The sequence below is a fragment of the Streptomyces actuosus genome, assembly GCF_016921115.1.
GTDB classification, from domain to species: domain Bacteria; phylum Actinomycetota; class Actinomycetes; order Streptomycetales; family Streptomycetaceae; genus Streptomyces; species Streptomyces actuosus_A.
The window spans coordinates 57,115-114,404 of the sequence record NZ_JAFFZS010000024.1 but is presented as its reverse complement, the minus strand read 5'-3'; the positions used below and the strand labels follow the sequence as shown (position 1 = coordinate 114,404).

The 57,290-nt window shown below is 72.7% G+C and carries 44 protein-coding genes and 4 pseudogenes (2 of these 48 only partly in view); 15 read left to right on the top strand and 33 right to left on the bottom strand.

Translation table 11 applies throughout. The features are described 5' to 3' along the window. Both JS756_RS25335 and JS756_RS25330 read left to right on the top strand, forming a co-directional pair. Positions 1–877, top strand: partial view of a sugar ABC transporter permease gene (locus JS756_RS25335; protein ID WP_205385502.1) — the 3' portion only. Its footprint begins 32 nt before the window's first position; only the last 877 of its 909 coding nucleotides appear in the window; the start codon falls outside the window, past its left edge; it ends in the stop codon at positions 875–877. Positions 878–1,028: 151 nt separating this feature from the next. Continuing rightward, a complete protein-coding gene (locus tag JS756_RS25330) occupies positions 1,029–2,708 on the top strand; it encodes a glycoside hydrolase family 13 protein (protein ID WP_205385501.1) in 1,680 nt (559 codons plus the stop codon). A 566-nt stretch (positions 2,709–3,274) separates the two neighbouring features. On the opposite strand, the pseudogene JS756_RS36985 reads toward JS756_RS25330, so the two are convergent. Beyond that, positions 3,275–3,571 (bottom strand): annotated as a pseudogene (locus JS756_RS36985) (carbohydrate-binding module family 20 domain-containing protein); the annotation flags it as partial. Between JS756_RS36985 and JS756_RS25320 the strand changes: the two are divergent. Next, positions 3,540–4,658, top strand: coding sequence for an RNA-guided endonuclease InsQ/TnpB family protein (locus tag JS756_RS25320; protein ID WP_240204325.1), 1,119 nt, complete (start codon positions 3,540–3,542; stop codon positions 4,656–4,658). The pseudogene JS756_RS36985 and the gene JS756_RS25320 overlap by 32 nt on opposite strands. A gap of 63 nt (positions 4,659–4,721) precedes the next feature. Here JS756_RS25320 and JS756_RS25315 read toward each other — a convergent pair whose 3' ends face one another. Beyond that, on the bottom strand, positions 4,722–5,042 hold the full coding sequence (locus JS756_RS25315; protein ID WP_307791046.1) for a hypothetical protein: 321 nt from the start codon (positions 5,040–5,042) through the stop codon (positions 4,722–4,724). Between the two features lie 246 nt (positions 5,043–5,288). Here JS756_RS25315 and pulA point away from each other — a divergent pair, with 246 nt between their 5' ends. Both pulA and JS756_RS25305 read left to right on the top strand, forming a co-directional pair. After that, on the top strand, positions 5,289–10,688 hold the full coding sequence (gene pulA, locus JS756_RS25310; RefSeq protein ID WP_205385500.1) for a pullulanase-type alpha-1,6-glucosidase: 5,400 nt from the start codon (positions 5,289–5,291) through the stop codon (positions 10,686–10,688). Positions 10,689–10,918: 230 nt separating this feature from the next. Then, a complete protein-coding gene (locus JS756_RS25305; protein WP_205385499.1) occupies positions 10,919–11,287 on the top strand; it encodes a 5-carboxymethyl-2-hydroxymuconate Delta-isomerase in 369 nt (122 codons plus the stop codon). A 22-nt stretch (positions 11,288–11,309) separates the two neighbouring features. Here JS756_RS25305 and JS756_RS25300 read toward each other — a convergent pair whose 3' ends face one another. The 5 genes from JS756_RS25300 to JS756_RS25280 all read right to left on the bottom strand — a co-directional run bounded on the left by JS756_RS25300 (position 11,310) and on the right by JS756_RS25280 (position 16,637). Beyond that, positions 11,310–11,999 carry a TetR/AcrR family transcriptional regulator gene (locus tag JS756_RS25300; RefSeq protein WP_205385498.1) on the bottom strand — a complete coding sequence of 230 codons (690 nt, stop codon included), beginning with the start codon at positions 11,997–11,999 and terminating at the stop codon, positions 11,310–11,312. Between the two features lie 56 nt (positions 12,000–12,055). After that, on the bottom strand, positions 12,056–13,099 hold the full coding sequence (locus tag JS756_RS25295; protein WP_205385513.1) for a PDR/VanB family oxidoreductase: 1,044 nt from the start codon (positions 13,097–13,099) through the stop codon (positions 12,056–12,058). Then, positions 13,099–14,019, bottom strand: coding sequence for a metal-dependent hydrolase (locus JS756_RS25290; RefSeq protein WP_205385497.1), 921 nt, complete (start codon positions 14,017–14,019; stop codon positions 13,099–13,101). The genes JS756_RS25295 and JS756_RS25290 overlap by 1 nt, the downstream gene beginning before the upstream one ends. Positions 14,020–14,140: 121 nt before the next feature. Then, positions 14,141–16,063, bottom strand: coding sequence for a hypothetical protein (locus JS756_RS25285; protein WP_205385496.1), 1,923 nt, complete (start codon positions 16,061–16,063; stop codon positions 14,141–14,143). A 49-nt stretch (positions 16,064–16,112) separates the two neighbouring features. Continuing rightward, complete coding sequence (locus JS756_RS25280; RefSeq protein ID WP_205385495.1) at positions 16,113–16,637, bottom strand: tetratricopeptide repeat protein; 525 nt, start codon at positions 16,635–16,637, stop codon at positions 16,113–16,115. A gap of 99 nt (positions 16,638–16,736) precedes the next feature. Between JS756_RS25280 and JS756_RS25275 the strand changes: the two genes are divergently transcribed. Next, the gene (locus JS756_RS25275; RefSeq protein ID WP_205385494.1) at positions 16,737–17,144 is read left to right on the top strand and encodes a hypothetical protein; all 408 of its coding nucleotides are present in this window, start codon (positions 16,737–16,739) and stop codon (positions 17,142–17,144) included. Between the two features lie 67 nt (positions 17,145–17,211). Here the strand turns inward: JS756_RS25275 and JS756_RS25270 are convergent, their stop codons facing one another. Further along, positions 17,212–18,750 carry a DUF1996 domain-containing protein gene (locus JS756_RS25270; protein ID WP_205385493.1) on the bottom strand — a complete coding sequence of 513 codons (1,539 nt, stop codon included), beginning with the start codon at positions 18,748–18,750 and terminating at the stop codon, positions 17,212–17,214. A 253-nt stretch (positions 18,751–19,003) separates the two neighbouring features. After that, positions 19,004–20,038: an NAD-dependent epimerase/dehydratase family protein gene (locus tag JS756_RS25265; RefSeq protein WP_205385492.1), complete on the bottom strand. Its 1,035-nt coding sequence runs from the start codon at positions 20,036–20,038 to the stop codon at positions 19,004–19,006. A 174-nt stretch (positions 20,039–20,212) separates the two neighbouring features. Here JS756_RS25265 and JS756_RS37845 point away from each other — a divergent pair. Beyond that, positions 20,213–20,381, top strand: a pseudogene (locus JS756_RS37845) (type I glutamate--ammonia ligase); the annotation flags it as partial. A 100-nt stretch (positions 20,382–20,481) separates the two neighbouring features. Here the strand turns inward: JS756_RS37845 and glnII are convergent. Then, positions 20,482–21,513, bottom strand: a complete 1,032-nt coding sequence (gene glnII / locus JS756_RS25260) for a glutamine synthetase (protein ID WP_205385491.1) — start codon at positions 21,511–21,513, stop codon at positions 20,482–20,484. A 264-nt stretch (positions 21,514–21,777) separates the two neighbouring features. Continuing rightward, on the bottom strand, positions 21,778–21,912 hold the full coding sequence (locus JS756_RS37600; RefSeq protein WP_275892729.1) for a hypothetical protein: 135 nt from the start codon (positions 21,910–21,912) through the stop codon (positions 21,778–21,780). On the opposite strand from JS756_RS37600, the pseudogene JS756_RS36980 reads away from it, so the two are divergent. After that, positions 21,903–22,363: pseudogene (locus JS756_RS36980) on the top strand (alpha/beta hydrolase); the annotation flags it as partial. The gene JS756_RS37600 and the pseudogene JS756_RS36980 overlap by 10 nt on opposite strands. A gap of 24 nt (positions 22,364–22,387) precedes the next feature. On the opposite strand, the gene JS756_RS25255 reads toward JS756_RS36980, so the two are convergent. Then, positions 22,388–23,083, bottom strand: coding sequence for an SCO2207 family protein (locus JS756_RS25255; protein ID WP_205385490.1), 696 nt, complete (start codon positions 23,081–23,083; stop codon positions 22,388–22,390). 444 nt (positions 23,084–23,527) lie between these two features. Beyond that, the gene (locus tag JS756_RS25250; protein WP_205385489.1) at positions 23,528–23,890 is read right to left on the bottom strand and encodes an ArsC/Spx/MgsR family protein; all 363 of its coding nucleotides are present in this window, start codon (positions 23,888–23,890) and stop codon (positions 23,528–23,530) included. A 252-nt stretch (positions 23,891–24,142) separates the two neighbouring features. Here JS756_RS25250 and JS756_RS25245 point away from each other — a divergent pair, with 252 nt between their 5' ends. Continuing rightward, the gene (locus tag JS756_RS25245; RefSeq protein WP_205385488.1) at positions 24,143–24,463 is read left to right on the top strand and encodes a hypothetical protein; all 321 of its coding nucleotides are present in this window, start codon (positions 24,143–24,145) and stop codon (positions 24,461–24,463) included. Between the two features lie 223 nt (positions 24,464–24,686). On the opposite strand, the gene JS756_RS25240 is transcribed toward JS756_RS25245, so the two are convergent. Further along, entirely contained in the window at positions 24,687–25,916 is a 1,230-nt protein-coding gene (locus JS756_RS25240) for a winged helix DNA-binding domain-containing protein (protein WP_205385512.1), read from the bottom strand. A gap of 268 nt (positions 25,917–26,184) precedes the next feature. On the opposite strand from JS756_RS25240, the gene JS756_RS25235 reads away from it, so the two are divergent. Next, complete coding sequence (locus JS756_RS25235; RefSeq protein ID WP_205385487.1) at positions 26,185–27,525, top strand: DUF2252 domain-containing protein; 1,341 nt, start codon at positions 26,185–26,187, stop codon at positions 27,523–27,525. 15 nt (positions 27,526–27,540) lie between these two features. On the opposite strand, the gene pspAB is transcribed toward JS756_RS25235, so the two are convergent. The 5 genes from pspAB to glnA all read right to left on the bottom strand — a co-directional run bounded on the left by pspAB (position 27,541) and on the right by glnA (position 32,494). After that, positions 27,541–28,125, bottom strand: coding sequence for a PspA-associated protein PspAB (pspAB, locus tag JS756_RS25230; protein ID WP_205385486.1), 585 nt, complete (start codon positions 28,123–28,125; stop codon positions 27,541–27,543). A gap of 1 nt (position 28,126) precedes the next feature. Continuing rightward, the gene (htpX, locus tag JS756_RS25225) at positions 28,127–29,041 is read right to left on the bottom strand and encodes a zinc metalloprotease HtpX (protein WP_205385485.1); all 915 of its coding nucleotides are present in this window, start codon (positions 29,039–29,041) and stop codon (positions 28,127–28,129) included. 128 nt (positions 29,042–29,169) lie between these two features. Continuing rightward, the gene (locus JS756_RS25220) at positions 29,170–30,624 is read right to left on the bottom strand and encodes a hypothetical protein (protein ID WP_240204322.1); all 1,455 of its coding nucleotides are present in this window, start codon (positions 30,622–30,624) and stop codon (positions 29,170–29,172) included. Between the two features lie 53 nt (positions 30,625–30,677). Beyond that, the gene (locus tag JS756_RS25215; protein WP_205385484.1) at positions 30,678–30,935 is read right to left on the bottom strand and encodes an SCO2583/SCO2584 N-terminal domain-containing protein; all 258 of its coding nucleotides are present in this window, start codon (positions 30,933–30,935) and stop codon (positions 30,678–30,680) included. A 149-nt stretch (positions 30,936–31,084) separates the two neighbouring features. After that, positions 31,085–32,494: a type I glutamate--ammonia ligase gene (gene glnA / locus JS756_RS25210; RefSeq protein ID WP_205385483.1), complete on the bottom strand. Its 1,410-nt coding sequence runs from the start codon at positions 32,492–32,494 to the stop codon at positions 31,085–31,087. Positions 32,495–32,713: 219 nt separating this feature from the next. Here glnA and JS756_RS25205 point away from each other — a divergent pair, with 219 nt between their 5' ends. Next, positions 32,714–33,181 (top strand): RDD family protein, encoded by a 468-nt coding sequence (locus JS756_RS25205; protein WP_205385482.1) that lies wholly within the window; start codon positions 32,714–32,716, stop codon positions 33,179–33,181. Positions 33,182–33,476: 295 nt separating this feature from the next. On the opposite strand, the gene JS756_RS25200 is transcribed toward JS756_RS25205, so the two are convergent. The 4 genes and pseudogenes from JS756_RS25200 to lipB all read right to left on the bottom strand — a co-directional run. Continuing rightward, positions 33,477–34,178, bottom strand: a complete 702-nt coding sequence (locus JS756_RS25200) for a DUF4191 domain-containing protein (protein ID WP_205385481.1) — start codon at positions 34,176–34,178, stop codon at positions 33,477–33,479. Positions 34,179–34,238: 60 nt separating this feature from the next. Further along, on the bottom strand, positions 34,239–34,436 hold the full coding sequence (locus JS756_RS25195; protein ID WP_205385480.1) for an SCO2195 family GlnR-regulated protein: 198 nt from the start codon (positions 34,434–34,436) through the stop codon (positions 34,239–34,241). 244 nt (positions 34,437–34,680) lie between these two features. Then, positions 34,681–35,646: a lipoyl synthase gene (lipA, locus tag JS756_RS25190; RefSeq protein WP_205385479.1), complete on the bottom strand. Its 966-nt coding sequence runs from the start codon at positions 35,644–35,646 to the stop codon at positions 34,681–34,683. A 107-nt stretch (positions 35,647–35,753) separates the two neighbouring features. After that, positions 35,754–36,557: pseudogene (gene lipB / locus JS756_RS25185) on the bottom strand (lipoyl(octanoyl) transferase LipB); the annotation flags it as partial. Positions 36,558–36,805: 248 nt separating this feature from the next. On the opposite strand from lipB, the gene JS756_RS25180 reads away from it, so the two are divergent. Beyond that, positions 36,806–38,263, top strand: coding sequence for an NsdA family TPR-like regulatory protein (locus JS756_RS25180; RefSeq protein ID WP_205385477.1), 1,458 nt, complete (start codon positions 36,806–36,808; stop codon positions 38,261–38,263). Between the two features lie 131 nt (positions 38,264–38,394). On the opposite strand, the gene JS756_RS25175 is transcribed toward JS756_RS25180, so the two are convergent. Beyond that, positions 38,395–39,816: an NAD(P)/FAD-dependent oxidoreductase gene (locus JS756_RS25175; protein WP_205385476.1), complete on the bottom strand. Its 1,422-nt coding sequence runs from the start codon at positions 39,814–39,816 to the stop codon at positions 38,395–38,397. A gap of 220 nt (positions 39,817–40,036) precedes the next feature. Further along, positions 40,037–40,939 (bottom strand): TIGR01777 family oxidoreductase, encoded by a 903-nt coding sequence (locus JS756_RS25170; protein ID WP_205385475.1) that lies wholly within the window; start codon positions 40,937–40,939, stop codon positions 40,037–40,039. Between the two features lie 85 nt (positions 40,940–41,024). On the opposite strand from JS756_RS25170, the gene JS756_RS25165 reads away from it, so the two are divergent. Beyond that, positions 41,025–41,558, top strand: coding sequence for a GNAT family N-acetyltransferase (locus JS756_RS25165; protein WP_205385474.1), 534 nt, complete (start codon positions 41,025–41,027; stop codon positions 41,556–41,558). Positions 41,559–41,564: 6 nt separating this feature from the next. Here the strand turns inward: JS756_RS25165 and JS756_RS25160 are convergent, their stop codons facing one another. Then, complete coding sequence (locus JS756_RS25160; RefSeq protein WP_205385473.1) at positions 41,565–42,749, bottom strand: MarP family serine protease; 1,185 nt, start codon at positions 42,747–42,749, stop codon at positions 41,565–41,567. A 189-nt stretch (positions 42,750–42,938) separates the two neighbouring features. Here JS756_RS25160 and JS756_RS25155 point away from each other — a divergent pair, with 189 nt between their 5' ends. After that, positions 42,939–43,754 (top strand): peptidoglycan recognition protein family protein, encoded by an 816-nt coding sequence (locus JS756_RS25155; RefSeq protein ID WP_205385472.1) that lies wholly within the window; start codon positions 42,939–42,941, stop codon positions 43,752–43,754. Between the two features lie 470 nt (positions 43,755–44,224). Here the strand turns inward: JS756_RS25155 and JS756_RS25150 are convergent, their stop codons facing one another. The 7 genes from JS756_RS25150 to JS756_RS25120 form a co-directional block, all read right to left on the bottom strand. Next, positions 44,225–44,743 (bottom strand): DUF4240 domain-containing protein, encoded by a 519-nt coding sequence (locus JS756_RS25150; RefSeq protein ID WP_205385510.1) that lies wholly within the window; start codon positions 44,741–44,743, stop codon positions 44,225–44,227. Positions 44,744–44,865: 122 nt separating this feature from the next. Next, a complete protein-coding gene (locus JS756_RS25145; protein WP_205385471.1) occupies positions 44,866–45,882 on the bottom strand; it encodes a helix-turn-helix transcriptional regulator in 1,017 nt (338 codons plus the stop codon). Between the two features lie 257 nt (positions 45,883–46,139). After that, positions 46,140–48,851 (bottom strand): pyruvate dehydrogenase (acetyl-transferring), homodimeric type, encoded by a 2,712-nt coding sequence (gene aceE / locus JS756_RS25140; protein ID WP_205385470.1) that lies wholly within the window; start codon positions 48,849–48,851, stop codon positions 46,140–46,142. Between the two features lie 261 nt (positions 48,852–49,112). Next, the gene (locus tag JS756_RS25135; RefSeq protein WP_205385469.1) at positions 49,113–49,742 is read right to left on the bottom strand and encodes a GntR family transcriptional regulator; all 630 of its coding nucleotides are present in this window, start codon (positions 49,740–49,742) and stop codon (positions 49,113–49,115) included. Between the two features lie 697 nt (positions 49,743–50,439). After that, on the bottom strand, positions 50,440–52,173 hold the full coding sequence (gene sucB, locus JS756_RS25130; RefSeq protein ID WP_205385468.1) for a 2-oxoglutarate dehydrogenase, E2 component, dihydrolipoamide succinyltransferase: 1,734 nt from the start codon (positions 52,171–52,173) through the stop codon (positions 50,440–50,442). Between the two features lie 57 nt (positions 52,174–52,230). After that, positions 52,231–53,619 carry a dihydrolipoyl dehydrogenase gene (lpdA, locus tag JS756_RS25125; protein WP_205385467.1) on the bottom strand — a complete coding sequence of 463 codons (1,389 nt, stop codon included), beginning with the start codon at positions 53,617–53,619 and terminating at the stop codon, positions 52,231–52,233. A gap of 285 nt (positions 53,620–53,904) precedes the next feature. Beyond that, entirely contained in the window at positions 53,905–55,452 is a 1,548-nt protein-coding gene (locus tag JS756_RS25120; RefSeq protein ID WP_205385466.1) for a leucyl aminopeptidase, read from the bottom strand. A 371-nt stretch (positions 55,453–55,823) separates the two neighbouring features. Here JS756_RS25120 and JS756_RS25115 point away from each other — a divergent pair, with 371 nt between their 5' ends. Next, positions 55,824–57,290: the 5' portion of a hypothetical protein gene (locus JS756_RS25115; RefSeq protein ID WP_205385465.1), read on the top strand. 567 nt of this gene lie beyond the right edge of the window; the window shows 1,467 of its 2,034 coding nt (coding positions 1–1,467); it begins with the start codon at positions 55,824–55,826; its stop codon lies beyond the right edge, outside the window.

Sequence of the window (57,290 nt, the reverse complement as noted above, 5' to 3'; positions counted from 1 at the left end):
CGTGGCCGAGACCTCTGCGGCGGCCCCGCCCCGCAAGGCCCGCGGGCGCGGCCAGCGCGGACCCGTCCTCACCCTCGCCTCCCACGGCCTGCTGGTTCTCGCGAGCGTGATCGCCCTCTTCCCCGTCGCCTGGCTGGTCTTCCTCTCCCTCGGCCCGGACAAGGACGACTACCTGCACCCCGGGAAGATCTGGGGCAAGATGTCGCTGGACAACTACTCCTTCGTGATCCAGCACACGAACTTCTTCGACTGGCTCAAGAGTTCGATGATCGTCTCGCTCGGCACCACCGTCATCGGCGTCATGATCGCCGCCACCACCGGCTACGCCGTCTCGCGGATGCGCTTCGCCGGCTACCGCAAGTTCATGTGGATCCTGCTGATCACGCAGATGTTCCCGGTGGCCGTGCTGATGGTGCCGATGTACCAGATCCTCTCCGAGCTCCGTCTCGTCGACAGCTACCTCGGCCTCATCCTCATCTACTGCTCGACCGCGGTGCCGTACTGCGCCTGGCTGCTCAAGGGCTACTTCGACACCATCCCCTTCGAGATCGACGAGGCCGGACGCGTCGACGGGCTCACCCCCCTCGGCACGTTCACGCGGCTGATCCTGCCGCTGGCCCGCCCGGGCCTGGCGGTCGCCGGCTTCTACAGCTTCATCACGGCCTTCGGCGAGGTCGCCTTCGCCACCACCTTCATGCTGGACGACAGCAAGTACACGCTCGCCGTCGGCCTCCAGAGCTTCATCAGCGAGCACGACGCCCAGCGCAACCTGATGGCCGCCACCGCGGTGCTGATCGCGATACCGGTCTCCGCCTTCTTCTACCTCGTGCAGAAGAACCTGGTGACCGGCCTCACCGCCGGCGGCACCAAGGGCTGACCGCCGTCAGCCGAGGGCTCCCGCGCGCCCCAACGCGCGGGTAGGCGGTCGCGGTGACCATCCGACCCCGCCGTCACCGCGACCGCCTCGTCTCCCGCCCCGCTCCCCCCACCGACCGATGACCGCGTTTCCCTAACGCATCAAGGAAGCCATGACCCAGCACTCCGCCGACCCGGCACCGAACTCCGCCCTCGCCACCGTGGCCCAGCGCCGTGACTGGTGGCGGGACGCGGTGATCTACCAGGTCTATCCGCGCAGCTTCGCCGACAGCAACGGCGACGGCATGGGCGACCTGGAGGGCGTACGCTCCCGACTTCCCTACCTGCGCGACCTGGGCGTCGACGCCGTGTGGCTCAGCCCCTTCTACGCCTCCCCGCAGGCCGACGCCGGTTACGACGTCGCCGACTACCGCGCCGTCGACCCGATGTTCGGCAACCTGCTCGACGCCGACGCGCTCATCCGCGACGCCCACGGGCACGGCCTGCGGATCATCGTCGACCTGGTCCCCAACCACTCCTCCGACCAGCACGAGTGGTTCCGGCGTGCGATCGCCGAGGGCCCCGGCTCCCCGCTGCGCGAGCGCTACCACTTCCGGCCCGGCAAGGGCGCGGACGGCGAACTCCCGCCCAACGACTGGGAGTCCATCTTCGGCGGCCCGGCCTGGACCCGCGTCACCGAACCCGACGGCTCGCCCGGCGAGTGGTACCTGCACCTGTTCGCCCCGGAGCAGCCCGACTTCAACTGGGAGCACCCGGCCGTCGGCGACGAGTTCCGCTCCATCCTGCGCTTCTGGCTCGACATGGGCGTCGACGGCTTCCGCATCGACGTCGCCCACGGCCTGGTCAAGGCGGACGGACTGCCCGACCTGGGTTCGCACGAACAGCTGAAACTGCTGGGCAACGATGTCATGCCGTTCTTCGACCAGGACGGTGTGCACGCCGTCTACCGGCAGTGGCGCACCGTCCTCGACGAGTACGCCGGCGAGCGCATCTTCGTGGCCGAGGCCTGGACCCCGACCGTCGAGCGCACCGCCAACTACGTCCGCCCCGACGAGCTGCACCAGGCCTTCAACTTCCAGTACCTGTCGACGGGCTGGGACGCCGAGGAGCTGCGGACCGTCATCGACCTCACCCTGGAGGCGATGCGCCCGGTCGGCGCCCCCGCCACCTGGGTGCTCTCCAACCACGACGTGACCCGGCACGCCACCCGCTTCGCCAACCCGCCCGGCCTCGGTACCCAGATCCGCCTGGCCGGCGACCGCGAGCTGGGCCTGCGCCGGGCCCGCGCGGCGACCCTGCTGATGCTCGCGTTGCCCGGTTCGGCCTACGTCTACCAGGGCGAGGAACTGGGTCTGCCGGACGTCGTCGACCTGCCCGACGCGGTCCGCCAGGACCCCGCCTACTTCCGTGGCGCGGGCCAGGACGGCTTCCGCGACGGCTGCCGGGTACCGATCCCGTGGACCCGCGCCGGGTCCTCGTACGGCTTCGGCAGCGGCGGCAGCTGGCTGCCCCAGCCGGCCGAGTGGGCCGAGCTGAGCGTCGAGGCGCAGACCGGCGCGCCCGGCTCGACGCTGGAGCTCTACCGCACGGCGCTCGCCGTGCGCCGCACCGAGCGCGACCTCGGCGCGGGGGAGTCGGTGGAGTGGCTGCGCGCGCCCGAGGGCGTCCTCGCCTTCCGCCGCGGCGACTTCGTCTGCGTCGCCAACACCACCGGTGAGGCGGTGACGAGCCCCGCGTACGGCCGTGTGCTGATCGCCAGCGGTGAGGTCTTCGCCGCGGGCGACGAGACGAAGGTGCCCGCCGACACCACGGTGTGGTTCACCGGGGCCTGACACCCGGCGACCAGGACGCAGGGCCCGCCACCGGGAAGCGGTGGCGGGCTCTGCCCCGTCCCCACCGCACTGATCGGCTCCGGTTCCCCTGGCGTAACCTCACCGGCCATGAACGTCGCACGGATGAGAAGCGGCCGCGCACGCCGGGCAGCCGCCCTGGAGCGCGTGGCAGGGCTCTGGAAGGACGGCAGGTACGAGGAGGCCGAGGCGGGAGCCAGGGCGCTGTAGGACAGGTGCAGTCCGTTGCGTTCGGTGTCGTGGTTGGTCACGAACGACACCGAGTTCGCGGCCGGCAGGATGCCGGAGGACGACAGCGACGCGAGGTCGCTGACGTTGCCCTGGAAGGCGGACTTGAGCCTGTTCGCGTAGGTGATGTCCAGGACGTCGCCGGAGGCGTAGTAGTCGCTCGGCTGCGGGGCCGAGCCGGGGTAGACCTCCTGGAAGACGTACGGGGCCGTGCCCGCCGCGGTGTTGTCCCGTTCGGCCTCGACGGCCGCGAGGTCGGCCTCCGGGATGTGCCTGGCGGCGTAGACGCGGAAGCCGTCGACGCCGGCCGCCAGAAGCTTGTTGAGGTAGCCGGCGATCCGGCCGCGGACCGAGTCGTCGCCGGTCCTCAGGTCGGGCAGGCCGAGGAGTCCGCAGTTCTGCAACTCGGACAGGTTCGGCCAGTCGTCGATGATCCCGTCCTCGTCGCAGCAGTAGCCGTCGCCGGGGTGGTGGTAGCCGGAGTAGTCGTAGTCCGGGGTGTCGTACTTATCGGTGACCGTCGTGCCGTTGTAGCCCGTGCCGGTCTGGGCGGAGGTGTGGTTGACGACGGCGTCGACGTACACCTTGACGCCCGCCGCGTGGCAGGCGGACACCATCGAGGAGAACGAGGCCGCGAACCGGGTGTCGGCGGTGGCGTTCGAGCAGGGTGTGCCGCGCGAGTACGAGCTGCGCAGGCACACCTACGCGGAGTTGAAGACGAGGGGGTTGGGGGCGCAAGCGGCCCAGCACACCATCAAGAAGGTCCGCGACGCTTACACGACGCTCAAGGCCAACATCAAGGCGGGGAACCTCGGCAGACCGGGCTCGAAGCGGCGCAGGAAGGCCGAGTCCAAGCCCATCGCCTTTCGGCCCGAGGCAGCCCAACCGTACGACGACCGGTGCCTGAGCCGGCAGTACGACGCGCAGACGGTGTCCATCTGGACCACCGCCGGACGCATTCGGGGTGTGCGGTTCGCCTGCTCCGCCGACAGCCTCAAGATGCTGCGCGAGCACCGACAGGGCGAATCGGATCTGGTGGAACGCGACGGCGTGTTCTACTTGATCGCCACCTGCGAGGTCCCCGAGGAGAAGAGTTACGAGCCCGACGGGTTCATCGGCGTCGACCTCGGCGTCGTCGACATCGCCACCACGTCCACCGGCTACCAGGCCGCCGGGCGCGACCTGAACCGGCACCGCAAACGCCACGGCGATCTACGCGCCAAGCTCCAGCGCAAGGGCACCAAGTCCGCCAAGCGGCTACTGAGGAGGCGCAACCGGCGCGAGCAGCGCCATGCTTCCGACACCAACCACGTCATCGCGAAAACGATCGTGGCCGAGGCTGAACGCACCTCGGCCGGAATCGCCCTGGAAGACCTGGGCGGCGTCCGGCAGAGGGTACGGCTCCGCAAGCCCCAACGGGTCACGCTCCACTCCTGGGCCTTCGCCCAGCTCGGAGGGTTCATCGCGTACAAGGCACGCCGCGCAGGCGTGCCCGTGGTTCACGTCGACCCCGCCTACACCTCGCAGACGTGCTGCGAGTGCGGGCACGTCGACAAGAAGAACCGGGTCGACCAGGCCCTCTTCATCTGCCGGAACTGCGGGGTCGTTGCCCACGCGGACCGGAACGCTTCCCACAACATCGCCCGACGTGGCGCCGTGGTGTGGAACGCGGGGCGTGAGTCACGCGTCCCTGCCACCCCGTAAGGGGTGTCTGGACGGAGGAGTCCACCCAGCAGCCGGCTGGGCACTACCTCCAAGCCCGGTCCTTCAGGACCGGATCAAGGTGACGTTGTAGGAGTACGGCTGGTAGACGTCCCACCGGTAGTAGTGGGGCTGTTTCAGCGACTCGGCGGGCGGTGCCACCTGCACCGCGCCGTAGCCGGCCGGGCCGAGCACGTCCGTGCACTCGGCGGCGACGGAGTTCCAGTTCCACTCCCAGAGGTTGGCGATCACATCGCCGGAGGCCGTGGTGTCCGCCTGTGCCGGGGAGGCGGGCAGGGCGATCGCGCCGGCGAGTGCCGGCGCCCCTGTGGCGGTGGCACTCGCGGCGCGGCGCAACAGGCCTGCTGGTCGGGCGGCCTTGGTCATCTGCGGCTCCGGACGGTGTGGGGAACGAAGCCTGACGAGTGGTGAGGGTGCGGCAGTTGATCAAGCAACGTCAAGACACTTGTTGAAAGTTCTTTCTGTGAGTTTCAAGCCTCTTGCTGTAAAGCTTTCGTTGGCGGTACGGTCGCGCGGGCGCCCGGCATCGGAGCCGAGCCGCGGCGTAGGGGTCGGACCCTGTGGGCCTTTTGCAAGGTCCTTTCGAGCCGTTGTCGCAAGGAGTTCACACCCGTGATACCCAGATGGCAGGCGCCCCCGAGGCGCCGCATCCCGCAGGTCGGAAGGGTTGCGGCGGTCACCGCCGCCGCCCTTGCCGCCGCCCTGATCCAGCCGGTCGCCGCACAGGCGTACACGCCGCCCCCGCCGCCCTCGGACGCACGGCTGGCGGCCCAGCCCGCCCGGCACGACGACACACGCGAGCAGTTCTATTTCGTCATGCCGGACCGTTTCGCCAACGGCGACCGGTCCAACGACCGCGGCGGGCTGACCGGTTCGCGCCTGAGCACCGGATACGACCCCACCGACAAGGGCTTCTACCAGGGCGGCGACCTCAAGGGCCTCACCCAGCGGCTCGACTACATCAAGGGCCTGGGCACCACCGCCATCTGGATGGCGCCCATCTTCAGGAACCGCCCCGTGCAGGGCACCGGCGACAACGCGTCCGCCGGCTACCACGGTTACTGGATCACCGACTTCACCCAGGTCGACCCGCACTTCGGCACCAACAAGGACCTCAAGGCCCTCATCTCCAAGGCGCACGCCAAGGGCATGAAGGTGTTCTTCGACGTCATCACCAACCACACCGCCGACGTCGTCGACTACGACCCCGCCTCCTACGACTACCTCTCCAAGGGCGCCTTCCCCTACCTGACGAAGGACGGCAGGCCCTTCGACGACACGGACTACGCCGACGGGACCCGCCGCTTCCCCGCCGTCGACGCCGACTCCTTCCCGCGCACCCCACGGGCCACGAGCAAGGACAAGGTGCCGGCCTGGCTCAACGACCCGATGATGTACCACAACCGGGGCGACTCGACCTACGCCGGTGAGTCCACCACGTACGGAGACTTCTCCGGGCTCGACGACCTGTGGACCGAGCGCCCCGAGGTCGTCAAGGGCATGGAGAAGATCTACCAGCGCTGGGTGCGCGACTTCGCCGTCGACGGCTTCCGCATCGACACCGTCAAGCACGTCGACATGGAGTTCTGGACCCAGTGGGCCACGGCACTCGACCGGTACGCCGCCCGCCACGGCCGCAAGGACTTCTTCATGTTCGGCGAGGTGTACTCCGCCGACACCTCCATCACCTCCCCGTACGTCACCCAGGGCCGCCTCGACGCCACGCTCGACTTCCCCTTCCAGGAGGCCGCCCGCCAGTACGCCTCCCAGGGCGGCAGCGCCGCGAAGCTGTCGGCCGTCTTCGGTGACGACTACAAGTACACGACCGACAAGGCCAACGCGTACGAGCAGGTCACCTTCCTCGGCAACCACGACATGGGCCGCATCGGGTCCTTCCTGAAGCAGGACAACCCCGGCGCCACCGACGCCGAACTGCTGAAGAAGGACGAGTTCGCGAACGAGCTGATGTTCCTCAGCCGCGGCAACCCGGTCGTGTACTACGGCGACGAGCAGGGCTTCACCGGCTCCGGCGGCGACAAGGACGCCCGCCAGACCATGTTCGCCTCCCAGGTCGCCGACTACCTCGACGACGACGAGATCGGCACCGACCGCACCCACGCCCAAGACGCCTACGACACCGGCGCCCCGCTCTACCGCCGGATCAGCGCCCTCGCCGCGCTGCGCAGGGCAAACCCGGCGCTGACCGACGGCGTCCAGACCGAGCGCTACGCCGCCGACGGGCCCGGCGTCTACGCCTTCTCCCGCACGGACGCCGGCACCGGCACCGAGTACGTCGTCGCCTTCAACAACGCCGACGCGGCCCGCTCCGCCACCTTCGCCACCGGCTCGGCCGGCATGCGCTTCACCGGCATCCACGGTACCGACGCGACCGTCACCTCCGGCACCGACCGGAAGGTCACCGTCACCGTCCCCGCGTCCTCGGCGATCGTGCTGAAGGCGGCCGGCCCGCTCGCCCCGCCGGCCACGAAGCCCACGATCACCCTCGACGCCCCGGCCGCCGCCACCGGCACCGTGGAGATCGGGGCCCACGTCGACGGCGGCGGGCTCAACCGCGTCGTCCTCGCCGCCCAGACCGGCTCCGGCGCCTGGCGGGTCCTCGGCTCGGCCGACCACGCCCCCTACAAGGTCACCCAGGTCATCGGCGAGGACGTACCGGCCGGAACCGCCCTGCGCTACAAGGCGGTCGTCGTCGACGCCGCCGGGCACACCGCGAGCGCGACCGCCGCGTCCGTCACCGGCACCCCGCCCGCCGGGGAGACCCCGAGCGCCTCCTCCCGCGACTACGCGGTCGTCCACTACAAGCGCACCGACGGCGACTACGCCGACTGGGGCCTGTACGCCTGGGGCGACATCGCCGACGGTGAGGCCACGAACTGGCCCGACAGCCACCCCTTCGTCGGCCGGGACGCCTACGGCGCCTTCGCCTACGTCAAGCTGAAGCCCGGCGCCTCGAACGTCGGCTTCCTGGTCATCGACCACCAGGGCAACAAGGACGTCTCCACGGACCGCAGCATCGACGTCACGAAGACGGGCGAGGTCTGGGTCGAGCAGGGCAAGGCCGACATCCTCACCGAACGGCCCGCCTACCCCGCCCAGGACACCGCCAAGGCCGTCCTGCACTACCACCGCGCCGACGGCCACTACGACGGCTGGGGCCTGCACGTCTGGACGGGCGCCGCGAACCCCACCGAGTGGTCCGCCCCGCTGAAGCCGGTGCGCACGGACGCCTTCGGCGCCGTCTTCGAGGTGCCCCTCGCCAGCGGCGCCACCAGCCTCAGCTACATCGTCCACAAGGGCGACGAGAAGGACCTCCCCGCCGACCAGTCCCTCGACCTCAAGGCCGACGGCCACGAGGTGTGGCTGCTCGCCGGGCAGGAGACGTACCTGCTGCCGCAGCCGCAGGGCTCCTCCGCCGCGCTGGACCTGACCACCGCCAAGGCGATCTGGATCGACCGCGACACCGTCGCCTGGAACGGCGCCGAGGGCGCCGCCTCCACCCAGCTGCTGTACTCCCACGACGGCTCGATCGCCGTCGACGACTCCCGGCTCACCAGCGACGACGAGCGCTGGCTGCGCCTGACCGAGACGACGCTCTCCGCCGCGCAGAAGGCGAAGTTCCCGCACCTGAGGGACTACACCGCCTGGTCCGTGGACCCGCGCGACCGCGACCGGGTGCGCCAGGCCCTGCGCGGCCAGGTCGTCGCCACCCAGCGCGCCGCGAACGGCGCCGTCCTCTCCGCGACCGGCGTGCAGATCGCCGGCGTCCTGGACGCCCTGTACCCGGGGGCGACGAAGGCGAAGCTCGGGCCCGTCTTCCACCACGGCCGCCCCACGCTCTCCGTGTGGGCGCCGACCGCGCAGTCGGTGCGGCTGGAGATCGGCAGCCGCACGGTCGCCATGCACCGTGACACCGCCACCGGCGTCTGGTCCGTCACCGGCCCCGCCTCGTGGAAGAACAAGCCCTACCGCTACGTGGTGAAGGTCTGGGCGCCCAGCGTCCGCAAGATCGTCACCAACAAGGTCACCGACCCCTACTCCCTCGCCCTCACGACGGACTCCGAGCGCAGCCTCGCCGTCGACCTGGACGACCGGTCCCTCGCGCCGCGCGGCTGGTCGACGTACCGCAAGCCGCGGGCCGTGCCGCTGAAGGACGCCGAGATCCAGGAACTGCACATCCGGGACTTCTCGGTGGCCGACGGCACCGTGCCCGCGCAGGACCGGGGCACCTACCTCGCCTTCACCGACACCGGCAGCGACGGCTCGAAGCACCTGCGCGAACTGGCGCGGGCGGGTACCTCATACGTCCACCTGCTCCCGGTCTTCGACATCGCGACGATCCCCGAGAACAAGGCCGACCGGGCGACCCCCGACTGCGACCTCGCCGCCCTGCCCGCCGACTCCGACCGGCAGCAGGAGTGCATCGCGGCCGTCGCCGCCGAGGACGCCTACAACTGGGGCTACGACCCCTACCACTACACCGTCCCCGAGGGCTCCTACGCCACCGACCCCGACGGCACCGCCCGCACGGTCGAGTTCCGCCGGATGGTGAAGGCGCTCAACGACGACGGACTGCGCGTCGTCATGGACGTCGTCTACAACCACACGGCCGCCGCCGGCGAGGCGGACACCAGCGTGCTCGACCAGGTCGTGCCCGGCTACTACCAGCGGCTGCTGGCCGACGGCTCGGTGGCGAACAGCACCTGCTGCGCCAACACCGCGACCGAGAACGCGATGATGGGCAAGCTGGTCGTCGACTCGATCGTCACCTGGGCCAAGGAGTACAAGGTCGACGGCTTCCGCTTCGACCTCATGGGCCACCACCCGAAGGCCAACATCCTCGCCGTCCGCAAGGCCCTCGACGCGCTCACCCCGAAGAAGGACGGCGTCGACGGCAAGAAGATCATCCTGTACGGCGAGGGCTGGAACTTCGGCGAGGTCGCGAACGACGCCCGCTTCGAGCAGGCCACGCAGCAGAACATGGCCGGCACCGGCATCGCCACCTTCTCCGACCGGGCCCGCGACGCCGTCCGCGGCGGTGGTCCCTTCGACGCCGACCCCGGCATCCAGGGCTTCGCCTCCGGCCTCTACACCGAGCCCAACACCTCCACCGCCAACGGCACCCCGGCCGAGCAGAAGGCCCGGCTGCTGCACTACCAGGACCTGATCGAGGTCGGGCTGACCGGCAACCTGGCCGGATACCGGTTCACCGACACCGACGGCAAGCAGGTCACCGGAGCCCAGGTCGACTACAACGGCGCCCCCGCCGGATACGCGGCCGCCCCCGGCGACGCCCTCGCCTACGCCGACGCCCACGACAACGAGTCGCTCTTCGACGCCCTGACCTACAAGCTGCCCGCGTCGGTCGGCGCGGCCGACCGCGCCCGGATGCAGGTCCTGGCCATGGCCACGGCCACCCTCTCCCAGGGCCCGGCGCTCTCCCAGGCCGGCTCCGACCTGTTGCGCTCGAAGTCCCTGGACCGCAACTCCTACGACAGCGGTGACTGGTTCAACGCCATCCACTGGAACTGCGCCGACGGCAACGGCTTCGGCCGGGGCCTGCCCACGGCCGCCGACAACGCCTCCAAGTGGCCGTACGCCAAGCCGCTGCTCACCGGTGTCTCCGTCGGCTGCCCGCAGATCGAGGGCGCCTCGGCCGCATACCGGGACCTGCTGCGGATCCGCTCCACCGAGCGGGCCTTCTCCCTCGGCACCGCCGAGCAGGTGCAGGCGCAGCTCTCCTTCCCGCTGTCCGGCACGGACGAGACGCCCGGCGTCATCACCATGCGCCTGGGCGACCTGGTGGTCGTGTTCAACGCGACCCCCGAGCGGCAGGAGCAGCGGATCAGCTCCCTGGCGGGCACCCCGTACCGGCTGCACCCCGTGCAGGCGGCGGGCTCGGACACCGTCGTGACGACGTCGTCCTACGCACGGGGGTCGGGCACGTTCGCCGTCCCGGCCCGCACGGTGGCCGTCTTCACCCGCGCCGGCTGACCGGAGCGGTACCGGGCCGCCGCGACCGGAGAGGACCGCCCGCGGACCTCTCCGGTCGCGGCGCTCGGCAGGCCGGGCGAAGTCCGCTGGGCTCCGGCAGCACCCCGAGGGGGCGCGGGGAACCGGGCGACCGGCCACGACGGCGCCGCGGTCGGACTTCGTCTCGCGGCTCTTCCAGCGGAGCGCCTAGGGTGCTCCTGTCCCGATGTGAACCAGGAGCAGGAGCACCCATGCCGCAGATCACCGTCGACTACTCCACCCGGCTCGACTTCTCGGACTCCCTCGACGTACAGGGATTCGCGCGGGCGCTGCACGAAACGGTCGTCGAGATCGCGGCGGCCACCCCGGAGGCCTGCAAGACCCAGTTCCGGGAGGGGTACTCCGCCTACGGGTACGAGGACATGGAGGACGCCTCGCACGCCCTGGTCCACGTGACGATCGGGCTGCTGTCCGGCCGCAGCGAGGAGACGAAGGCGAAACTGTCCGAGGCCGTGCTGGAGCTGCTGCGCGAGCACGTGGCCCAGGAGGACGGGCTGACCCTCCACGCCTCCGTCGAGGTGCGTGAACTCGACCCGTCCTACCGGAAGTTCGAGCGCTGAGAGAGTCAGCCGGCCGACGCGTTCAGCCGGCCAGCGCGGTCAGCCGGGTCACCAGGTCGGCGAACGGGCCGTCGGCGGTCTCGTCCCGCAGGATGCGGTGCAGCAGGGCGGCCATCTCCGCGTCGTAGGCGGCGCTCACGGCCGCCAGCGCCGCGAAGTCGTGCACGAGCTGCCGCTCCAGCTCCGCCCGCGGGATGCGCCGGCCGTCCAGCCAGATCAGCGCCGTCGACTCGGCGAGCGAGATCCACGAGCGCACCACCAGTTCCAGCCGCGCGGGCGGTTCCTGCACACCCAGGTGCACCAGGATGTGGTCGCGGGCGGCCTGCCGCACCGAGTCGACGAGGGCGTTGGTGGTCGAGGAGCCGACCGCCGGGCCGCCCCGCATCAGCGCCGAGAAGCCGGGGCCGTGCTCGTCCACGAAGTCGAAGTAGCGGCCCATCACCCGCAGCAGCCGCGCCCCCAGCGGCCCCTCGCGCGGTTCCACGAAGCGGGCGGCGAGATCGTCCGAGGCGCGCTTCAACGCCGCCTCGTACAGGCTGAGTTTGCCGGGGAAATAGTGGTAGACCAGCGGGCGGGAGATGCCCGCGGCGGACGCTATCTCGTCGATCGAGACCTCGTCGGGCGAGCGGCGGCTGAACAGTTCGAGGGCGACGCCGATCAACTGCTGCCGCCGCTCCTCGACTCCCATTCTGCGGCGAACCCCGGTTGTCATGCGAACACCTTACCGATCGGATCCGGCCGCGAACGGGCCCGGCCGACCTCGGATGTTCACAAGTCCAGGACCAGGCGGTCACCTCGCGCGCGCGAGACGCAGATCAGCATGGAGTCGTCGCGCTCCGCGTCCGTCAGCAGTTCGTCCCTGTGGTCGATCTCGCCCTCCAGCACCCGTTGCCGGCAGGTCCCGCAGAAGCCCTGCGCGCAGGAATAGGCGGTGTCCGGCAGTTCGGCGCGGACCGTGTCCAGGACCGTGCAGTCGGCCGGCACGGTCACCACCCGCCCGCTGCGCCGCAGCTCGACCTCGAAGGCGACGTCGCCGCCGGCCGCGGCGCGGGGCGCGAACCGCTCCAGGTGGACCCGCGGCACCCGCTCCTCCACCGCGGCCATCAGCCCCTCCGGGCCGCAGCAGTAGACGGCCGCGCTCTTCGGCGCGCCCCCCAGCCACGTGGCCAGGTCGGGCCGTCCTGCCTCGTCCTCGGCGACGAGGGTGACCCGGCCCCGGCCCGCGTCCAGTTTCTCGATCTCCTCCAGGAACGGCATCGACGCCCGCGTCCGGCCGCCGTACAGCAGCCTCCACTCGGCGTCCCGCTCCGCGAGCGACCGCAGCATGGGCAGGACCGGCGTGATGCCGATGCCGCCGGCGACGAAGAGGTACGACGGCGCCTCGACGAGCGGGAAGCGGTTGCGCGGCCCCCGCACCTGGAGCTCCGTGCCCGGCCGCACCCGCTCGTGCACCTCGCGGGATCCGCCGCGGCCGTCCCCCACCAGCCGCGTGGCGACCGTGTACGCGGAGGCGTCCTCCGGGTCGCCGCACAGCGAGTACTGCCGCACCAGCCCCGAGGGCAGCACCAGGTCCAGATGCGCACCGGGTTCCCAGCGCGGCAGGCCGTGCCCCTCCAGGCGCAGTTGCACCACCCCGTCGGCGATCTCCTCGTGCGCGCTCACCGTCACGGTCAGCGCCCGCGGCCGGCCGCTGATCGGCTCCGCGAGCGAGGGCATCGGCCACAGCGGCGAGGCCTGGATCCGGCGCCGCACGGCCCGGCGGGCCAGCAGCGCGGCACCCGCGACGACCACGGCGGTCCGTAGCTTCGGCATCATGCGGTCCCCTGCTCGGCGGTGACGGCGGCGACGGCGGCGGGCGAGGAGGCCAGGTAGGCCACCGCCTGTTCCGTGGAGCCCTCCTGGGAGGGGTGGTAGGTGCGGCTGAGATAGGCGGGGACGGATCGGAGCATGGCCCCCGTCGAGGGCAGCAGGCCCTGTCGGCCGCGCAGGTGGAAGTCCCGGAAGGAGGCCCTGCCGTCGATCAGGGTCGGATCGTTCTCCATGAAGAAGCGCGCGCCGCGCTGCCACAGGAACACCAGTGTCGCGAACGCGGTCGCCCAGGTCCGCGCCCGCCGCCGGTAGCCGCCGTCGATGTGCTGGAACAGGTCGAAGGCGACCGAGCGGTGCTCGACCTCCTCCGCGCCGTGCCAGCGCAGCAGGTCCAGCATGACCGGGTCGGCGCCGCGCCGGTCCAGTTCCTCGGCGTTGAGCACCCAGTCGCCCAGGAAGGCGGTGTAGTGCTCGATCGCGGCGATCAGCGCCACCCGCTCCTTCAGCCACCACCGGGTGGCCCGCCCGGGCGGCAGCGTGCGGTCGCCCAGCAGCTTCTCGAACATCCAGTCCACCTGCGCGGTGTACGGCGTCGGGTCCAGCCCCAGCTCCCGCAGGTGCGGCAGGACCTCGTCGTGGGCCTGGGAGTGCATCGCCTCCTGCCCGATGAAGCCGATGACGTCCTCGCGCAGCCGCTCGTCCCGGATGTACGGCAGGACCTGCTTGTAGACGTGCACGAACCAGCGCTCGCCTGCGGGGAGCAGCAGATGCAGCACGTTGATGGTGTGCGTGGTGAAGGGATCACCGGGCACCCAGTGCAGCGGGGTGTCCTCCCAGGAGAAGGACACCTTGCGCGCCTTGAGCGCGATCCGCTCGGTCTCGACCGGCTGGGGTCCGCGGGCGGTGGCCTGCTTGTTAGACATGGCGTCAATGTACTGACGGGTAGACGGCAGGGGAAGCCCTTCCGCACCACCTTGTTGACGCATCTGTCAGCGAGTGTCGGCCGCCGCGGCATCCGGGACACGGCCCGGACCGCCGGCCGGCTCACCTGAGCCCGCTGATCGACCGCCCGTCCTCCAGCGTGCCCTCCAGCTTCGCCCGCGCCCCCTCCTCGGCCCGCACCGCCAGCACGGGGCCCTGTGCGGAGCCGCTCACGCCGCCCGTCGCCCGCACCGACGCCGTGTCCCGTCCGCCCGCGGCGAGGAGGTACCAGGACCCCGCCTTCGACTTCCACAGCACCCCGGCCAGCACGTGCGGATCGCGCGGGCCGCACGCCGGCCCGTCCTGCGACGTCGCCGCGACCGCGCCGTACGTCCCGCCCGGCGAGCGGAACTGAGCCAGCGCGCGCGAACCTCCACCGCGCCAGGTCTCCGCGCGCGTGCACACCCAGTCGGCGGTGCCGGTGGCGTCCGGCAGCGACTGCTCGGCGAACGCCCACGCGTTCACCGACCGCACCCCCTGCGACCGCACGGCCCCCAGCGAGCAGGCGTACGGCGCCCAGGCGTGCAGTGCCTTCGACCCGGACACGTCCCGCGGGGTGCCCGGGCTACCCGACGTGAGCCGGGCGGGGACGAGTTCGCCGAGGTCGGACAGCAGACGGGTGCCGGTGTCGTCGGTCAGCCGCAGCACGTTCCAGGAGGTGCAGGCGCCCGTCCGGGTGGCCGGACTGGCCAGGGGCGCGGTGATCCCGCCGGTCAGCGCGAGGTCCATCGCTCCCGCACCCGGCTTCAGCAGATCCCGTTCGGCGGCCTTCGTCACCCACGGCGCCGTCAGGAAGCGGACGTTTCCGTCGGCACGGTCCAGGACGAGAGCCGACGCCTCGGCGCCGGCCGCCCCGTCGACCCGGGCGAAGTCGAGGGCCGCGCCGGCGGTGCCGTCCTTCGGCTCGGCGTAGCGGACGATGCGCAGCCCGTCGTAGAGGATCACCACGCGCGCGTTGTCGACCTCCCCGGCGTACAGCAGCTGCGGCGGTCCGGCCGGGCCGCCCGTCTGCGTGCCGGTGGTGAAGGAGACGCGGACCTTCCGGCCGGGCCGCGCCCACACCGCCAGGGCCCGACGCAGCAGTGCGCTGTCGCGGACCAGGCCGCCGCGGGCGGGCCACACCGAGAAATCGGTGCGGGCGGCCGTCCTCCACGCGGCCGGGGAGACGCGGACCACCCGGCCGGGGTCCAGGGCCGCCTCGGCGGCCGGGTTCTGCGCGTACACCGGGGCGGCGGCCCCGTCCGGCCCCCAGCCGCCGCCGGGCAGTACGACCAGCGCCCCGCACACCGCGGCGGCCGCCGAGGCGGCGAGCGCGGCCTTGGTGTGCCGGCGCCGACGCATCAGATCGGTGGGCCGCGCCTGGAGCGAGCACGCGTCGAACTCGTCGGAGGCCAGCAGCGCGTACTGCTCCGCCACGCCGTCCGCCTCCCGCAGCGCGGCGGCCGCCTCTTGGTCCGCGACCCCGGCGGAGGTGAGGATCCGCCGGACGTCGCCGTCGGCGAGCTTCTCCAGACCGCGCAGCACGTACGCCGCGCGCGCCGGGCCGGAGAGCGCCGACAGCTGCTGCTCCAGGGCCAGTTCGTCGGCGCCGCCCGAGCGGGGGAACAGCTTCAGCCCCCACACCCGGGGCAGCGGCGACCGCAGCCGCGAGCACCGGGGCCGGACCCGGCGCCGGAGCGGCAGACCCGACTCCAGTGCCGCACGCAGCACCCGCCGGCGCAGGAAGGCGTAGCCGGGATCGCCGTCCCGGCCGGTCGACTGCACGGGGATCGCCGGCGTCGACGACCGGCCCCGGGGCAGCGCACGCTGCACGAGCGCGTGCGCGGTCAGGACGCGCCGGCTCCGGCCCGGACCGGAGGGCAGCACCAGGTAGGCGAGCCGGACGAGCCGCGGGTAGTGCTCGACGAGCGCGGCCTCGGCCTGCTCGACGTCGACGACCGGGCCGGAGGAGGGAGCGGAGCGAGGGACGACATCCTGTGACTGCACGTCCAGTGGAACGAGCGACCCGGTGGATGGTCACCGCCGTCCGGGTGGCTCAGGCCTGCGCCGGACCCTGCGGCCGGTCCTCCGGCTCGACGAGCGCCCGGGCGTAGTTCGCCATCGACCGCTGGTAGCGCGGCAGATGGGGGGCGAGGGCCTCCAGCACCAGCGACAGGCCCTCGCGGTCGCGGCCCAGACCGGACAGACACAGCGCCAGGCACGCACGCACGGCGTCGTCCAACTCGTCCGAGGGTGCGTCCAGTTCCGGGGCGAGCAGCCGGACGCCCTCCTCCGGCCGCCCGAGGTTCCGCAGGGAGCTGGACAGCTGGATCCTGGCCCGCCGCCCCCGGTGGCCGTCGAGTCCCCGTGCCAGCGCCTGCCGGTACAGCGGTACCGCCCGGTCGGAGCGGCCCGTCGAGTCCCAGGCGCACGCCTGCTCGAACGGGCCGAGCGGGCTGTCGGCGGGCAGCTCGGCGACGAGCGCGTCGATCACCGCGCGGAACTCGCCGGCGCGGTCCTCCGTGTAGTCGTCGAAGGTGTCCCAGGCGGCGGCCACTCGATCGTCCCAGTTCTTGTCCACCGGGACACCTTCGCACGGGTGTACCCCGGCGAGGAGCGGATTTTGAGCGCGGGCGGTGCGGAGGCCGTATCGAGGGCGAGACCCCTCAGGGAGGAACAGATGAGGTCGACCCGACCCGTGGTCGCGCTCGCCGGAGCGGCGGCCGTGCTGGCGCTGGTGGGCTGCCGGTCCGGCGCCGTGGAGCAGTCCGCGGTGCCGCCGGTGGCGACCGGGAGCCTGGAGCGCCTGGCCGCCGCCGTGAAGTGCACCCCGAACATGCAGACCGACGCGGACGAGATCCGCCAGGCCGTGTGCAGCAACGCCGACGGCAGGTTCATCCTCGCCACCTTCGCCACCGATCGCGGCCTGCGCGAGTGGATCAACGAGGCCAAGGACTACGGCGGTCACTACCTCGTCGGCCGCAAGTGGGTCGCCGTCGGGGAGAGCGAGGTGCTCGACGCGCTGCGCGGCACGCTCGGCGGCGACATCGAGGAGGGAACGGACCACTCGGCGCACACGGGCGGCTGAGGCGCTGCACGGCGGAGCCGGCGGGGGAGTGACCCACCGCCGGCTCCGCCGTTCCCCTCTCACCCCCTCAGGCGCACCGCTGACCCCGGTTGATGCAGCTGGCGATCTTGTTCGCCAGGCCGTTCTTCGTGATGCTGATGAAGTCGTCGTGGTCGGTGGCCGCCTTGTGGAGCTGCTCCGGGAAGCCGTCCACCGCGTAGGGGTTCTTCACCTGTCCGTTCTCGACGACCGGCTGCGGCACCTCGTACACCAGGCGCATCGTCAGCTGCGGGATCGGCTTGAAGCCGGCCTTGCAGTTGCCCCTGTCGTCGGCGAAGTCGACGTGCGTACGGTGGTTGGCGCTGTCGATGTTCTGCCCGTCCCAGCAGGACTGGAAGGCGAACGTGCGGACCACGTCACTGCCCTCGGGACAGATCGGGTACTGCTCGGTCAGCTGCACCTTGTTCTCGAAGCCGGTGCAGCTCCAGTGCGCGTTGGCGTTCGCCAGACCGTTGGTCGTGGTCTTGGCGTCACCGGTGATGATGCGCAGGAACTGCGGCAGCGCGGTGACCTTGCTCCGCGGGTTGCCGACGTACTTGATCTGCGCCTGCTTGGCGGTCAGGATCCGGCCGACGTTGCCCTCCTTGCCGCCGCCGTCCTGGTTCTGGTCGAACTCCTGCGTGCCGTCCTGAAGACGCAGCACCGGCCAGTAGTACGCCGACAGGTCGTTGCGGTTGCTGCAGCTCGTCCCGCCCTGGAGGAAGTTGTCGTTGTCGGAGAAGGCGTTGATCTTCTGGTTGCCGACGTAGTCGTGCGTGTGGTGCGCGCCGTTGTTGACACCGGGCGCCACGATGACGTTGTCGGTGTTGTAGTTCTTGTTGGCGTTCACCCCGCAGCGGACGGTGAAGGTGCCGGTCGAGGCGTTGCGGGACTTGCGCGGCTTGGCCTTGACATTCGCCTGGACCTTGGTGATGTCCACGAAGTCGGCCGCGGTGGGACCGTTGCCGGCCTGCCCGCCGATACCGCCCTGCTGCCCGCCGTCGCCGTTCTGCTGGCCGTCGCCACCGTTCTGCTGCTGGTCGCCGCCCTGCTGCCCGTCGCCGTTCTGCTGTTGGTCGCCGTTCTGCTGCTGGCCGTCTCCGGCCTGCACCTGGTCGGCGGTGGTGCCGGTGCAGGGGGCCATCCGGTCCAGACTCTCGGGCGCTTTGCCGCCGACCCGGTTGATCTCCAGCTGGATGCGGTCGATGATCACCTTCCGCCGGTCCTTCAGCGGGCCCAGGATGCTGTTCTGCACGAAGCTGCCGTCTCTGGCCTGCGCGTCCCGGGTGGTCGCCAGCCGCTGGTAGGCCTCGGTGATCTGCCGGTCCATTGTGGCCAGTTCACCGTCCACCTCACGTCGGGCCCGGTACGGCACGTCGGTGAGGTTCTGTCCGACGTCCGGGCAGGCGATCGTCGCCACCTGGCCGGCTGCGGCCTTCGTCCAGTTGCGCGGCGAGTGGTTCCTCTCGTGCGCCGATGCGTAGAAGTTCGCCCAGACCAGCCCGCCCCCACCGAGCGCTAGGGCCGCCGACGCGGCTATGGCCTTGGTGGCCATCGACGAACGGCGTTTTCTTGTGTTGCGTCCCATGGAACTCCTCTGACTTCCTTGCGGGCTTGCGGGGCAGCATCGAGGCGCCCGACAGGAGTGAAGCGGCTCCCTTTGATACGGGAGCGGCTACTGGGGCGTTCAAATGCCCGAAGAAATCAGCGCAGTTGCAGGTCGGCGCGGTGGCCCGGCACGCGTACCGCGGGTGCCGGGCGTCCCGCGCCCGGCACGGCGTGCCCGGGAACGCCGGGGACACGGGTGCTCCTCGGCGGCCGCGGAGGCGGGCGTGTCCGCTTCAGGAGGCGGCGCCGGGAGACCCCCCGTCGACGGCGCCGAGCCCGAGCAGCTCCGCCTCGATCCGCGGATCCAGGCCGACGGCCGGCCGGTCCGGCCGGTGCGGCGCGGTGCCGCCGAGGGACGTCAGCCAGGTCCAGGTGTCGGCGACCGTCTCGGCCACCGGCCGGCAGACCAGCCCCGTGGCGACGGCCCGGGAGACGTCCGCCGTGTGCAGGGCGTCGTATCCGTCGGTGTCCGGCGGCAGCCACACCGGCAGGTCGATCCACGGCCGGACACCCGCGTCGAGGATCGTTCCGGGGTCGGTCCAGCGCAGCTCGGCCGGACCACCGGTGACGCTCACGCACGCGTCGAGCAGGTCGCCCATCGTGGTGTGCCCCGGCGGGCCCACCACGTCGAACGGACCGGCCGGCCCGCGCTCCACGCCGCCGAGGACCCACTCGGCGAGGTCGCGGACGTCGATGTACTGCACGGGCAGGTCCCGGGGGCCGGGGGCGAGGACCGGGCCGCCGCGGGCGATCCGGGTCAGCCACCACGGCAGCCGGCCGACGTTCTCGTACGGTCCGAGGATCAGGCCGGCGCGCGCGAGCACGCAGCGGTCCGGCCCGAAGACGCCGAGGGCGGCCAGCTCGCCGCCCCGCTTGTCCCGCGCGTAGTCGGTCTGCTCGGCGTCCGCCGACGCCCCGTCGACGAGCGGGGCGTCCTCCCCGCCTCCCCGGGCCGGCGGCCACGCGTACACCGAGCGGCTGGAGACGTAGACGTACCGTCCGGCGCGGCCGAGGAGCAGGCGGGCGGCGTCCCGTACCGCGCGAGGTGCCGCCGACCAGGTGTCGACGACGGCGTCCCAGGTGTCGCGCGTCCCGGAGAGGGCGTCGAGCCCGCCGGGCGCGGTGCGGTCGCCGTGCAGGGCGCGCACGCCCGCCGGGGCGTCGTGGCGGCCGCGGTGGAGGACGGTCACGTCCCAGCCCCGTCCGACGGCCGCCTCGGCCACCGCCCGCCCGACGAACTCCGTACCGCCCAGAACCAGAAGTCTCATGGGGCGACTGTGCCGCAGCCGGTGGCCGATCGGATACGCCGTTCTGCCGTCGGCAGAGGGCATCGGCCGCCGGCTGCGAAGGCCTTGGCCGGCGGGCCGGCCGTCCCGGTCGCCGCCAGGCCCGGGCGCCGGGGAGCACCCGCGCTGCCGGGCCCCGCGCACTGCCGGGCCCCCGACACCGCGTACTTCGGTCCCGAGGCCGAGTTCTACGTGTTCGACTCGGTCCGCTTCGCGACCGGCGCGAACGAGTCCTTCTACCACATCGCGACTCCGAGGCGGGCGCCTGGAACACACCGGTGCGCTCGAGGACAACCGCGGCAACAAGGTCCGCTACAAGGGCGGCAGGGCGTTCCCTCCCGGCCGCGGCTCACCCCGCCGCGTCCCGGACGCGACGAGGGGCGTCCACCGCGGCGGTGGACGCCCCTCGATGCCGCGGGCGCGGATCAGACCTGGCCGGCCTTCTCCAGGGCGGCGCAGCAGGTGTCCACCAGCAGGCGGGTCACGACGTACGGGTCGACGTTGGCGTTGGGGCGGCGGTCCTCGATGTAGCCCTTGCCGTCCTTCTCGACCTGCCACGGGATGCGCACCGAGGCGCCGCGGTTCGACACGCCGTAGGAGTACTTGTCCCACGGGGCGGTCTCGTGCAGGCCCGTCAGGCGGTCGTCGATGCCGGCGCCGTAGTGCTTGACGTGGTCGAGCGGCTTGGAGCCCTCACCGAGCGACTCGCACGCGGTGATGATCGCGTCGTAGGACTCGCGCATCGCCCTGGTGGAGAAGTTGGTGTGCGCGCCGGCGCCGTTCCAGTCGCCCTTGACCGGCTTCGGGTCCAGGGTGGCGGCGACGCCGAAGTCCTCGGCGGTGCGGTAGAGCAGCCAGCGGGCGACCCACAGCTGGTCGGCGACCTCCAGCGGGGCGAGCGGGCCGACCTGGAACTCCCATTGGCCCGGCATGACCTCGGCGTTGATGCCGGACAGGCCCAGGCCCGCCGTCAGGCAGTTGTCCAGGTGCGCCTCGACGACGTCACGGCCGAAGATCTCGTCCGAGCCGACACCGCAGTAGTAGCCGCCCTGCGGGGCCGGGAAGCCGCCCTTGGGGAAGCCGAGCGGGTAGCCGTCCTGGAAGAAGGTGTACTCCTGCTCGATGCCGAAGATCGGCTCCTGAGCGGCGAACTTCTCCGCCACCTCGGCCAGCGCGGCGCGTGTGTTCGTCGAGTGCGGCGTCATGTCCGTGTCGAGGACCTCGCACAGCACCAGCACGTCGTCGCCGCCGCGGATCGGGTCGGGACAGGTGAAGACCGGCTTGAGCACGCAGTCCGAGGCGTGCCCCTCGGCCTGGTTGGTGGAGGACCCGTCGAATCCCCAGATCGGCAGAGCGTCCAGCCCGGCGGGAGCGCCCGCGATGATCTTCGTCTTCGAACGGAGTTCGGCCGTCGGCGCGGTGCCGTCGATCCAGATGTACTCAGCCTTGAAGGTCACGGGCCACATCCTTCGGGGTGGGTCTGGGCGCACTTGCGGGTGCAGCGGCGCTGCGGCACTGGGGCGCCGCGCTGGTTGCCCGCGAGCCTGTCAACAGGCGATTTCCCGACCATTGCTCGAATGTGAACCCCGTGTTACCGGGTGATGCTGTGGCGTGACTCATGCCGTGAGGGCGGGGGAGCGGAGAGGGAGGCGCGGTGAACGGCACGCGGCCGGCGCGGGCCGACGACTCGTATGCGATGCGGTCGGGCCGTCGCGAGCCGGTCAGGAGCCCTCCGCCGCCGCGTCCCGCACGCCCGTGAGGAAGTGCCGGATCGCCGCCCTTTCACGTTCGTCGTGCGCTGCGAACAGTGCCGTCGTCCGTTCGATCAGGGGGCCGAAGAAGGCCTCACTGGGCACTGCGGGCTCCCGGCCGGGTGCGCCGCCTGTTCCTCCTGGATCCGACGCAGTGCTTCGCCGGATACGAGGCGGTGTACCTGCTGCACGCGCTGCCGATGCTGCTGCGGCCCACCCCCCGGCGCACCCGCGCGTTCCTCGCGTGGGAGACCGCGGGGCGGCCGCTGGACGCCGACTGGCTGCGCCTGCAGGAGGCGTCCGTCGGTTTTCCCGCCGCCCGGCCGGTGACCGGCCCGCGTCCGGCACGCGAGGCGCTGGGACGCCTGGACGTGCCGGTCCTGCTGCTCCTGGCGGGAGCAGCAGGACCCACGACGCGGCTCGGGCGGCGGCCCGGGCAGCAGCCCTGCTGCCGTGCGGGGAGACGGAGATCATGCCGGGTGTCTCCCATCACGCGCTGCCGCAGGCCGCCCCCGTCGGCCTGGGCCGCCGCCCTGCCGATTTCCTCGGCCGCTGACCTCCTGGGTCGGGAGCCCCGGCCTCACCCCACCTTCTCGATCACAGCCCTGCGGATCAGGAACTTGCCGGGCTCACGGACCTGTTCGAAGGCCGCGTTGTTGAGCAGCACGCAGCTGCCGGAGACCGAGGTGACCTCCACCGTCGTGGACTTGTTGTTGTCCAGGTTCGTCACCTTCAGTTTCGTCCCCGCCGGGAACTGGTTGCTGGAGGCCGCCGGTGCCCCGCCCTCGCCGGAGAGCGTGACGGTGGACCCCTTGCACACCTGCTCGCCGGCGGCCACGGCGCCCCCGTCACCCGCCCCGGACGGCTGTTCGGCCTGCTGGCCGTTCTGGCCGTTGTTCTGGGCGTTGCCCTGGGTGTCCTGGCCGCCGTTCTGGGCGCCGTTGCCGTTCTGCGCGGCCTGGGAGTCCTGAGCCGACTCCCCAACTACGCACCCGGACGCCGCCTGCTTGCGTTTGATCTCGTCGATCACTGCCTGCCGGTTGGCGATCCGCGCCTCCGACTGCGCGTCGGGGTCGGCCCGCTGGCCGTCGATGAAGCGCTGGTTGTTGCCGAGCGCGGTGGCCAGCCCCTGGCAGGCGACCGAATCCGCGGCGCTCTGGGGCGGGGCGGCGTTCGAGGTGCTCGCCATGACGAAGGCACCGCCGCCCGCCACCGCCGCCGCACTGACCAGCAGGGCGATCTTCTTCTTCGTGCCGAGAGTTCTCCTGCGCGACATGCGCGCCTCCTGAAGAGGTAGGGGAGCGTACGCCGCTATGTACGAGATCCCGAACGAAGTTGCTCACAGGTTTCCGGGTACTCTCAAGTAACCTCTGTCACACGGAAGTCGAGTTCGGCTCACCCTCGTGCGGTCGGTCCTCGCCCCGCTCGCGGGTCGTGCCCCCCGTGCCGATGCGCCGCGGCAGCCCCTCGCCCTCACGCGCCGGCTCCGCCTCACTAGTCGCGGCGCCGTCGTCCCCTTGCCCGTTCGCGAACACCACGGCCCCCCGTCGTCGTCCGCCGGAACACCCCGACCGGTGCCGCACCGGCCCCGCCGCCCGCACGCGCCGGGGCCGGGCGGCCCGTACGGTTCCTCGATCGCCGAGGCTCGCGGCGGCGGAGGGGGCAGCACAGGTCGGCGGCGCGCCTCCTCCCGGCGGACCGCTGCCGAACGGGCGGGGTGTCACCTGCGGGACAGGGCGTCCTGTACGGCGTCCTCGGTGCGGGCGACGACCGCGGTCCCGTCGGCCGCCGTGATGATGGGGCGCTGGATCAGCTTCGGGTGCGCGGCGAGCGCGGCGATCCACCGGTCGCGCGCACCGGCATCCCGCGGCCAGCCCTTCAGGCCCAGTTCCGCGGCCACCGGCTCCCCGGTGCGGGTGATGTCCCAGGGTTCGAGCCCGAGCCGGTCGAGTACGGCCCTGATCTCGTCCTCGGCCGGCACGTCCTCGAGGTAGCGGCGGACGGTGTATTCGGCGCCCTCGGCGTCGAGCAGGCCGAGAGCGCTGCGGCACTTGGAACAGGCCGGGTTGATCCAGATCTCCATGCGGGCCACCGTACGCGACCCCGCCCGGCCGTGGCGCGACCCCGCCGGCACCAGACTCTGTTCGAATTCGGGGCGCCTCGTGCGCCCCGTTCGTCACGCCGGTGCCGGAACGTCAAATCCCGCTCCCAGCTGCGTATTTGTGGCCGTTCGCAGACCTCCGGATGTCAGTGGCGGACAGTAGAATGGAGGAAGTGTTCGAGGGAATCGCCGGAACCTCCGGCGGATCGTCCCGACCGCGACAGGAGGATGCCCGTGCCCGCTGCCGCACTCAAGCCGAAGCCGTCCGCCGAGCCGACCCGGTCCACCGCGCACCGCCGCGTCCCGCTCGATCTGCCCTACACGCCCGTGCACAAGCGGCCCCTGCCGCCCGGGCGCCCCCGCGAGTGGTACATCACCCACAACCGCCGGCTGAAGGCCATGCGCCTGGCCATCGCCCTGCTCGACTCCGGTGTCCACCTGCCGAACCAGGCGCGCAACGAGACGATACGGAGCACCGCCCAGCTGATCGGCGTCCACCCGCCGTCGGACACGACCTGCCACATGGTGCGCGCTCTGATGCGGTACTCGCGATAGGGCTGCGACGGGGAAGGTCCGCCGGGAAGCTCGCGGCGTCCGGTGCGGTGCACCGCAAGGGGGAGCACCACCCGTGTACTCGGACGTACTCGGGTGGTGCGACGACACCGCGAGGTGCCGCGCCGGGCGTCGTGAGCCGGTGGACCTGTCCGGTCGCAGCACAGCCACCGCGAGCCTGACGCCGGGTGCCCCGACACCGCCGCGGGCACCCGGCGTCCGCCCGTCAGCCGCTCAACTCCCGTTCCAGAGGCGTCCGGAACCGCGGCGTCACCCGTGTCGCCCCCACCCACTCCCGCAGCCGCTCCGCCTCCGCGGCGATCGCCGCCTCCGCCTCGCGGCCCACCGCGTCCGGCTCCAGCAGCCGCCAGACGACCTCCCCGTCCGAGCGCTGCGCCCAGCCCCCCACCACCCGGCCGTTCCACCACACCGTCGGCCCGACGTTCCCGCTCCGGTCGAACAGCGCCGCTCTCGGGCCGGGTGCCAGGTACCAGTCCCGCTCGCGCCAGCCCATGGCCGTCGGATCGAGTCCCGGCAGCAGCGCCGCCCACGGTTCCCCGCCCCGCCCCGCGACCGGCCCGCCGGCCGTGTCCGGCCCCGGGTCGGCTCCGCCGGGCCCGGTATCTCCCTCGACGACATGGCCGGTGCCGCCCCCGTCCAGCGTCACCGTCTCCGCCCGGATCGCCGCCAGCGCCCGCCGCACCTCCGCCGCCCTCCAGCCCGTCCACCACCTCAGGTCCGCCTCGGTCGCCGGCCCGCACGCCCACAGCCAGCGCCGCAGCAGCTCCGCCTGCGCCGCACCGGTGTCCATCGCGGCGTGGGCGGGCGCCAGGGCCCACCGGAACCTGCTGGAGGTCCAGGAGCCCAGCGGCCGACCCCGCACCACCTTGCCCTCCACGCCCAGCACGCGCAGCAGCCGCGTCGAGACCGTGTGGACACCCTCGTAGCTGCGCCCGGCCGCGTACACGAACTGCTCCCGCAGCCGCGGCTCGTCCTCCGCCAGCTCCGCGGCCGTGGCCTGCCCGCGCCGCGCGAGCGCGGCGAGCGCGGACTCCTCGACCTCGGCCAGCCAGGCCGCGTCCGGCGCCCCCGCCGCGGCCATGTCCTTCAGCAGCGACGCCCGCTCCCGGGCGGCCACCGCGAGCCCGGTCGAGGCGTGCACGACCGCGGTCAGCGGGGCCGGGAGGACGAAGACCGTGTGACGCATGCCGTGCATACGGACCAGAGCCCGGTCCTCGTACAGTGCCCGGCCGGTCTCCGCCACCGTCGCCGACGCCTGCGCCAGCCGCGCGCCCACCGCCAGGTACACCGTCGCCGGATCGGTGCCGTGCAGGGCGACGAGCGCGTCGGCGACCTCCTCCGGTGTCCCGGCCCGTGCCGCCGGCGCCAGCCGGTGACGGTACGCAAGCCGGGTCCGTCGCTCCGCGTCCGTGATGTGGCGCCGCCGCTCACCCATGCCGTCCCGACCTCCGCTCACCGCTCTGCCACGTCCCTACCGGCATCCTCCCCGACACCACCGACAGCGCGGCACCGGCATTCCGGCACCGGCATTCCGGCACCGCCGCACCGCGGAGCACGTCACCCGTTCGTCCCCCTCGGCCATGCGGACCGCGCCGGGGCCGCCTTCACTGCGATCAGGAGGTGGCCACCGGTCAGGGACGGCAGGAGGCGCGAATGGAGCGGCACCGCACAGCACGGCCCGCGGCGGCATCGCCGTACGCCCCATGACCACGCCCGCCGACCGCGGCCGGCGCGGCAAGGACGCCCGCAAGCGCGTCCCCCGTTCCTCGCACGCCGTCTGGGTCCCGCCCGTCGACCGCCCCGATGCCGTCGCCGTACTGGAGCGGCAGGGCCGCGACCGGCTCACCGAGCTGCTGCCGATCCGCTACGGCCGCATGTCCGCCTCGCCGTTCGCGTTCCTGCGCGGGGCGGCCGCGGTCATGGCCGCCGATCTGGCCTCCCAGCCGCACACCGGGCTGACCGTGCAGCTGTGCGGCGACGCCCACCTGCTCAACTTCGGTCTGTACGCCTCCCCGGAACGCGCCCTGCTGTTCGACCTCAACGACTTCGACGAGACGTTCCCCGGGCCCTTCGAATGGGACGTCAAACGACTCGCCGCGTCCGTCGTCGTCGCAGCCCGGGAGAACGGCCACTCCCCGGCCAAGGCGCGCCGGGCAGCGCAGGAGACGGTCGCCGCCTACCGCGCCACGATGCGCCGACTGGCCCGCCTCGGTGAACTCGCCGTGTGGTACCAGCGCATCGACGCCGAACGGCTGCTGCCTCTGGTCCGCTCCGACGCCGACCGGCGGCGCGCCGAGGCCACCCTCACCCGCGCCCGCCGGCGCACCAGCCTCCAGGCGCTCGGCAGACTCACCGAGGTCGTCGACGGGCGGCGCCGCATCATCCACGACCCGCCGCTGGTCGAGCCCGCCGGCGCCTCCGACGCCGCCGCCCTGCGCAAGATCTTCAGCGACTACCGCTCCACCCTGTCAGAGGAACGCCGCCTGCTCCTGGACCGGTACCGCTTCGTCGACGCCGCCCGCAAGGTCGTCGGCGTCGGCAGCGTCGGCCTGCGCTGCTTCCTCGTGCTGCTGACCGGCCGGGACGCCGACGACCCGCTGTTCCTGCAGATCAAGGAGGCCCGCACCTCCGTCCTGGAGGAGCATCTCCCACACGGGCCCTACGTCCATCCCGGCCACCGCGTCGTCGCCGGGCAGCGCCTGCTCCAGGCCGCCGGCGACATCTTCCTCGGCTGGATGAGCGGGCCCCAGGGCCGTGCCTACTACTGGCGGCAGTTGCGCGACATGAAGGGCTCCGCCGACGTGGCCGGCATGAACCCCGGTGCCCTGTGGTCCTACGCCCGCCTGTGCGGCACCGCCCTGGCCCGCGCCCATGCCCGCTCCGGCGACCGCATCGCGATCGCCGCCTATCTGGGCTCCGCCGACACCTTCGAACGCGCCGTCACCGAGTACGCCCTCGCCTACGCCGACCAGACCACCACCGACCACGCGACGCTCACCGCGGCCATCGCCGCGGGCGTGGTGCCGGCCTCGCCGGACGTATGAGGCCTCGGGGGAGCCTCACATCCCGGGCGCGCCCCACACCGGGAACCAGCGGGCCAGGTCCTGCTCGATCCGCAGGTCGTCGGCGAGGGCCGCCTTCACCTGGAGCTCCAGCGCGTTGTCGCGGCGCTGGGCCCGGCCGGGCAGCGGGGCGAACGGGTAGAAGGTGCCGCGCTTGTAGAGGTAGACCAGCGCCAGCCGGCGGTCGCGGTCGTCGCGGAAGCCGGCCAGCGAGCAGAGCAGTTGCGGGCCGAAACCGTTGACCTCCATGGCGCTGTTGACCGCGTGCAGGTCGTTGACGAGCTGCGGCAGTTCGTCGGGGGAGCGGTGGGACACCAGCCATGAGTATCCGTAGCTGTCCTGGGTGAACTCCACCGGCGGCCCCGTGCGCTCGGCGTCGGCGTCCAGCAGCGCCTGCACCTCCCGGTGCGTCTGCTCGAACGCCGAGCCCTCGACCGTCGCGAAGCACACCGCGCCCTGCCCGGTCGCCGTGAAACCCGCGGCGGCCTCCAGCGTCACCGCCGCCGACGGCAGCGCGAAGAGCTGGTCCAGGTCGGGCGCCACCGGTTTGGTACGGCCGAGGAGGATGTCGAGAAGCCCCATGTCAGCCCTTCCCCGGTTCCGCCGGCTCGCCCAGCTCGGAGGAGATCCGGCCCAGTTGCTCCAGCCGCTGCTCCAGCGGCGGGTGGGTGGCGAAGATCCGGGACAGGCCGGGCTCGCGGCCGTCGGCCGGGGTGAAGTAGAACGCGTTGAAGGCCTGGGCCGTCCGCAGGTCCTTCGACGGGATGCGGGCGATGTCGCCGGAGACCTTCGTCAGCGCGGACGCCAGCGCGGAGGGCCGGCCCGTCAGCAGTGCCGCCGCGCGGTCCGCGGCCAGCTCGCGGTACCGGGACAGCGCCCTGATCAGCACGAAGCTGGTCGCGTACACGGCGAGGGAGACGCCCAGCACGCCCGCGATGATCACCGCCGTGTTCTGGTCCCGGCGCCCGCCGAACATCCCCGAGTACAGGGCGAACCGCACGAGCAGACCGGCCAGGACACCGAGGAACGAGGCAACGGTGATCACGGCGACGTCCTTGTGCGCCACGTGCGACAGCTCGTGCGCGAGCACTCCCTCCAGCTCGCCGGGCTCCAGCCGACGCAGCAGGCCGGTGGTCACGCAGACGACCGCGTTGTCCGGGTTGCGCCCGGTGGCGAACGCGTTCGGCATGTCCATGTTCGAAACGGCGACCACGGGCTTGGGCATGTCCGCCATGGTGCAGAGCCGGTCGATCACGGCGTGCAGCTCCGGATACTCCTCCCGCTCCACCACCCGCCCGCGCATCGCGAACAGGGCGATCCGGTCGGAGAACCAGTACTGCGCGCCCAGCATGCCCGCCGCCACCACGGCGACCAGCACCCACGACTTCAGCAACAGGATCAGCGCGGCCACGAACGCCACGTACAGCAGGCCGAGCAGAAACAGCGTGACCGTCATCCGGACGGTCAGTCGCCGATCGCTCTGGAACCGACTCCGCATCTGTATCACCCCGCAGTCAGGCACTCGCCTACTGCAAGTGTGCACCCGGCGCGGCCCAAGGCCGGGTCCCGATCGGCCCCGGTACCGGCAAAAGGTCCCCCTGCCGCGGCGGGAGCCCGCCGCGCCCCTCAGCCGCGGAGCCCGGCCTCCCACCTGCGCCGCCTCAACACGTCGTCGCCCAGCAGACGCCGCCCCCGGTCCAGCAGCCGGCCCACCTCCGCCGACCCGGGTGGCACGTCCGCCGTGGCACGCCACGCCTGTACCGACCTCTCGGCCCGGGCCCGCACCCGGGCGTCCGGGTCGTCCAGCAGGGCGACGGCGGCCCGCAGCCGCGCGAGGCCGCCGCACGCCTCCAGCAGCCGGAAGGCGGCGACCCGCTGGTGCCGCGGCCGGGCCGGCGCGAGCATCCCGGTCAGCACGGAGGCGTCCAGCGACCGCGCGGACGGCAGCAGGGACTCGGTCGTCTCCCGCACGACGCCGGGCGCCGCGTCGTGCAGCAGCCGCGCCAGCCGGCCGGCGTCGGCCGAGTCCAGCAGGCGCAGCCCGGCCACCGCCCGAGCCCGGACCCCTGGCTGCGGGTGCTCCGCCAGCGGCCACAGCAGGGCGGTGTCCGTCCGGTCCCCGCACTCGGCGAGCCCGACGACCGCCCCCGGCGGCAGCGCCGCGTCGCCGGGGTCGGCGCACCGCGCCCGGTACCAGGCGTGCGGATCACCGCCGCACTGCCGCACGACGTACCGCGCGCAGGCCCGCACCACCGGAGCCCGGTCGGCCAGGAACCCCTCCGCCCTGGTCCAGACGCGGCTGCCCTCCCGCGGAGGGACGCCGTCCGGCTGCGCCGCACGCCGCAGCGCGGTCACCCCCGCCGCACGCACCTGCGGGTTGCGGGCGCCGAGCAGGGGGGCCAGTACGTCGTCACCGGTGCCGGCGGCGATCGCCGCCTCCGCGCACAGCGTCTGCACGACGGTGTCCGGGTCCCGGGCGGCCGTGCGGGCCAGCTCGGCCGGCGGCAGCAGGCCGCGCCCGACGGCCAGGCGGTGGGCGAAGCGCCGCACGGGAGGGTCGGGATGGGTGAGCAGAGGCGCGAGCTGATCCATCGGCGCCGTGCGCAGCACCTCCGTCAGGAGCTCCACGCCCGCCCCGCCCCGCGCGCGGTGTCCGACCAGCAGGATCAGCGGGGCCAGCCGCGGCGCCGTGTCCATGTCGAGGGCGCCGCGCAGCAGCTCCTGCGCCCGTTCGCGGACCGGACCTGCCCAGTCGGTGGTGCGGATCACCACCAGCGGCAGCAGCCGGGGCCGGCCCGCCGCCGAGACGAGAGCGCGCTCACGCACCCGGCCGTCGCGGTGGCACAGGGCCAGGGCGAGGCGGGCTTCGCCGGACCGGCCGAGGGCGAAGGACGGCCCTGCCGCACCGGCCGGACCGGCCAGCTCTCGGGTGCCGTTCCCGTGCCCGTCCCGCGCCGCGGCGTCCAGTTCGAGCCAGGCGCGCGGGTCGTCCCCGGAGAGCACCGCCTCCAGCCGTGCGCCCGCCCCGAGCTGCTCTGCCCACACTTCAGCGGCCTCGGTCGCCTCGCCTGCCTTCTCCATGGCTTCTTCCCCCCTGGCCGGTCCCGGCGCCCTCCGGCACCTGCCCGCCCGTGTCAGTACGACGCCCGCATCCGCGCCCACAGCAGCACCGCGACCCCCGCCGCCACGCACGCCAGCACCACGACCGTGGCCAGCCGCGAGGAACGGCGCCGGCGGCCGGGCCCCGGATCGGGCCGGAACGGGACCGGCCCCGGAGGGTTGTGCTTCCAGCGGGCGGCGAGCATGCGGGCCCGGGCGGACGGCTCCTTGTGCTCCGCCTCGTTCGCCCACCTCAGGTCGAACTCGTGCTCGTGATCGTTCTGGTCGGACATCGGTCACCACCCCCGTGTCGGTGCCCCGGGCTCCTTGCGTCCGGGGTCGCCCGTTCCCCTGTTCGCATGGTACATATGCCGGCGCCCTCGCCTCCCGGACGGGAGACGAGGGCGCCGTACGGCTCACGCGTGGCTCACGCGCGGTCCGATCACACGTCGAAGTAGAGCTCGAACTCGTGCGGGTGCGGACGCAGCTGCAGCGGGGCGATCTCGTTCTGGCGCTTGAAGTCGATCCAGGTCTCGATCAGGTCGGCGGTGAACACGTCGCCCTGGAGCAGGAACTCGTGGTCGGCCTCCAGGGAGTCCAGCACGGCCGGGAGCGAGGTCGGGACCTGCGCCACGTTGGCGTGCTCCTCGGGAGCCAGCTCGTACAGGTCCTTGTCGATCGGCTCGGCCGGCTCGATCTTGTTCTTGACACCGTCCAGGCCGGCCAGCAGCAGGGCCGAGAACGCCAGGTACGGGTTGCCGGAGGAGTCGGGCGCACGGAACTCGACGCGCTTGGCCTTGGCGTTGGAACCCGTGATCGGGATGCGCATCGCGGCGGAGCGGTTGCGCTGCGAGTACACCAGGTTGATCGGGGCCTCGAAGCCCGGCACCAGGCGGTGGTAGGAGTTCACCGTCGGGTTGGTGAAGGCCAGCAGCGACGGAGCGTGCTTGAGGATGCCGCCGATGTAGTAGCGGGCGGTGTCCGACAGGCCCGCGTAGCCCTGCTCGTCGTAGAACAGCGGCTCGCCGCCCGCCCACAGCGACTGGTGGACGTGCATGCCCGAACCGTTGTCGCCGAAGATCGGCTTCGGCATGAAGGTCGCGGTCTTGCCGGCGCGCCAGGCCACGTTCTTCACGATGTACTTGAAGAGCTGGAGGTCGTCGGCGGCGGCGAGCAGCGTGTTGAACTTGTAGTTGATCTCCGCCTGACCGGCGGTGCCGACCTCGTGGTGCTGGCGCTCGACCTTCAGGCCGGCCCGCTCCAGCTCCAGGGAGATCTCGGCGCGCAGGTCGGCGAAGTGGTCGACCGGCGGAACCGGGAAGTAGCCGCCCTTGTAGCGGACCTTGTAGCCGCGGTTGTCCTCGATCGCACCGGTGTTCCAGGCGCCCGCCTCGGAGTCGATGTGGTAGAAGGACTCGTTCGCGCCGGTCGCGAAGCGGACCGAGTCGAACACGTAGAACTCGGCCTCGGGACCGAAGTACGCGGTGTCGGCGATGCCGGTCGACGCCAGGTACGCCTCGGCCTTCTTCGCCACGTTGCGCGGGTCGCGGGAGTACTGCTCGCCCGTGATCGGGTCGTGGATGAAGAAGTTGATGTTGAGGGTCTTGTCCCGGCGGAACGGGTCGACACGGGCGGTCGACAGGTCCGCGCGCAGCGCCATGTCGGACTCGTGGATGGCCTGGAAGCCGCGGATCGACGAACCGTCGAACGCGAGCTCCTCGTCCGGGTCGAACGCCTCGACGGGCACGGTGAAGTGCTGCATGACGCCCGGCAGGTCGCAGAACCGGACGTCGACGAACTTGACGTCCTCGTCCGCGATGAACTTCTTGGCCTCGTCGGCGTTCTGGAACATCCAGCTCCTCCTACTCCCGACCGACTGCCGGGGTGGTAGATCGTTCGTGCGGCCAGTGCGGTGGCACACGCTGTCCCCGACCCTAGGGACGGGTGATTTCTCGGGCGTGACCCGTTTGTTTCGCAGAAGTTAACCGGCCCGGGTTCAACCGTAGCCCCGACGCTCCCCGCGCACACCCCGCCCCGCGGGGGCCATGTGCGGGCGCAGTACCGTGGACGGGTGGACAACAGGCAAGCAATCGGATCGTGGCTTTCCGGGCCCCGTTCCGCCATGGAGGACGCCGGAGCCGAATTCGGTTACCGGGGGGAGCAACTGGGGCTGCCGGAGACCGGGCCGAACTCGCTGGCCCGCCCGGGGCGCCGGCTCGGTGCGCTGGCCGTGGACTGGGGCCTGTGCGTCGTGATCGCATACGGTCTCATCACCGACGGCTACAGCCCCGCCACCAGCAACTGGGCGCTGCTCGTCTTCCTGGTGATGAGCCTGCTCACCGTCGGCACGATCGGCTTCACCCCGGGCAAGCGCCTCTTCGGCATCCGGGTCGTGAGCCTGGAGACCGGAACCGTGAACCCGCTGCGCGCCGCCGTGCGCACGGTCCTGCTCTGCCTCGCCGTCCCGGCCCTCGTCTGGGACCGCGACGGCCGCGGCCTCCACGACCAGCTGGGCCGCACGGTCGAGGTCCGCGTCTGAGCGCCTCCGGGTGTCCCGGCGCGCTGCGCTCCACGGCGGCCCGCACGGTTCTCGCCGTGTTCCGCACCGCCCCGCGTGTCGTCCCGCGCCGTCCTGCCAGGGCTTTGCCGCGGCCCGATTGCGGACGCACCCCCGCGCGGGTCCCGCCCGCCGACTCCCGCAGGACGCCGACCGGCGCCCCTGTGCACGGGCCGGCAGGACCCGCACGACGAAGGAACCCGCACGACGAAGGAGGGTCCCCGGAATTCCGGGGACCCTCCTTCGTCGTGCGGGAGAGAACTGGCCGGGACGGCCGTCAGCGGGCCTTCGGGCCGCCCTTGGGCATCCGCATGCCCTTCGGCATCGGACCCTTCGGCATCGGCATGTTGCTGAGCAGGTCGCCCATGGCGCGCAGCCGGTCGTTGGTCGCGGTCACCTGCGGGCCGGTCAGCACGCGCGGCAGCTTCAGCATCGTGGTGCGGACCTTCTTCAGCTCGACCTGGCCCTCGCCGGCGCCGACGAGGATGTCGTGCACGGGCACGTCCGCGACGATGCGGTTCATCTTCTTCTTCTCGGCGGCCAGGAGGGTCTTCACCCGGTTCGGATTGCCCTCGGCGACCAGGACGATGCCGGCCTTGCCGACGGCCCGGTGCACCACGTCCTGGTTGCGGTTCATCGCCACGGCGGGGGTCGTCGTCCAGCCGCGGCCGATGTTGTCGAGGACCGCCGCGGCGGCGCCCGGCTGGCCCTCCATCTGCCCGAAGGCGGCCCGCTCGGCCCGGCGTCCGAAGACGATCGCCGTCGCCAGCAGGCCCAGCAGCAGGCCCAGGATGCCGAGATAGACGGGGTGGCCGATCAGGAAACCGATCGCGAGGAAGACACCGAGGGTGCCGAGCCCGACGGCCGCGAGTACGAGACCGATCCTCTTGTCGGCCTTGCGGGTCATCTTGTACGTGAGGGCGATCTGCTTCAGTCGCCCTGCGTTCGCGGCGTCCGCCGCGTTGTCCTTCCTCGCCATGCCACGAAGTCTACGTGCCCCCGGGAGCGCCTTCGACGGCAGTGCGGGGTGACGAGGGACTCAGGGGCGGGCGGAGGCCCGCTCCAGGACGCGCTGGGCCTCGACCCGGTCCTTGGCGCGGCGGCGGTCCTCCAGGACGGAGGTCCAGGCATTGCGGCGGGCGGTGCGCTGACCGCTGCTCATGAGCAGGGACTCGACGGCGCGCAGCGCGTCGGTGAAAGACGGAATCGCGGTGGCGCGAACGGGCGCGGCCTGCATCTGGGGATCCCCCTACGGCTGCCGGGACGGGTGTACGTGGCGTGAGTCCATCGTCACTGATTGGTGTTACCAGGGCGTGACCGACCGGTCAAACGCCCATGAAGCCTTCGCCTCGGTGTTCCCTGCCGGCCCGGGACGCCGATGCGGCCCTGACCTGCGCCCTCATCAGCGAGGACGGTCAGGACCGCATCACCTCGGCCATTACTGGCCGGTAATAACTTGTGCGTGAATTCACACGGTCGGCTCAGACGGCCGGCGTGGCCGCGACTCCGTCCCGCTTCTCCATCGCCATCCGGTACAGGCGGCCGGCCCGGTAGGAGGAGCGGACCAGCGGACCCGACATCACGCCGGAGAAGCCGATCTGCTCGGCCTCCTCCTGCAGCTCCACGAACTCCTGCGGCTTCACCCAGCGCTCCACCGGGTGGTGGCGCACGGACGGGCGCAGGTACTGCGTGATGGTGACCAGCTCGCAGCCGGCGTCGTGCAGCTGCCTCAGTGCCTCGCCGACCTCCTCGCGGGTCTCGCCCATGCCGAGGATCAGGTTCGACTTGGTGACCAGGCCGACGTCGCGGGCCTCGGTGATCACCTTCAGGGAGCGCTCGTAGCGGAAGCCGGGGCGGATGCGCTTGAAGATCCGGGGCACCGTCTCGACGTTGTGCGCGAAGACCTCGGGGCGGGAGGAGAAGACCTCGGCCAGCTGCTCGGGGACCGCGTTGAAGTCGGGGGCGAGCAGCTCGACCTTCGTCCGGCCGTCCTCGCGCTCCGCGGTCTGCCGGTGGATCTGCCGGACCGTCTCGGCGTACAGCCAGGCGCCGCCGTCCTCCAGGTCGTCGCGGGCGACGCCGGTGATGGTGGCGTAGTTCAGGTCCATGGTGACGACCGACTCGCCCACGCGGCGCGGCTCGTCCCGGTCGAGGGCCTCGGGCTTGCCCGTGTCGATCTGGCAGAAGTCGCAGCGCCGGGTGCACTGGTCGCCGCCGATGAGGAAGGTGGCCTCGCGGTCCTCCCAGCACTCGTAGATGTTCGGGCAGCCGGCCTCCTGGCAGACCGTGTGCAGGCCCTCGCTCTTGACGAGGTTCTGCATCTTGGAGTACTCGGGACCCATTTTCGCCCGCGTCTTGATCCACTCGGGCTTGCGCTCGATGGGGGTCTGGCTGTTGCGGACCTCCAGGCGCAGCATCTTGCGTCCGTCCGGTGAGACTGCGGACACGTCGGCTCCCTGTAGCTTCGATTCTTCGGCGTACACCAGGGTACGCCCGTGCTTACCGAGCCCCACCGCTCAGGCCGACCACCCGGCCGCAGGGCGCATTCCCTTGATCAGGCGGTCGTCTTCTCGATCACCCGCGGCTTCGGCTCCGCGTTCTCCAGGATGTCCCTCAGATGCCGCTCCGCCACCGGCAGCACCTCGTCGATCGTGACCTGCCGGCCCAGTTCGCCGGCGAGCGACGTGACCCCCGCGTCCCGGATGCCGCACGGGATGATCCGGTCGAACCAGGCGTTGTCCGGGTTCACGTTCAGGGCGAAGCCGTGCATCGTGACGCCCTTGGCGACCCGGATGCCGATCGCGGCGATCTTGCGGTCCTCGCGGCGCTGGCCGGCGTTGGAGGGGGCGTACTCGGGGCCGTTGAGCCGCGGGTCGAACTCCTCGTCGTGCAGGCGCGGGTCGAAGTCCAGGGAGAGCCCGCCGAGCGAGGGGCGCTGCTCCACCGGGTCGCCGAGCACCCAGACCCCGCTGCGGCCCTCGACCCGGGTCGTGGTCAGGCCGAACTCGGCGCAGGTGCGGATGAGGGCCTCCTCCAGGCGCCGCACGTGCGCCACCACGTCGACCGGGCGCGGCAGCTTCTGGATCGGGTAGCCGACCAGCTGGCCCGGACCGTGCCAGGTGATCTTGCCGCCGCGGTCGACGTCGACGACCGGGGTGCCGTCCAGGGGGCGCTCGCCGTCCTCGGTGCGCCGGCCCGCCGTGTAGACGGGGGGGTGCTCCAGCAGCAGGACGGTGTCGGGCGCCTCGTCGGCGAACCGCGCCGCGTGCACCCGGCGCTGCTCGTCCCAGGCCTGCTGGTACTCGACGGCGTCCGCTCCGAACCCCATACGGACGAACCGCAGCTCACTCACGGCAAGCGCCTCCCTCGAAGTCGTAAGGCTTGAAACGCGCCCACGCCACTGTACGTCCGCGCGATACGCGCCACAGAGGCCGGATCTGCGTCAGCCGCTGAGGGCAATCCTCACACGATCGGATGAATGACCGTCAAAGGGTGCGATCGGGTGCTTACGCTCCGCTACATTCGCGCCGTTCGCGAGGCCATAAGGGCTGCTCACAGGCAATTCCGGCACTTCAGGGGCCCGGAAGGCAGGAGACCACACCGCAGATGACGGAACGACCCGCGCAGCGCACCCCCAACCGCCAGCTCGCCGCGCTCATCGCAGAAGCGGGGTTCTCCAACGCAGGTCTCGCCCGTCGCGTGGACCAGCTCGGCCTGGAACACGGGCTCGACCTGAGATACGACAAGACGTCCGTGACCCGCTGGCTGCGTGGCCAGCAGCCGCGCGGCACCACGCCGGCGCTGATCGCCGAGGTCTTCACCCGCCGTCTCGGTCGCCGCCTCACCGCGCAGGACCTCGGTCTGGACGCCTGCGCGCCCGTCTACGCGGGCCTGGAGTTCGCCGCCGGCCCCGAGGAGGCCGTCGACATCGTCAGCGGACTGTGGCGCAAGGACTCCGGCAGCCATGCGGAGCTCCGCAAGATCGCCTTCACGCCCGCCGGGCTCGTGGTGCCCAGCCGGGACTGGCTCATCGGCCGCGCCGACGAGAAGGTCGCCCGTGGCGAGACGCCCCGCGTCCCCGCCCAGGGCCGCCCCGCCGCGCCCCGGGCCACGACCCCGGCCGAGCCGCGCCGCCGCAATCCGGCCGAGCGCGGCCCCGGCCACCGGGTGACCGGCGGCGACATCGCCGCGCTGCGCTCCGTCGCCGAACTGTTCCGCACCCTCGACGACGCCTACGGCGGCGGCCACGCCCGGCAGGCCCTCGTGCGCTACCTGGAGCACGAGTGCGAGCCGATGCTGCGCGGCGTCTACGGCGAGCAGACCGGCCGGCGGCTGTTCGGCGCCGCCGCCGAGCTGACCCGGCTGGCCGGCTGGACCTCGTACGACATCGCGGCGCACGGCCTGGCCCAGCGCTACTTCGTGCAGGCACTGCGGTTGTCCCAGGCCGCCGGGGACCGGGCCTACGGCGCCTATGTCCTGGTGACGATGAGCCGCCAGGCCGTGTACCTCGGGCACGGCCGCGAGGCCGTGCAATTGGCGCGTGTGGCGCAGCAGGGCGTGGGCGGCAGTGCCCCGCCGGTCGTGCAGGCGCTGCTGCACGCCGCCGAGGCGCGCGGGCACGGCGTGCTCGGCGAGGTCCGTTCCTGCACCGGCTCCCTCGTCCGCGCCGAGCGCGCGCTGGAGGCGGCGCGGTCGGGGGACGAGGTGCCCTCCTGGGGGCGGTGCTTCGACGAGGCCCAGCTGGCCGACGAGTTCGGGCACTGCCACCGCGACCTGCAGCAGTTCCGGGCCGCCGCGCAGCACGCCGAGCGCTCCCTGCAGCTGCGGGGCGCCGGGCACGCGCGCAGCAGGCTGTTCTCCAAGGTCGTCCTCGCCACCGCCCGCCTCGGCCTGGGCGAACTCGACCAGGCCTGCCAGCTCGCCGCGGAGGCGGCGGGGCAGGCGGCGGAGATGCGGTCGGTGCGGGCGGTGGAGTACGTGAAGGACTTCGAGCGCCGCCTGGAGCCCTACAAGGACGCGGCACCCGCGCGCGGGTACCGCGACAAGATCGCGGCACTGGGCTAGGGCCCGCCGGAGCCGGCGCACCCCCGGTCGGCCCGATCCGGCCGCACCGCGTCGTCGTGTCCGGCCCGGTGCCGTCCGGGCCGGGTTCCCCGCGCCGTGGGGCCGCGGGGAACCCGTGCTCACGGCCGCCTTCAGGCGGCCTGCGCCGCCGGGGCCGGATCGGCGGTGGGCAGCGGCCCGGTCGCGCGCAGGTCGGACAGGATCGCCGCGCAGGCGCGCCGGGCGGAGTGCAGGGCGCCCTGGACGGTGCTGGTGTCCCGGTGGTCGCCGCACACGTACAGGCCGGCCAGCAGCCGCACCGGACGCCTGAGGTCGTGCGGCGGCCGCATCGCGGGCACGGCCTCGTCGGTGCGGTGCACCGCGAGCGTCTCCCAGCGGGCGGTGGACGTGCCGTACAGCCGGGCCAGATGCATGCGGACGGCGGTGTCCACGTCCTCGGGAGGGACGCCCAGCACCGTGGACGAGATCAGCGCGCGGCCCGCGGGTGCCCGGGTCGGATCGACCCGGCTGACCACCGCCGTGTGCGCGACGGGGCCGCCCCGGTCGGCGTCCAGCAGCAGTGACGCGCCGGTCGCGGGCACCTCGTCCGCCGTGTGGTGGACGACGGTCACCGGGTGGAAGGCGGGTACGCGCAGGCCGGGCAGCAGCTCGGCGGCGGTACGCGCGTCCGTCGCGACCAGCACGGCGCGGCAGCGGAACACGCCGTGCTCGGCCGTGGTGACCGCGGTGGTCGACACCGAGGTGACCCGCACCCCGGTGTGCACGACACCCGGAGGCAGCGCCCCCGCCAGCAGTTCCGGCACCATCTCGGCGCCGCCCTCCGGCAGGCACAGCCGGCCCGCGGCGAAGGTGCGCAGCGCGAGGTCGGCGCACCTGCTGGACGTGGTCAGCGCGGGGTCGCACAGCAGGGCCGCCAGCAGCGGGCGCAGGAAGCCGTCCACCGTGCGCGCGGGCAGTCCGCGGGCGGCGAGGGCCTGGCCGGCCGGTGACTCGGGGCGGGACAGCAGCCGTTCGACGGGCAACTGGGCGAGCCGGGTCAGCGCGGCGTCGAGCCGGGCCTGGTCGACCGGGCTGCCCAGTGGGGCACCGGTGCGGGCCCTGGGCACGGCGCCCCTCGCCGTCCTCGGGACGGCGCCCTTCGGGGCCGCGGCGCGCGGCCCCGACCGGGGGGCGCTCGCCAAGGCGCGCACGACATGGAGTGCGCCCCTTGTGCCACTCCTCGCGCCTCGCGCGCCCGCGCCGCCCGCCACGGCGCCCGCGCGGTGCCGGCGGCCGTCGCTGTGCAGCAGGACCCCGGGGGTGAACGGGCGCAGAACGAGTGCGTCCAGTCCCGGGGTGCGGCGTAGTTCCGGATAGGCGGTGGACAGCACCTGCCCGATGCGGTCCAGCCGGAAGCCGTCGACCTTCTCGGTCGCCATCCGGCCGCCCAGGCACGGGGCGGCCTCCAGTACCGCGGTCGTCACTCCTGCGCTGCTCAGCCGAAGCGCCGCCGAGAGGCCGGCGATCCCGGCTCCCACCACGACGACGTCTGCCTGGTACGCGGGCTCAAGCACGTGCCCCTCCTCGAGGTTGCGCGGCCGGTGGAGACGTCATGCCCTCAACAGCCGTCGGGAATACCCGAGTTCGGGACGAGGTTAAGGCCGCGATCGGTCGGGTGCAGTCGCGCATGGACAGGGCACGGTCGCACGGCGGTCGCACACGGTCACCGATGTCCGCCCCGCCGCGCGGGGCCACGCCGCCCCTGCCCACCCGCCGTCCCGCGCGCGCCGGCCGCTACTCCCGCTGCGCCGCCCGGATCGCGTCCTCGATGCCCGGGAACGCGAAGGCGAACCCCGACTCCAGCAGCCGCGCCGGCACGACCCGCACACTGCCCAGCACGTCCCCGGACATCTCGCCCAACACCGTCCGCAGCACCGGCGCCGGGACGCCGAGCACGGTCGGCCGGTGCAGCACCCGCCCCATCGCCTCGGTGATCTCACGGTTCGTCAGCGGCTGCGGCGCGGTGAGGTTGAACGGGCCCGCGAGGTCGTCGCGGTCGATCAGGTGCCGGATCGCGGCGACCTCGTCGTGCAGCGCGATGTACGACCAGTACTGCCGCCCGTCGCCCATCCGCCCGCCGAGCCCGGCCCGGAAGACCGGGAACAGCTTCGCCCAGGCTCCGCCCCGGCGGGACACCACGAGGCCGGTCCGCACCAGCACCGTCCGCACGCCCGCGTCCCGGGCGGGCCCGGCCGCCGCCTCCCAGTCCACGCACACCCCCGCCAGGAAACCCCGGCCGTGCGGCGCCCGCTCGTCCACGGCCCGGTCGCCGGTGTCCCCGTAGTAGCCGATCGCGCTGCCGCCCACGAACACACCCGGCGGCTCACGGAGCGAGGCGACCGCCTCCGCGAGCGTCCGTGTGCCCTCCACCCGGCTGCTGCGGATCCGCTCCTTGTAGGCCTCGGTCCACCACCGGTCGCCGATCCCGGCGCCCGCCAGGTTCACCACGGCGTCGCAGCCCTCCAGCCCCGCCGTGTCCACGGACCCGCCCTCCGGGTCCCAGCGCACCTCGTCCTTGCCCCGGGGCGCGCGGCGCACCAGCCGCACCGCCTCGTGCCCGTCGGCGGTCAGGGACCGTACGAGCGCGCCGCCGATCAGGCCGGAGGAGCCGGCCACCGCAATCCTCATACGTCGCATGAGGCCATCCTGTCCCCTGAGCGCGCATGTACCCCGGGGGAAAACACGTTCCAGGGGCACGCTGTCCCCACATAGGGTGACCGCCATGCCCGAGTCGCCCCTGCGTGAGCCGTCACCGCCCCACCGGCCCCTCAGCGCCCCGTCCATCAGGTTCGCCCGCCCCGAGGACGAGGAGGCACTGCGCCGGCTGGACCGCGCCAACTGGTCGCACCTGTTCGCCGTCACCCCGCCGCCCGAGCCCGACGAGCCTTTCTTCCGGGAGACCGGCCGCCCCGCCGACCACCTCGTCGCCGAACTCGGCGGCCGCCTCGTCGGCTACATCCGGCTCGGCTTCGCCACGCCGCTCACCGCCAACCGGCACGTACGGCACGTCCGCGGCCTCGTCGTCGCCGAGGAGGCCCGTGGCCTGGGCGCCGGCCGGGCCCTGGTGCGCGCCGCCGTCGACGAGGCCCGCGACGGCGGCTTCCGCCGCATCACCCTGCGCGTCCTCGGCCACAACGCCCCGGCCCGCAGGCTGTACGAGTCCGAGGGCTTCGTCGTCGAGGGCGTGCAGCCGGAGGAGTTCCTTCTCGACGGTGCCTACGTCGACGACGTCCTGATGGGCCGCTCGCTGCGCTGACGCGGGTCAGGACGTCACCAGCTCCCCGGTGTCCACCGGCCGCGTCGCGTCCGCCGCGCGCTGCGCGGCCGGGGCCACCTCCGCAGCCGTCAGCACGTACCCCGTCTCGTCGTCCGAGGTGGAGCGGGCGAAGACCACGCCGAACACCCGGCCGTCCGTGGTCAGCAGCGGCCCGCCGGAGTTGCCGGGGCGGACCGTGGAGCGGATCGAGTAGATCTCCCGGGTGACCGAGCCGTCGTTGTAGATGTTCTGCCCGTGCGCGTGCACCCGGGCCGCGACCGTGGCCGCCTCCAGGTCGAGGTCGCCGTCCTGCGGGTAGCCCGCGACCACGGCCGCCGCTCCGCGCCGCGCGTCGTCGTCGAACCGCAGCACGGGCGCGTGCAGGTCCGGCACGTACAGCACGGCCACGTCCCGGTCCGGATCGAACAGCACCACCTGCGCCCGGTACGGCCGCCCGACCCCGCCGACCCGCACTTTGGGCGCGTCGATGCCCGCGACCACGTGCGCGTTGGTCATCACGTGCCCCGGGGCGAACACGAAACCGCTGCCCTCACGCCCCTGGTCGCCCGAGACTCCCTCGATCTTCACCGTGCTCCGGCGGGCCGCGTCCGTGGCGGCGGCGGTCACGTTGTCGCCCGTGGGGCGGGCGACCTCGGCCGTCGACTCGTTCTCGAAGGGGTTGAACACCTGCGGGAAGCCCGCCTCCGTCAGCGCGGACGTGGCCCGGGAGAACCACGCCGGCGTGCTGTCCGGCATCGCGTCCTGCACGGCCCCCAGCAGCCGCGAGTCGCGGATCGCGCCGGTCAGCAGCTGGGACGAGGACGCGGCCAGCACACTCGCCGCCACCCATGCCACGATCAGCACCGCGACGGTGTTCGCCGCCGCCCCGCCCACCCCGTCGGCCACTCTCAGCGGGCCCCGGTCCAGCTCCCTCCGCAGCCGCAGCGCAAGCCGCCCCGCCAGCTCGTGGCCGACCGCCGCCGGCAGCAGCACCGTGCACACCGCGGTCACCGTCGCCGCCGTCGATCCCGCCGGCACCAGCTCCATCACCCACGGCAGCACCCACACGCCGACCACCGCGCCGCCGACGAAGCCGGCGAGCGACACGCACCCGGCCACCAGCCCGCGCCGATAGCCGGAGCCGGCATAGGCCAGGATCACCAGCAACAGCAGGATGTCCAGCAGGTCCACGGAGCCGCCTTTCTCTCGGGCCCGTTAGTACGTGGGGGACGGGCCCGGTGATCAGCCGCGCGCGTGCGGCCCGGCGGAGCCCGGCCGCACGCGCTGTCACCCGGGAAAACGCCGCGGACCGGGACGATGGTTCCGACGGGTGGCACGGCACACATCGCGGGCGCAGTGGATTCGGCCGATAGTGGGATCATGCGTGTCCGATCAGCTCGGGGGACACGGAAGCGGCGGGCCGTACGGATACCCGGCTCCGCCCGGGTGGCGTTCCGATTCCTGCCCGGCCTCGCCGTCGTCGCCACGCTGGCCGTGTGTGTGCACGGTGCCGACCGCCCGGCCGGCACTGCCCGGCCGCCGTCACCGGTGGCCCACCCGGCCGGATCCCACACCGCGCCCAAGCCGTCGATCAGACCCCGTTCGGCCTGGCTCGACGGGACCACCCCCGCCCAGCCGCCGCCGCGCTACGACGACAAGGTCGTCGCCGTCTTCCTCCACCACACCGACTCGCCCAACGACTACGACTGCGCCGACACCCCCCGCATCATCCGTGCCCTCTACACCGGTCAGACCCGGGACCGCAGCTGGGACGACATCGGCTACAACTTCCTCGTCGACCGCTGCGGCACCATCTACGAGGGCCGAGCGGGAGGCGTCGACCGCCCCGTCACCGGCGCCCACACCCAGGGCTTCAACCACCGCACCGCCGGCATCGCCGCCATCGGCACCTTCACCGAGGGCACCCGCGTCCCGCCGGCGATGACCGAGGCGATCGCCGCCCTCGTCGCCTGGAAGCTGGGCCTCACCGGCACCGACCCCCGCGGCGGAGTCCAGCTGACCTCCAGCAACGGTCACAGCCGCTACCCGCGCGGCACCACGGCCGTCCTGCCCGCCGTCGCGGCCCACAAGGACGCCTTCATGACCAGATGCCCCGGCCCGGCCCTCATCGCCCGACTCCCGGCCATCAGGCTGCGCGCCGCAGAGCTCCAGGGCCGCACACCCGACGGGACGTGACCCGACCCCTGCACGACCCGGCACCGCGATCGCAGGGCCACCGCGCCGCAGGGCTGCTCGGTGGCCCTGCGGCGCGGTGGCCGCGGGCGGTGTCGGCAGTGCGGCCCGCACCGCAGGCGGAGGCCGGCCGCCGCCTTCCGCGTCGTGCCCGGGCCGACCCGGTCGCGGTGCGGCAGCGGGGGCGTCGGGGCTGCCGTTCTGTTCGCGGTCACCGCGGCGGCGGACGGCCGGGCTGCTGAGGGCCGCGGGCCGCCCCGGCCGGTGCGTCCACCGGTTCCGGTGCCTCCGGTGCTTCCCGGGCGCCGGGGCAGGACGTCCGTGGGCGCCGGGGCGCGCGCGGGCGGGGCCGGACCGTGCGGGCGTGCGGCGGAGCGGGGAGGGCCGGTGACGAGGCGCGGAGAGACCGGCCGGGCGCGGTCGAGGCGTGGAGCCGCACGAGGCGTGGAGCGGCGCGGGTGCCGGGTGGCGGCTCAGGTGCGGAAGCGGTCCCAGAGCTTCGGGAAGCGCTCGGCCAGGGCCTGCTCGTTCTCGAAGTCGAGCGGCGTGCCCTCGGGTTCGGCCGGTTGGGGCGGCAGGCCCAGGTCGGGAGCGACACCGCCGGTGAGCTGTTCGTAGGCCTCGTCGGCCGCGTAGCCGATGTCCTCGCCGTCGCCGTCGATCTCCTCGTCGAAGTCGCCGAGCAGACCGGCGAGGGAGTCGGGGTCGTGCAGCGCGCCCTCGAAGACCTCCCGGCCCTGCCCGATCAACCAGCAGCGGAAGAAGTCGAAGGCGTCGTCGCTGGCCCCGTCCAGCAGCACCCAGGCAGCGCCCCACAGGTCCCAGCGGTAGGCGCGGTTGTAGCGCGCCTCGAAGTGACGGGCGAAGTCCAGGACGCCCTCGGGGTCCAGCTGCCGGAGTCGGTCCACGAGCACGTCGGCCTGTTCCTCGGGGTCGCCCTCGGCGGCCTCGCGGCTCGTGTCCACCAGGTCCCAGAACTCCGTCTCGTCCATCACGGCTCCAGCATCGGCCCAACGGAACCCGTGCGCACGCGGAGTGCGGCGGATTGTTGCGCCGGATCCCGCGCCGCTCCCCGGCCCCCCGCGCGGGAACCCCGGCCGGCTCCGCCGCTTCGTCATGCCTCGTACAGTCCGGCCATCCGCCGCGCGTCGCGGACGAATCGCTCGCGCAGTCCCGCGGGCGCCAGCACCTCCGCCTCCGGTCCGAGCGCCGTGAGCTGTGCGTGCGCGACCTCCTCGGACTCCACCGGCAGGGTCACCGTCACCCGTCCCGCACCGTCCGGCTCCCCCGCCCCGGCCAGCGCCCGGCGCGCGGCGAGCGGATCGACCGCGTGCTCCAGCATCCGTACCCCCTGCGGCGACAGCCGCACGACGGCCTCGGCCCGCCAGAGCGACCGGGCGAACCGCTCCGCCTGCGCCGACCAGAATCCGGGCAGGTCGAACGCCGCGTCACGGGTGAAGGCATCCTCCCGGACGTCGACGGCGGTGAACCGGTCGATCCGGTACGTCCGGAAGTCCCCGCCCGTCCCGGCGTCCACCACGCGTGCGCACACGTACCAGACCCCGGCCTTCAGCACGAGCCCGTACGGCTCCAGATCGCGTTCCACCGTCTGCCGCGCACGCCGGTAGCGGGCCGTGATCCGGCGGTCGTCCCACACCGCGCCGGCCACCGCCGGCAGCAGGTCGGGAGTCCGCGGCTCGGTGAACCAGTTCGGGGCGTCCAGATGGAACCGCTGCGCCGCCGCGAGCGGTGCGTCCCGCAGGGACGGCAGCAGCGCGGCCGACACCTTCAGCCGGGCCGCGGAGGCGGTGTCCTCCAGCCCCATCTCCCGCAGGGCCGCCGGTACCCCGCTCAGGAACAGCGCCTCGGCCTCGTTGCGCGCCAGCCCGGTCAGCGGGCCGCCCCCCAGGCCCGTGAGGCTGCGGGGAAGGGCGCGATATCCGCCGACCAGCCGGTATCCTCCGGCCCGCCCCCGGTCCGCGTACACGGGCACACCCGCCTCGGACAGCGCCTGCGCGTCGCGCGCCACCGTCCGCTCCGACACCTCCAGCTCCCGCGCCAGCTCCGCGGCGGTCATCGAGGGCCGGTACTGGAGCAGCAGCACCATCTTGATCAGTCGGGCGGCACGCATGCCGCCATCATGCAGCAGGCCCCCGCCGGGGCGGGGGCTGCGGTGACGCGCCGGTCCCCGCCGGAGCGGGGCGGGGCGTGCCGTGATGCGGTGGCCCCCGAAGGGGCGCGGCGCGGTCCGTCGGAGCCCGCCGGAGCGGAGCACTGTCCGCGTCGGTCCCCGCCGGGGCGGGGGCGTCGTCCGTGTCGGTCCCCGCTTCGGCGGGGGCGTCGTCCGTGTCGGTCCCCGCTTCGGCGGGGACCGACACGCATCGGCCGCTAGAGGCCGTACTTCTCCCGGGCCTCCTTGACCGCGGTGGCCTTCACCTCGCCGCGCCGGGCGAGCTGGGCCAGGGCCGCGACGACGATCGACCGGGCGTCGACACCGAAGTGGCGGCGGGCCGCCTCACGGGTGTCCGACAGGCCGAAGCCGTCGGCGCCCAGCGAGGACCAGTCCTGCTCGACCCACTGCGCGATCTGGTCCGGGACCTGGCGCATGTAGTCGGAGACGGCCAGCACCGGGCCCTCGGCGCCCTGGAGCGCCTGCCGGACGAACGGCACCCGCTCCTCGCCGCGCAGGAGCGCCGCGTCGGCGTCCATGGCATCCCGGCGCAGCTCCGACCAGGAGGTCGCCGACCACACGTCGGCGGCCACGCCCCACTCCTCGGCGAGCAGCCGCTGCGCCTCCAGCGTCCAGTGGATCGCCGTGCCCGAGCCCAGCAGCTGGATGCGCGGGGCGTTGGCGGCGGGGGACAGGCCGGCCGACTCCGCGGTGTTGAAGCGGTAGAGGCCCTTGACGATGCCCTCGTCGATGCCGGGGCCGGACGGCTTCGCCGGCTGCGGCATCGGCTCGTTGTAGACGGTGAGGTAGTAGAAGACGTTCTGGTCCTCGCCCGGCTTTGCCTCGCCGTACATGCGGCGCAGACCCTCGCGGACGACGACGGCGATCTCGTAGGCGAACGCCGGGTCGTACGTCAGCGCCGCCGGGTTCGTGGCCGCGATCACCGGCGAGTGGCCGTCGGCGTGCTGCAGGCCCTCGCCGGTCAGCGTCGTCCGGCCGGCCGTCGCACCGACCAGGAAGCCGCGGCCGAGCTGGTCGCCGAGCTGCCACATCTGGTCGGCGGTGCGCTGCCAGCCGAACATCGAGTAGAAGATGTAGAAGGGGATCATCGCCTCGCCGTGCGTCGCGTACGACGTCGAAGCGGCGATGAAATCGGCCATGGAACCGGCCTCGGTGATCCCCTCGTTGAGGATCTGGCCGTTCCGGGCCTCCTTGTAGTACATCAGCTGGTCGCGGTCGACCGGCTCGTACGTCTGGCCCTTGGGCGAGTAGATGCCGAGCGAGGGGAACAGCGACTCCATGCCGAAGGTGCGCGCCTCGTCGGGGACGATCGGCACCCAGCGCCGCCCCGTCTCCTTGTCGCGGACCAGGTCCTTCACCAGGCGGACGAAGGCCATCGTGGTGGCCACGTTCTGCGAACCGGAGCCCTTGTCGAAGGAGGCGAACGTCTTCTCGGCGGGGGCCGGCAGCGCGGCGAGCGGGTGGGTACGGCGGGCCGGGGCCGGACCGCCGAGGGCGGCACGGCGCTCCTGGAGGTAGCGGACCTCGGGGGAGTCGGCGCCCGGGTGGCCGTAGGGGACCTGGCCGTCGGCGAAGTCGCTGTCCTTGATCGGCAGGCCGAGCAGGTCGCGCATCGCCTTGAACTCGTCCACCGTCAGCTTCTTCATCTGGTGGTTGGCGTTCTTCGAGGCGAAACCGTCGCCGAGGGTGTGGCCCTTGACCGTCTGGGCCAGGATCACCGTCGGCGCGCCCTTGTGCTCCAGCGCGGCCTTGTAGGCGGCGTAGACCTTGCGCGGCTCGTGGCCGCCGCGGGAGAAGTGGAAGCAGTCGAGGATCTTGTCGTCGCTCAGCAGCTTCGCCATCTCCGCCAGCGCGGGGTCGGACCCGAAGAAGCTCTCACGGATGTAGGCGGCGCCGCGGGTCTGGTACGTCTGGATCTGAGCGTCCGGTACCTCGCGCAGGCGGCGTACGAGCGCGCCCGTGGTGTCCAGCTGGAACAGCTCGTCCCAGGTGGAGCCCCACAGCGTCTTGACGACGTTCCAGCCGGCGCCGCGGAACTGGGCCTCCAGCTCCTGCACGATCTTGAAGTTGGCGCGGACCGGGCCGTCCAGACGCTGCAGGTTGCAGTTGATGACGAAGGTGAGGTTGTCCAGTTCCTCACGCGCGGCCAGCGCGAGTGCCGCCGTCGACTCCGGCTCGTCCATCTCGCCGTCGCCGAGGAAGGCCCACACGTGGGACGCGGAGACGTCCTTGACACCGCGGTTGGTGAGGTAGCGGTTGAAGCGAGCCTGGTAGATCGCCGACAGCGGGCCGAGCCCCATCGACACCGTGGGGAACTCCCACAGCCAGGGCAGGCGGCGCGGGTGCGGGTAGGACGGCAGGCCGTTGCCGCCGGACTCCTGCCGGAAGTTGTCCAGGTGCTGCTCGTTCAGCCGGCCGTCGAGGAAGGCGCGGGCGTAGATGCCGGGGGAGGCGTGGCCCTGGATGTACAGCTGGTCGCCGGAGCCGGCGGCGTCGCCGGAGTCCTTGCCCTGGAAGAAGTGGTTGAAGCCGGTCTCGTAGAGCCAGGCCGCCGAGGCGAAGGTGGCGATGTGGCCGCCGACGCCGTGCTTGCTGCCGCGGGTCACCATGGCCGCCGCGTTCCAGCGGTTCCACGCGGTGATCCGGGCCTCCATCTCCGGGTCGCCGGGCATCTGCGGCTCGGCGGCGGTCGGGATGGTGTTGACGTAGTCGGTCTCCAGGAGCTTCGGCAGCGCGATGCCGTTGCCCTCGGCGCGCTCCAGCGTGCGGCGCATCAGGTATGCGGCACGGTGCGGCCCGGCAGCCTCGGCGACGGCGTCCAGGGAGGCCTGCCATTCGGCGGTCTCCTCCGGGTCGCGGTCCGGGAGCTGGTCGAGCTCGCTCGGCTGGATGGCGTTGGGGTCGGTCATGTCGCCGCCTTCCTCAGTCGAAGGGGGGTTCCCTCACAGCGAAGGGTTCGGGGGTGCCCTTGGTCTTTGGCAGGACAGGGCTGGACTTCGGTGGAAGTCCGTCGGCGACTGTAACTCCCTGATCGATGATCGATCAAAGGGTTCCCGGCGAAAACTGCGCGATCACCGAAAAGTAGGCACCCGGTGCCTCTCCAGGAGACACCGGGTGCCTTGTTTTCGAAGGGTTTACGCAGGTGGCGGCACGTTTGAGCGACGGTGTGCTCAGCCCTCGTGGCGCGGCGCGCAGCCCAGGACGTGCGCCTTGACGATCTCGGCGATCCGCGGGTCCCGTCGCCGGAACGCCTGCACCAGCTCCTCGTGCTCCTCGGCGTAGGACTGCTGCACCGTGCCCAGCCAGCGGATCGACAGCGCCGTGAACACCTCGATGCCCAGGCCCTCCCACGTGTGCAGCAGCACCGAGTTGCCGGCCGCGCGCACCAGCTCGCGGTGGAAGGCGACCGTGTGCCGCACCTGGGCCGTGCCGTCGGCGTTGCGGTCGGCCTCGTACAGCGCCGCGACGTGCGGCTCCAGCGCGGAGCAGTCGCCCGCCAGCCCCTCGGCCGCCAGCTCCGCCGCGATGGCCTCCAGGCCGGCCCGCACGGGGTAGCTCTCCTCCAGGTCGACAGCGGTCAGATTGCGCACCCGCACGCCCTTGTTCGGCGCCGACTCGATCAGGCGCAGGGACTCCAGTTCGCGCAGGGCCTCTCGCACCGGGGTCTGGCTGACCTCCAGCTCGGTGGCGATGCGCCGTTCCACGATCCGCTCGCCCGGCTGCCAGCGCCCGCTGATGATCCCTTCCAGGATGTGCTCGCGGATCTGCTCGCGCAGCGAGTGGATGACGGGCGCGGTCATGAGAGCTCCTTAGGGAGGGGCCACCGGCCCCCTGGGGCGTTCGACGTTTAGACAATACGGCCGCAGACGCCGTCCGGAAGGGTGCACGGGGGCGCTTTCGCGCAGGTGAGACGAGACTTACACGCTCCGGCCGGAGCCCCGTGGGTCCCACCGGGCCCGCTGCGCGGCCCGCTGCCGTCGGGTCGGGTACGGCCGTGTCGGGTCCCGGGCACCGCGTGTCGCCGGTCCGTACCGCGGTCCGTACCGCGGCGGGTCGAGCCGGGGCGCCGGGGTCGCCGGGGGCCGGCGAGGGGCGCCGCGCGCACGGTCCGGCCGGGCCGAGCGGACGGGGTGCGGCTCGCGGGTGGTCGTCGCCGACGCGTGCGCCGCGGGTTTGCGCGGGTGGTCACGACGGATGCGGGTGGGACGGCCGTGCGTACGGCGGGTGCGGGTGCGGCCGTCGGCCTCGTGCGGAGTCGTTCGGCCCGCGCGGTCGCCGGGGCGGGGCGCCGCGGCGCGGGGGCGTCGGGTCCGGTCCGTGGAGCCGGGCGGCCGGGGACGGGGGCACGGCTGCCGCCGAGCCGGTGGCGCCGCCGCTCCACCCCCTGCCCGAGCCGTTCACGGCGGCGCCCCGCCCGGAAGATCCGGGCGGGGCGCCGTGCGGCCTGCCGGCCGGGGATCGGAGAGGCGCCGGGCCTCCCGGTGAACCCCGTGTCTGCTACAGCCCGAGTTCGACCTCGAACTCGCCGGCCTCCAGGATCGCCTTGACGGCGCTCAGGTAGCGGGCCGCGTCGGCGCCGTCCACCAGGCGGTGGTCGTAGGACAGCGTCAGGTAGGTCATGTCGCGGACGCCGATGACCGTACCCTCCTCCGTCTCGATCACGGCCGGGCGCTTGACCGTGGCGCCGATACCGAGGATCGCGACCTGGCCCGGCGGCACGATGATCGTGTCGAAGAGCGCACCGCGCGAACCGGTGTTGGAGATGGTGAAGGTCGCACCGGACAGCTCGTCCGGGGTGATCTTGTTGGCACGGACCTTGCCCGCCAGGTCGGCCGTGGCCTTGGCGATGCCGGCGATGTTGAGGCCACCGGCGTTCTTGATGACCGGGGTCATCAGGCCCTTCTCGGAGTCCACCGCGATACCGACGTTCTCGGTGTCGAAGTAGGTGATGGTCCCCTCGGCCTCGTTGATCCTGGCGTTGATGACCGGGTGGGCCTTCAGCGCCTGGGCGGCGGCCTTGACGAAGAACGGCATCGGGGAGAGCTTGACGCCTTCGCGGGCGGCGAAGGAGTCCTTCGCCCGGCCGCGCAGCTTCATCAGGCGGGTGACGTCGACCTCGACGACCGACGACAGCTGGGCCTGCTCGTGCAGGGCCTTGACCATGTTGTCGCCGATGACCTTGCGGATGCGGGTCATCTTGACGGTCTGGCCGCGCAGCGGGGAGACCTCCAGGGCCGGCGCCTTCCCGGCGGCGGAGCCCGCGGCGGCCGCGGCGGGAGCCGGGGCGGCGGCAGCGGCCTTCGCGGCCTCGGCGGCGGCGACGACGTCCTGCTTGCGGATGCGGCCGCCGACGCCGGTGCCCTTGACGGTGGCCAGGTCGACGCCGTTCTCGGCGGCGAGCTTGCGCACCAGCGGGGTGACGTAGGCGCCTTCGTCGGCCGGCTGGGCGGCGGCCGGAGCGGCCGGCGCCGGGGTGACCGGGGCGGGCGCGGGAGCCGGGGCGGCGGGCTGGGCCGGCGCGGGAGCCGGGGCCGGGGCGGGAGCCGGGGCAGCCGGAGCCTGCGCGGCCGGTGCCGGTGCCGGTGCGGCCGGTGCCGGGGCGGCGGCCGGGGCGGCACCCGGGGCGCCGATGACGGCGAGCTTGGCGCCGACCTCGGCGGTCTCGTCCTCGCCGACCACGATCTCCAGGAGCACGCCGGAGGCCGGCGCCGGGATCTCGGTGTCGACCTTGTCGGTGGAGACCTCCAGCAGCGGCTCGTCGGCCTCGATGCTGTCGCCGACCGACTTCAGCCAGCGGGTGACGGTGCCCTCGGTGACGGACTCGCCGAGCGCGGGCAGGACGACGTCCGTGCCCTGGGCGCCACCGGCCGGAGCGGCGGCGGGGGCCGGGGCGGGGGCCGCCGGAGCCTCGGCGACCGGGGCGGGGGCCGCCTCGGCGGCCGGGGCCGCAGCGGTCTCGGCGGCCGGGGCCGGAGCGGCGGCCGGGGCACCCGAGCCGTCGTCGATGAGCGCCAGTTCGGCGCCCACCTCGACCGTCTCGTCCTCGGCGACCTTGATGGAGGCCAGGACGCCGGACGCCGGGGCCGGGATCTCGGTGTCGACCTTGTCGGTGGAGACCTCGAGCAGCGGCTCGTCGGCCTCGACACGCTCGCCCTCGGCCTTCAGCCAGCGGGTGACAGTGCCCTCGGTGACGCTCTCGCCGAGCGCCGGAAGGGTTACGGAAACCGCCATGGTTTCGGTTGCTCCTTACGAGTTGCGGAAGTCTGTGTCGTCGCGCCCGAGGGCTGATCAGTCGTGCGCGTGCAGCGGCTTGCCCGCCAGGGCGAGGTGGGCCTCGCCGAGCGCCTCGTTCTGCGTCGGGTGGGCGTGGACGAGCTGGGCGACCTCGGCCGGCAGCGCTTCCCAGTTGTAGATCAGCTGGGCCTCGCCGACCTGCTCGCCCATGCGGTCGCCGACCATGTGGACGCCGACCACGGCACCGTCCTTGACCTGGACGAGCTTGATCTCGCCCGCGGTCTTCAGGATCTTGCTCTTGCCGTTGCCCGCCAGGTTGTACTTCAGAGCGACGACCTTGTCCGCACCGTAGATCTCCTTGGCCTTGGCCTCGGTGATACCGACGGAGGCGACCTCCGGGTGACAGTACGTCACCCGCGGGACGCCGTCGTAGTCGATCGGGACGGTCTTCAGACCGGCCAGGCGCTCCGCCACCAGGATGCCCTCGGCGAAGCCGACGTGCGCGAGCTGGAGCGTCGGGACCAGGTCGCCGACGGCGGAGACGGTCGGGACGTTGGTCCGCATGTACTCGTCGACCAGGACGTAGCCGCGGTCCATGGCGACCCCGGCCTCCTCGTAGCCCAGGCCCTGCGAGACGGGGCCGCGGCCGACGGCCACCAGCAGGACCTCGGCCTCGAACTCCTTGCCGTCGGCAAGGGTGACCTTGACACCGTCCTGCGTGTACTCGGCCTTCTGGAAGAAGGTGCCGAGGTTGAACTTGATGCCGCGCTTGCGGAACGCGCGCTCCAGCAGCTTGGAGGAGTTCTCGTCCTCGACCGGGACGAGGTGCTTCATGCCCTCGATGACGGTGACGTCGGCACCGAAGGACTTCCACGCCGAGGCGAACTCGACGCCGATGACGCCGCCGCCCAGGATGATCGCGGACTTCGGCACGCGGTCCAGGACGAGGGCGTGGTCGGAGGAGATGATCCGGTTGCCGTCGATCTCCAGGCCCGGGAGCGACTTCGGCACGGAGCCGGTCGCCAGCAGGACGTGGCGTCCCTGGACGCGGCGGCCGTTGACGTCGACGGAGGTGGGCGACGACAGGCGGCCCTCACCCTCGATGTAGGTCACCTTGCGGGAGGCGACGAGACCCTGCAGGCCCTTGTACAGGCCCGAGACGACGTCGTCCTTGTACTTGTGCACACCCGCGATGTCGATGCCCTCGAAGGAGGCCTTGACACCGAACTGCTCGCTCTCGCGCGCCTGGTCGGCGATCTCGCCCGCGTGGAGCAGGGCCTTGGTGGGGATGCAACCCCGGTGCAGGCAGGTGCCGCCGACCTTGTCCTTCTCGATCAGGGCGACGTCCAGGCCCAGCTGCGCCCCGCGCAGGGCCGCGGCGTAACCACCGCTACCACCGCCGAGGATCACTAGGTCGAAAACGGTGCTGGCGTCGTTCGCCACGTCACGTCCTCCATGCATGTGCGCCACCGGTCTCCAGTGACCGGCAGGCGGCTGGTGTCCGGCCGCTCGTTCTTCGGCCCTTGGTGGGGCCCTGTCCTGCCGTGCCCCATCTTCGCACTAGTCGATGCTTGACGAGACGCGGGGCCGGGGTGTGAGACGTCCCACGTTCCCGGGTACCGGAGGGGCGGCCCGCGGCGGAAAACGCGGGCGCGGGGACCGGTGCGACCGGTCCCCGCGCCCCGAAAGCCGCCCCACGGCGGAGCGGGCCGGCTCAGTGGACGGGCATCAGCCCAGGTCACCCGCGGCGGTCAGCTCCGCCAGGCGCACCAGCGTCCGCACCGCGGAACCGGTGCCGCCCTTCGGCGTGTACCCGAACGGGCCGCCCTCGTTGAACGCCGGGCCCGCGATGTCCAGGTGTGCCCAGGTGATCCCCTCGCCGACGAACTCCTTCAGGAAGAGCCCGGCGACCAGGCCGCCGCCCATCCGCTCGCCCATGTTCGCGATGTCGGCGACGGGGGAGTCCATGCCCTTGCGCAGGTGCTCGGGCAGCGGCATCGGCCACGCCGGCTCGCCCACCTCCTCCGCGGCCTCGTGCAGCGCGGTGCGGAACGCGTCGTCGTTGGCCATGACGCCGAAGGTGCGGCTGCCCAGCGCCAGCACCATCGCGCCGGTCAGGGTCGCCACGTCGATGATCGCGTCCGGCTTCTCCGCCGAGGCCGCCCACAGCGCGTCGGCCAGCACGAGCCGGCCCTCGGCGTCGGTGTTGAGTACCTCCACGGTCTTGCCGCTGTACATGCGCAGCACGTCGCCAGGGCGGACGGCGGAGCCCGACGGCATGTTCTCCGCGAGCGCCAGCCAGGCGGTGACATTGACCTGGAGCTTCAGCCGAGCGGCGGCGACCACCGCGGCGAACACGGCGGCGGCACCGCTCATGTCGCACTTCATGGTCTCGTTGTGGCCGGCCGGCTTCAGGGAGATGCCGCCCGAGTCGTACGTGATGCCCTTGCCGACGAAGGCGAGGTGCTTCTTCGCCTTGGAGGAGGTGTACGACAGCTTGACCAGCCGCGGGGTCGCGGCCGAACCGCCGCCGACGCCGAGGATGCCGCCGTAGCCGCCCTTGACCAGGGCCTTCTCGTCCAGGACCTGGACCTTGATGCCGTGCTCCTTGGCCGCGGCGTGGGCGATCGCGGCGAAGGCCTCGGGGTCGAGGTCGTTCGGCGGGGTGTTGATCAGGTCGCGGGCGCGGTTGAGCTCCTCGGACACGGCGGTGGCGCGGGCGATCGCCGCCTTGTGCGCGGCGTCGCGCGGCTTGCCGCCCAGCAGGACGGCCTCGGCCAGCGGAGCCTTGCCGTTCTTGCCCTTGGTGTCGCTGCCGGAGGAGCCGTTCTCCTTGTAGGCGTCGAAGGAGTAGGCGCCGAGCAGCACGCCCTCGCCGGTCGCGGCGGCGTCGCCGGCGTCGGCCAGCGGCAGGGCGAACGCGGCCTTCTTGGAGCCGGCGAGCGCGCGGGCGGCCACTCCGGCGGCCCGGCGGAGCGCCTCGGGGTCGTATCCGGCGCCCTTCTCCGGCTCGGGGCCCAGGCCCACCGCCACGACGAGCGGCGCCTTGAAACCGGACGGGGCCGGGAGCTTGGTCACCTCGCCCTCGGCGCCCGAGGCCCCGAGGGTCTCCAGGACTCCGGCGAGCCGGCCCTCGTAGGCCTTGTCCACGGCCTCGGCGCCCGGTGCGACGACCAGGTCCCCCGAACCGGAGGCTGTGCCCTTGGCGACACCGATCACGATTGCGTCGGCCCGGAGACCGGGCGCCGCGGCGGTGCTGAGAGTGAGAGCAGTCACGGTGGTGAAATCTCGCTTCCGATGTGAAGTTTCTGTGGCCGAACGGTGTGGGTCGGCCGAGCCCGACGGCCGACAGTAGATCCGGCCTGCGGGAGCGATCCGACCGGGGTCCGAGTCAGCGCGGCGAACTGATCGGAACACCCGGCACGAGACTACGCGCGAATGAGCATTCGCTCATTCCTACGAGCGTTCACCCGTCAGGGGTGTCGTGGCCGGTTTCCGATCCTCGCACTCCATGAGCTGAGTCACACTCGTCGGGTCCGGTGGGTCGATGACTCACCGTTTTGCACGATTACCACGAATCCTCCGCATCTCGACCGTCATGCGTCGACCGATCGGCGGTGGATTCCTGTGGGGGGAAGGAACAATCCATGGCGCGAAGTGCGCACGGATGGAGAATCGCCGCTGCCGTGATCGCGGCGGGCGGTATGACGGCGCTGGGCCTCGGGGCGCCCGGCGCGTCGGCCGCGACGGAGCCGCGCATCGACCTGAAGGTGCTGGTGGTGGACAACGGCGACACCCCGGTCCAGGCCATCACCGCTCAGTTGAAGAGCACCGGCATCCCGTACACGGTCGTCGACCTGAACGACCCCGGCCGCGCCGTCGTCGACGCGGGCTTCCTGAGCGACACCGTGGGCGGTACGCCCAGGGCCAGATTCCAGGGCGTCGTCCTGCCCGACGAGGCCCCGTTCGGCGCGGGTTCCGCCGAGCAGACCGCCCTGGAGGAGTACGAGCGGACCTACGGCATCCCGCAGGTCGACGCCTACACCTGGGCCCACCCGGAGGTGGGCCTGGACCTCACCGGCGACGGCGGCTGGGCCGGCACCCTCGACGGACAGCAGGCGACCGTGACCACGGCGGGCCGCGCCGGATCCTTCGGCTATCTCGCCGGCGCCTTCACCTTCGAGGACAACTCCCCGACGGTCGCCGAGAGTTACGGCTACCTGGCCCGGCCCCGCGAGGGCTTCACCAGCTATGTGGACATGCCCGTCCCGGGCGGCTCGGGCACCGGCAGCCTGCTCGGCGAGTACGCCCACGACGGGCGCCGCGAGCTGGTGGTGACCTTCGCCTACAACCAGTACCAGCAGCAGTTCCGCCTCCTCGCCCGGGGCATCGTCGAATGGCTGACCGGCGGGGTGCACCTGGGGCAGGCCCGCAACTACTTCGCCGTCCACGTCGACGACGTCTTCGCGGCCGACAGCCGCTGGGACACCGAGCGCAACTGCACGCCCGGCGACCTGGACTGCGTCGGCGGCGGCGAGGAGACCGCACCGATCCGCATGACCGCCGACGACGCGGCCTACGCCGCACAGTGGCAGAAGGACCACGGCTTCACGTTGGACATGGTCTTCAACGCGGGCTCCGGGGAGGAGTGGAAGAGCGAGAACGGCGGCACCGACGCCCTCGCCGACCGGCTGCTCGCCGACACCTCGCAGTACCGCTGGATCAACCACACCTACACCCACCAGTTCCTCGGCTGCATCCAGGACGTCTCGGTCGTGCCGTGGAGCTGCGCGAAGAACGCGGACGGCTCGACGCAGTGGATGAGCCGCTCGGAGATCTCCGCGGAGATCTCCGACAACTACAACTGGGCCCTCCTGCACGGCGTCCCGGTCGACCGGGACGAACTCGTCACCGGCGAGCACTCCGGCCTCAAGACGCTGCCGCAGCAGCCGGAGGACAACCCCCACCTGGCCCCCGCCCTCTCCGACAACGGCATCCGGTGGATCGCCTCGGACAACTCGCGCGAGCCCGAGCAGCGGGCCGTCGGCAGCAGCACGCTGACCGTGCCCCGCTACCCGATGAACGTCTACTACAACGTCGGCACCAAGGAGGAG

What these genes read in the sequence shown, in the direction of transcription:
- sucB (WP_205385468.1), bottom strand. Translation starts at nt 52,173, where the DNA reads ATGGCGGTTTCCGTAACCCTTCCGGCGCTCGGCGAGAGCGTCACCGAG.
- JS756_RS25145 (WP_205385471.1), bottom strand. Translation starts at nt 45,882, where the DNA reads ATGCGTGCCGCCCGACTGATCAAGATGGTGCTGCTGCTCCAGTACCGG.
- JS756_RS25195 (WP_205385480.1), bottom strand. Translation starts at nt 34,436, where the DNA reads ATGCAGGCCGCGCCCGTTCGCGCCACCGCGATTCCGTCTTTCACCGAC.
- JS756_RS25330 (WP_205385501.1), top strand. Translation starts at nt 1,029, where the DNA reads ATGACCCAGCACTCCGCCGACCCGGCACCGAACTCCGCCCTCGCCACC.
- JS756_RS25150 (WP_205385510.1), bottom strand. Translation starts at nt 44,743, where the DNA reads ATGGACGAGACGGAGTTCTGGGACCTGGTGGACACGAGCCGCGAGGCC.
- JS756_RS25220 (WP_240204322.1), bottom strand. Translation starts at nt 30,624, where the DNA reads ATGGAGAAGGCAGGCGAGGCGACCGAGGCCGCTGAAGTGTGGGCAGAG.
- JS756_RS25265 (WP_205385492.1), bottom strand. Translation starts at nt 20,038, where the DNA reads ATGAGACTTCTGGTTCTGGGCGGTACGGAGTTCGTCGGGCGGGCGGTG.
- glnA (WP_205385483.1), bottom strand. Translation starts at nt 32,494, where the DNA reads ATGTTCCAGAACGCCGACGAGGCCAAGAAGTTCATCGCGGACGAGGAC.
- JS756_RS25255 (WP_205385490.1), bottom strand. Translation starts at nt 23,083, where the DNA reads ATGTCGCGCAGGAGAACTCTCGGCACGAAGAAGAAGATCGCCCTGCTG.
- JS756_RS25250 (WP_205385489.1), bottom strand. Translation starts at nt 23,890, where the DNA reads ATGGAGATCTGGATCAACCCGGCCTGTTCCAAGTGCCGCAGCGCTCTC.
- JS756_RS25180 (WP_205385477.1), top strand. Translation starts at nt 36,806, where the DNA reads ATGACGGAACGACCCGCGCAGCGCACCCCCAACCGCCAGCTCGCCGCG.
- JS756_RS25135 (WP_205385469.1), bottom strand. Translation starts at nt 49,742, where the DNA reads ATGACCGCGCCCGTCATCCACTCGCTGCGCGAGCAGATCCGCGAGCAC.
- JS756_RS25170 (WP_205385475.1), bottom strand. Translation starts at nt 40,939, where the DNA reads ATGCGACGTATGAGGATTGCGGTGGCCGGCTCCTCCGGCCTGATCGGC.
- aceE (WP_205385470.1), bottom strand. Translation starts at nt 48,851, where the DNA reads ATGACCGACCCCAACGCCATCCAGCCGAGCGAGCTCGACCAGCTCCCG.
- JS756_RS25305 (WP_205385499.1), top strand. Translation starts at nt 10,919, where the DNA reads ATGCCGCAGATCACCGTCGACTACTCCACCCGGCTCGACTTCTCGGAC.
- pspAB (WP_205385486.1), bottom strand. Translation starts at nt 28,125, where the DNA reads ATGGGGCTTCTCGACATCCTCCTCGGCCGTACCAAACCGGTGGCGCCC.
- JS756_RS25165 (WP_205385474.1), top strand. Translation starts at nt 41,025, where the DNA reads ATGCCCGAGTCGCCCCTGCGTGAGCCGTCACCGCCCCACCGGCCCCTC.
- JS756_RS25275 (WP_205385494.1), top strand. Translation starts at nt 16,737, where the DNA reads ATGAGGTCGACCCGACCCGTGGTCGCGCTCGCCGGAGCGGCGGCCGTG.
- JS756_RS25290 (WP_205385497.1), bottom strand. Translation starts at nt 14,019, where the DNA reads ATGTCTAACAAGCAGGCCACCGCCCGCGGACCCCAGCCGGTCGAGACC.
- JS756_RS25295 (WP_205385513.1), bottom strand. Translation starts at nt 13,099, where the DNA reads ATGCCGAAGCTACGGACCGCCGTGGTCGTCGCGGGTGCCGCGCTGCTG.
- JS756_RS25155 (WP_205385472.1), top strand. Translation starts at nt 42,939, where the DNA reads ATGCGTGTCCGATCAGCTCGGGGGACACGGAAGCGGCGGGCCGTACGG.
- htpX (WP_205385485.1), bottom strand. Translation starts at nt 29,041, where the DNA reads ATGCGGAGTCGGTTCCAGAGCGATCGGCGACTGACCGTCCGGATGACG.
- JS756_RS25270 (WP_205385493.1), bottom strand. Translation starts at nt 18,750, where the DNA reads ATGGGACGCAACACAAGAAAACGCCGTTCGTCGATGGCCACCAAGGCC.
- JS756_RS25315 (WP_307791046.1), bottom strand. Translation starts at nt 5,042, where the DNA reads ATGACCAAGGCCGCCCGACCAGCAGGCCTGTTGCGCCGCGCCGCGAGT.
- JS756_RS25300 (WP_205385498.1), bottom strand. Translation starts at nt 11,999, where the DNA reads ATGACAACCGGGGTTCGCCGCAGAATGGGAGTCGAGGAGCGGCGGCAG.
- JS756_RS25240 (WP_205385512.1), bottom strand. Translation starts at nt 25,916, where the DNA reads ATGGGTGAGCGGCGGCGCCACATCACGGACGCGGAGCGACGGACCCGG.
- JS756_RS25215 (WP_205385484.1), bottom strand. Translation starts at nt 30,935, where the DNA reads ATGTCCGACCAGAACGATCACGAGCACGAGTTCGACCTGAGGTGGGCG.
- JS756_RS25200 (WP_205385481.1), bottom strand. Translation starts at nt 34,178, where the DNA reads ATGGCGAGGAAGGACAACGCGGCGGACGCCGCGAACGCAGGGCGACTG.
- JS756_RS25235 (WP_205385487.1), top strand. Translation starts at nt 26,185, where the DNA reads ATGACCACGCCCGCCGACCGCGGCCGGCGCGGCAAGGACGCCCGCAAG.